We start from the raw sequence: 45,717 nt of genomic DNA, 5'->3' as shown, positions 1-45,717 counted from the left end.
TTTTTTCTCCAGTAAGCACTCTCATACACAACTTGTATAAAAATATTCTTGTCTTATATTTTTTCATAATAAAAAACATATCCTCCATTTGTGGTAGTCCACTAATAGGGGATATGTTTAAATTTAGATACTACTTTTTTCATGGGCTCGGATATTCTAGATACTAATACAAATAAAATTTTGATTAACTACTTCGAAGAATTAGACAAAAATACTGAGGAACTAGATAAAAGTTTGTCTGGAAAACCAAATAATTTTGGAATATATCCATATATTAGAAAAGCTTATGAACATAAAGCAAATAAATCAACTTATTATTTAGAAAATGGAAAGCAAGCTATAGAAAGTTACTTTTCAGAAAACCGAAAAAGCCGCGAAGAAAATGTGATTATTTTTCTTAAGGACAAGGAATAATACTAAGAGAATTTGAAAATTTCCTCTATTTAAACATATCCTCTACTAGTGAACTACCACAAAAGAAGGATATGTTTTTTATTATAAAAATACAAAAAAGCGAACTCATCGAGTTTTTACCACTGCTAGGTTAAACTGAAGAATTCACTATATAAGGTGGCTTTTAGTTATCAAATTTTTACACGCTTTGAAGCATCAAGAAACATCTTGTCTTCTTTTTTAATCTTGAATGCTTTATAAAAATCATCTGAGTTTTGAACTTGAACATTTGCTCTTAAAACAGCTGGAGCATGTACGTCGATATCTAATAATAATTTTTGAAATTCAGGGCGGTATTTTGCTCTTCAATTAGTTGTATAAGCAATATAGAATTTTTTAGCACTATAATCACTTTCGGTTTTAGCAGCTTCTAGTGCACATGATAAACCGCCGGCATCAGCTATATTTTCAGATACAGTTAGTTTACCATTACATTTTCCAACTTCTGTTTCTCTACCTTCGAAGAGCTCAACCATTTTTTGTGCGCGAATTTCAAATTCTTTTTTATCTTCCTCTGTTCATCAATTAATCATATTACCAACTTCATCAAAGTTAGAACCATTATTATCAAAAGCATGAGAAATTTCATGAGCAATAACTGATCCTATACCTCCATAATTAGCTGAAGAAGATTGTTTAGCACTATAAAACGGTGCTTGAAGTATTCCGGCAGGAAATACTATGATATTACTTGTTGGATTATAATAAGCATTAACCATTGCTGGTGTCATTGATCATAAGTTCTTATCTTTCTTTTTGCCATATTCTGCAAATTCAGATCTTCTTTTAATTTCATTAAATTCTAAAACATTCATAAGTAGGTCATCATAGCCATTATATTCTTTTACAATTAGTTTAGAATAGAAATTATCAATAACTTCAGGGTATCCTACATAAACACCAATTTTAGAAAGCTTCAAAATTGCTTTTTCTTTGGTCTTAGGAGATAATCAAGTGTTATTTTTTAGTCTATTTTCATAAATACCAATCATCTTAGCAATCATATTTTCAACATTTTTTTTGTTTTCTTTTCCAAAATATGTTTCACCGTAATATTTACCAAAAGCCATGGTAAACATTTTGTCAGCACTTAATTTAACTGCTTGTTGCTTTTTGTCAAGTGGTTTGACTTGCCCACTTAAACTTCTTGCAAATTCACCTGATATTACTGCACTATCATAATCTAAGTATGGAGCTAATGAAATTAAGGTGTTAACGTATAAGAAAGAACGGTAGTTTTCAAAATTTTCTTCCAAAAGTAATTTTGAAAAGTGGTTGGCTAAATCATCTGAAACGCAAATTATAGATGTTAAGTTTTTTCCAATTACAGATTTAATAATATTTGATAAAGATAGTGTTTTAATTTTTTCATCAAATTCAGAAACAAGTTTTGGATTATATATTTTTGTTATTAGTGCTCATTCTTCAGCAGATAAAATGTATTTTGCAGCTTCCGAATCTCAGGATAAAGCTTGTTTAATTAACTTGTCAGCTCATCTTTTGCTTCTATTAACTTTGTTTAATAGTTTCTTAGTCATTGCAGATCATTTTTCATATAGGTCTGCTTTCTTTTCTGGTATTGAATAATAGTTCTTTTCAGGCAATATAACTGAAGGGCAAGAAGCATACAATACTTGTTGTTCATAATTTTTAAAATCAGTTTCGATAAATAAAGGAATAGGTGTTTCAAAATTATTAAATGTTAGAAAATCATAGTTGCTTTCTATGTCTTTTCAACTATTAAAACTTGAAATTTTATCCAATATAGCAAGTGCTGGTTTGATTCCAAATTTACGACGATCTGATCAGTTTTTTGCTAAATTATAGAATTTAGTCATTTCAAGTAATATCGGGTTATCTTTGATGTCTGTTGTATCAGTTAATCATTTATTTAATAATTTAGTTTTTAGTTTGATTAAGCTATTATCCAAGCGTTCAAAAGAACCTGTTCCTGGTTTATCATCAGGAATTTTATTTTTAGCTAGTCATTCACCATTTACGGCTTCAAAGAAGTTGTCTTTAATTAAGTCTTTGTTCATATTTTGTTCCTTTCTAATTGAACTTTGGAATTATTTTGTAAAAAATAAATTCAAGTTTTCATTTTGTAAAATCTTTCGATAATTTTTAAAATCAAGTTTATCAAAAATTATACTAATTTTATGTTGTTCAGCTTTTTTATAAAGCATACTAATATATAAAATTGCTTCAGGTTTATGCAAATTATTCACTAAGTTTTCATCCACTCAAATAACTTTAATTCATTTATCAATAATTGAAACTAAATCATTATTAATATTAATTATTCTTAAACCAACACCAGCCTCAGGATACTCTTGTTGAATTAATTCAATTTTTTTCTTCACTTTAATTGTATTTTTCTTTGAATTAGGAATTATTAATTGAATAAATGATTTGTATTTAGCTAATAAATCTTCAATTTTTTTATTTTCAATTAAGTTAAATACAAAATCATTAATATTTATTAGTTTACCATTTAATTTAAATCCCTTAGGTTCACTAAAAATTTTTAAATAAAAGTTTTTGTAAATATCTAAATTTGCTAATGTATCAGAAGAATCGATGTTAAGCACTTCGAATTTTTCATCAAGGTCCATTGTATCTATTTTTCATTTCTTATCACCAAAACTTAATATATTGTGAGTTTCAAAACTTGCACTATGACTATTATTAATTTCACTTAGTACATAATCATATTTTTCTTTAAAAACTAAAAAATTGTAATCCTCATAAATTTTATAAGTTAATAAAAAATCATTCTTAAGCTCTAAATTATTAGATTTAACATAATCAAACAAAGTTTGATATGAAACAAAATCTTGGTCTTTAAGTAAAGTATGTTTGAAACTAAATGTCTTATTATATAAGTGTTTATATGGAATACTTCATTTTGAAAAATATTTAATATATCTCATTGCTTGTGATTCTGATATCTTATTAAAAGGCATAACAAAAAACAGTTTATTTCAGTCTAAAAAAACTTTAATGTTATACATTCTTTTTTTAACACAGTTAGCCTTAAATAAAGCAATAAAGTTAGCTATATTTTCAATATCTTTTATATTTAAAATAAAACCATAAGCAAAATATTGATTGTTTTTATCTATCAAATAATCTATATTAGTATTTGTAGCTTCAAATACCTTATCTTCTCGTGAATCGTTTTCATATCAGTTTAAGGTTAAAAATATGTATTCGTCTTGAATAGTATCAAAAGTTATATTGACTTTAGTGCTTAAGAAACGCGATTTGCTATTAGATATTTCAGTGCTTACCTTTATTAAATTCTTATTTTTAATAGCAATACTTAATGTTGATTTTGATTTTCTATCAAATAAATCTAAGAAATCTTGTAACTTTCTTCACTTATTATGAATAAAACTTATTTTTTTCAAAAAAGCCGGCTGTGTTCAGACTTCTCGAATGCTATTATTAGCCTTAATTCTTTCTTTGTTAGTGTCAATTAAAAAACACATAAAACCATTATCGCTAGATGTTTTTGTTCTTCTGCGATAAGCAAAAAATCCTATAAAACCAACAGTACTAAATGCTGCTAATAATATAAAAACTACCAAAATTATTTTAATACTATTCGGTGACATTTTTACTATCCCATTTCTTAATTGAATGATGTGATCTTTCAAATTGTTTAGTAGTTTTTAAATCAGGAAAATGAATGGTAATTATTGTATCTACCATTTCAATAATTTTACCCTTACCGTAAGTTTGGTGCATAATTTCATCACCAACAATTAAATCACTATTATTGTTATTGTTTTCTTCAGCGATTGAAAAATCATTAGCTATATCAATGCTACTACTTTGAGTTTTAATTCCAGCTTCTTTTAAGAATCTACTTCCTTTGGTATAACCGCTACGGTTAATAGCAAAAGATAAAAATAATTTTGTTTTAGCTCTAGTAATGGCAACATAAGCCAATCTTCTTTCTTCTTCCAGTCCTTCAAAATTTTCTTTTTTAGTACTTGAATGACTTAGAAAAATAAAGTCTTTATTTGGAGCAATTGTTATTGCTCTTCTTAGTGGAAAAATATTTTCAGCTAGTCCACAAATAAAAACATAATCAAACTCTAATCCTTTTGCGTTGTGTACTGTCATTAATGAAACAAAGCTGGTTGCATCATCTTCAACATCACGGTCAGTGATTAAAGTAATTTCTTGTAGATATTCATCAATAGAACCATGAGGATTATTTTTTTCTCAAGATTCAATCACATTTAGCAAACTCATAAAGTTTTCTAATTTTGATTCATATTCTTCTTCTGAGCTCTTAAAAATTTCAAAATACTTAATTGTATTAATCATAAACTCTTTTAAGGTATCACTTATAGAATTTGTTTTTAGAGCTTTTCTGGCTCACCTGATAGCATTAATTAAAGTTGCCAGTTTGGTAATTGTTAAATTAGAAACTCTTAGTGTTTTTTGTATTTCACTAAAATGTTTTTCTATTGCACTATATAAGTCTGTGTTTTTAGATCTAGCAAATTCAATTAGTTTATCAATTGTGACATCACCAATTTTTCTAGAAGGTTTATTAATAATTCTTAATAACATTAACTCACTTCCATCATGAATAACACGTAAATAAGCTAAAGCATCTTTGATTTCTTCTCGTTGATAGAACTTAATTGAACCAAAAATTTTATAAATTGTATTTTCTCTAATTAAAGCTTCTTCAACAGCTCTAGAATAACTATTAGTTCTGTATAGTATTGCAATATTTTTTAATTGAACTCTTGATCTTTTTAGTTCTGAAATTTTTTGAGCAATTCATCTTGCTTCAGCATCTTCACTATGACCGCAGTAAAATTCGACTTCTTCACCATCTTCGTTATGTGTATATAAGGCTTTATCTAATCTAATTTTGTTTTTTGAAATTAAACTATTTGCATGGTGAAGAATTTTCTTAGTTGAACGATAGTTTTCTTCTAATTTTACAGTTAGAGCACTTGGATAATCTTTATCAAAATTAACAATAATGTTTATATCAGCATTACGTCAGCTATATATTGTTTGGTCAGGATCTCCAACAATGGTTAAATGGTCACTTGTTGACAATTTTTGCAATATTTTGTATTGAATAACACTAGTGTCTTGAAATTCATCAACTAATATATGGTCATATCTTTTTCCCCATTTTTTAGCAATATTGTCATAGTTGGGATCATAAAACAAACGATGTACAAAAACTAGCAAGTCATCAAAATCTAAAGCTCTAGATCTTTCAAGCCTTTCTTGATATTTCTTGTATATATTATCTTTAGTTTCAAGAATTTTTCTTTCTGAATCAGAAAGAGATTTATTTATTTTTTCATCTACCACATCTAAAAAATCGAAAAGAGCATTTTTCTTGTTTTGGATATAACTTATCATTGAACTATAACTATATTCAATGTGAGATATATCTAATTCATTATAAACAGATTTTAAAATTGCTTTTTGGTCTAACTCATCAACAATTTGAAAGTCATTATTGTAACCAAGCAAATGAATTTCTTGTCTTAAAATTCGAGCACAAATTGCATGAAATGTACTTATTAGTGGTAATTGTCCAGGATTATCAAGCATTGAGCTTACCCTTTGTTTCATTTCGTTTGCAGCTTTGTTAGAAAAAGTCAAAGCTAAAATTCTAGCAGGGTTAATATTTAGTTTTTCAATTAGATATGCAATTTTGTGAGTTAAAACACGAGTCTTTCCTGACCCAGCACCAGCTATAATTCTTAATGGTCCATCGTTATACTCAACGGCTTGTCGCTGTTGTACGTTTAAGTTATCTAAATTTATCATCTCTAATCCCCCTGTTGTAAAATTTATATTAGCATAATATAATTATACATTAATAAGGTATTTTTAGGCTTTGTAAACGCAAAAAAATAGCCTAATTTCTTGGCTATTTTGTAAAAAAATTAATTTTTGGCATTTCTCTTTTTATTGGAGAAATTTTTTTATCCAACTCTTCTTCCATATCTATTTCATCATACTTGTTAATTCAAACTGTCTGAGATTGTGAAAATTTATCATTTCAATTTAGTCTAGAAGCACCTACTCCACTCAGAATCATTATTATTTCCAAATTTATTGCTATTGTAGCTAAAGTGGTAGGTAAAGAAAAAACAATTTTTTCAACCATATTTAATTTGTTACCTTTAGTTGCTTTTAAAAAAGCATCTGTAGAAACTAACATAAATGCCAACAATACAAACATTCACAAAAAAGAAAAAAGTCTTTGTCTGTCAAAAACGGTTTTTCATAGTTTTCTTTTAGACTTTGTAGAAATAATCTTAATTTTGCAAGTTAACATTCCTATAGTTTGACCCTTAAATATGACAGGAATTAGTATATACAATAGAAATAAGACTAAAATCAAGCTAAAAAGTCACATTCTATAAATAAGTTCTCTATTTAAAATATTAGTAGTGTAAAAGTCTACGTTTTTGTAATTAAATACTAAAAACGAGGTTCCAATTGCAAAGATAATAAATAAAGTTAAATCTATTAAGCTAGCTAAAACTCTTATTCAAAAATGAGCTTTTCTATTTATTTTTTTTATCATGTGAATTTTTTAAAAATTAATTCTCATTTTGTTTTAAAATCATTTGTTAATTTTTTTAAGTTTGTAATACTAAATCTTGAAAAATAAGAATTATTTTTAATTTGTTCTTCTCATTTAGGTTTTAAGGTTTCAATTTCCTTAAGTAATGCTGCTTTAATGTTGTTAAGTGATTTAGATGCCAATGTACCCTTTTTAGTTTTAAAAATTCCAATAAAACCACTAATGTAATAACAATAGTTCATAAACATAGCAAATTCAAGCGCTTCTTTAGTTTCTTGATCTATATCACTAAAACAACTAAAAACTGAATTTCAGCAGCGAGTTAAAGATTTAGGGTTAAAAGTTACAAAACTATAATTTAAATTTTCAACTCATGTGCCTTCAAAAAAAGCAAATGTTTGAGATTCTAATAAAGACCTGTATACAAAATTAGGTGAATATTCCAAATTTGATTCTTTAATTTTAGGTTTGCTAAAAATTTCTAAGGCAATATTTGTTTTAACAAAATAATTAAAAACAAAAGGTGTAACAAATACAAAGGGTTCTTTGTTGTCTTTTAAATTAATAACTTGAGAATTAAAGTTGTTGTTTAACTTAGTACCAAAAAATGGAACACCCTTAATTGAACCAGGAAGCTCTACAAAATCAGGTTTGGTTTTTTCGTTATTCAAAAAATTATCAATTCTTTGAACGAACTCACTTTTAATATGACAATAAGAATATAAAATAAAAATATAAGGTGTTTTAACAAGATTTAATGCTTGTTTAATAACTAAATCAATATGTTGGTGTGAAGTGTTGAATATAACTTTTAAACGGTCTTTAAATTTAAGTTGTAATTCATCAATTTCAAAAAAGTGTTCATCCTTAGGTCTATCTATTGTTATAACAACATCAAAATTTTGGCTTTTTTGTTTGTATAGATTATTTAAAATTGAAGATATTGGAATTGCAGGATTGTATATAGGAACTATAATAGTAAGATTTTTGCTCATATTCATATCCAATCTACATCTTAATTTGTCCCGCAACACGTGGGAAAGGAATTGTATCCTTAATGTTGTTTACACCTGTCACATACATTACTAATCTCTCAAATCCAATACCAAAACCACTTGAAACAGCATAACCAAATCTACGTAAGTCTAAATATCATTGTAGAGGTTCTAGTGGAATCTTCAGTTCTTTCATTCTATTAACTAGTTTTTGATAATTGCATTCACGTTGACTGCCACCAATTAATTCCCCAATTCCAGGTACTAGGAAATCAAAAGCTCTAACTGTTTTATTATCATCATTTTGAAACATATAAAATGCTTTAATGTCTTTAGGATAGTTTATTACAGCTACTGGACCTTTAACAATTTTTTCAGCCAAAAATTTTTCATGCTCTGAAGATAAATCCATTCCAAAGAAAATTTCTTTTTCTTCAAATTGTTCTTTATAGTTTTTCAATTTTTCTACAACATCTTTATAATCAATAATTGTCAATTTATTATTCAAAAAATTTTGAAGCGTTGAAATTAAGCCTTCATTTAAAGAATTTAAGTATTTCATTTCGTCAGGATATTTTTTTAGTGTATTTGAAATAACTGTTTTTAATAAATCATCAGCTAATAAAATGACATCATTTAAATCATAAAATGCCACTTCAGGTTCAATCATTCAAAATTCAGCTAAGTGCCTAGAAGTATGTGAATTTTCGGCTCTAAACGTTGGGCCAAAAGTATATACTTTTTTGAAACCCGCAGCATATGATTCAGCATGCAGTTGACCAGTAACACCTAAAAACGCTTTTTGCTTGAAAAAATAGTCTTTGGTTTCATCATCTACTAAAAGTGTTTCTCCAGCACCTTCACCATCATTTGAAGTAATAATAGGAGAAGCTACATTTAAAAAGTCATGTTCTTGAAAATACTTATGAATTTCGTATGTTAAGGAGTTTCTTATTAACATTATTGACCTAAATAAATTAGTACGATGTCTTAGATGAGGAATTTCACGTAAGAAATCTAATGATGTTTCTTTTTTTTGAATTGGAAAATCTTGATCAACACCATTAATTATATTAAATGATGTAGCCACAAGTTCAAAGGGTTGTTTTGCTTCAGGAGTTAAGTGTATTTGACCTTCAACACTAACTGATGACCCCAATGACAAGTTTTCAATATTTCATTTATTAATGTTATTGCCTTTGATTACTACTTGGAGATTAGCAACGGTGCTTCCATCGTTGATAGTAACAAACCTTACTTTATCATTACCTCTATTTGAAATAACTCATCCTTGAATTTTATATGGTTGTTGCTCTTTAATTGATTTTTCAGATTCCAGCAGCTTTTTAAGTGTCATATTTTCTCCTTAATTTCTAATTATTTTTATTATTTTTTATAATCAATAATTATACTTAAATAATTAATTATTGTAATGATTATTAGAATAATATAGCAATAGTTTTAAAATCCGGATTATTAAAATTAAACATAAATTTAAGTAAAAAATAGAGGTTATTTTTACCCCTATCTTAAGACTTTGTAGTTTCAAAATAATATGCTGAAATTTTTGTTCTCAAATTGTTATCTATTATTGGGTAATTAAATAATTGATAAGAAGGATCGCTTTTTGAAACTGAATAAATTTGCTTAGCCATACCATCATTTCCAAAATACCAGTAATAAATAAATGAAAATGTTAAATCATCTGCTGGAGTATATGAAATATAGTTAAAATTAGCTATTTCTGAAAATTCAATATCATTAAATAAATTTTCAAATGCCTCTTCAAATATAGAATATCCTTCCTCAGAATCATTTCTTATTTGTTTTAGTCAACTAATGAAATAAGTGCTTTGTGTATTTTTTTCAAAATTATCTATTTCTTTAGTTCAATTTTCTAATTTTTCCCAGTCAATACTTGGATCTAATAATTTTAAATTATCAATCAAATTGTCCTTATTGTTTTCATATATATTTTTAATAATTTCTTTAGCTTTTTGAAACTCTTCTGGAGTTAGTTTTGTTCTCATTTTTTGAATAAAATCTTTTTCTAAATTATCTAAAGCAACTTTTTTTGAGTACTTAGTGGAATATCTATGATTATTTCTATAAATGTTATCTCCTAACATTTTTAAGAAGTTATCAGTGTCCTTATTATCAAGCTTATTTGAAATTATTCAACAATCAACCAATATAAAATTATTCTTAGGTCTAATAAATCTAATATTTCCATTTTTCACACTTGCAAAGTTGTCTTCTGAATAATATGCATCCAAGGCATCACCATTATAAATTACTCCAGAATCTGATCTAGATGGTTTAGGTTCAATTAAGTGGTTTAATAGTTCTAGCCCATTACTACTTATAAAATTGTATTGGGTATTTTTTATTGAATGGTCTGTAGCTGCTTTCACAAATGAGACAAAAGAGTCAATAGCTATTCTATAATTCGATTCGTTAAAATCCAGTAGCTTATCATTGCCGTTTTTTGTAAATACTTTTTTTCATTCGGTTGGGTGTTTGTGCATATAATTAAACACACCAATCATTAGATTATCCACATATGCATTTGTTCAAGCTACGCGCTTAAAATTATGTTTTTTTAATGTTGAAAATATTTCAAATCAATCTAGTTGAGTGCTTTTTTCTTCTAAAGTTTGAATTTCAGGTGTACTTAAATCTAAATGAGGTCTAGAATCTTTATTAATGTTATATGCTATGCCCTTATCTTGCACATAATAAGGGATTACAAAATCATAAAAATGATCTCAATCATTGGAAGGTCTATTTTTTTCTATCATTCTTCACTTTTTTTCGACTGTGTTAATTTCAAAACCTTTAATTTTTCTTTCCGCATCTTTCATTTGTTCAATTTTAGAATAAATTAATTCATCAAATTTTTCTAAATGATTTTGAATATTATCAGTAAATAAATTTTTACGCTTATTTCATGAAGATAATTCTTTACTTCCATAAAGTTTTGAAAAGTCTATTTTTTTTATTTTTTTATCCAGAATTAATTGTGCCGCTTGAAAATCACTTCCGACACCTGCAATGGCTTTATCTTGTACTAAAGCTTGAGTAAATTCATTAATCTCTTTAAACTCTTTATAGTTATAGTTTTTCTTTAATTTATTGATTATGGTAGGAGACAAATAGGCTTCGTAATTATAAATACTAGGACGATAGGCATTTGTTAGTTTAAATATCAAAGCGAACATAAATAAGAAAATAAAAATACCAAGTCCTGTCCATAACAAAACTATTTTTCAAGTTCGTCTGTTCATTCTATAGTACCTCCTTATAGAAGTCTCTTTGAACTTGCTTTTTAGATAACTGAATTGCTTTTTTGGCTCTTGCATTTTGAGAACTTTTAATAACTATATAAATTGTGTTTCCAAAAACAACAAATAGTAATGAAATTGCACCAATTGCTAATGACCAGGCTTGAAATTGTCCTTCATATAATTGAGTTCCTAGCGTTTCTGTATTTGAAACAATTCTAGCTATTATAAAATCGTCAAATGATAAAGTCATTGTCATAACAAAAGTAAAGCCAATTGAACCTAACATATAAACAAAATATGTTTTAAACCACGTTTTAAATTTTGAATATCCTAAATCTTGACTAGCTTCAAAAATATTTTTTGAAAACTTATCACTCTTAGGTAACATAATTAATATTCCATATGGTAGGCACATAACTGTGTGACCAATTATTGACCTAAAGAATCCTTCACTTGTCGCTTTAAGCGTTCCAAAAAATAAGAAGTTTAAAACAATTGCTAAGGTAATCCCTGTTATAACATCGGGGTTAATCATTGGTATATTAGAAGTTGCTTGAACATAAGTTCTAGAAGTTTTATTTTTGTGACGTCATAAAGCAAACACAGTTAATAATGAAATGGTGATTACTAAAACTGAAGTGGCAATACCAAGTAAAAATGAATTTAAAAATGCTAGTCCATGTGATTTTGAAAAAAGTTCTGAATAGGCTTCAAAAGAAAACTTATTTCAAGTTGTGACTGAAAATGTCCCTTTTGATGAAGGAGCATTAAAACTAAAAATAACTCCAAAAATTATTGGAATATATAAGAAAGCTAAGACAAAAAATACATATGAGTATTTGAAAAATGATTTCAGTCTATTCATAAGTACCCCCTTGTCTTTTCTTTGTTATTAAATATGGAATGCCATAAATAATTGCATAAATTGATAGCAGAACTGCAAGAGTAATAATAACTAATGTTGAAGAACTTGCTAAATCAAAAGGATTTGCGGTGTTGGCAAACTGATTAATTAAATTACCTATCAATTGTTTTTGTGAACCATTAGGTAATAACTTATCTGAAATAATGATTGAAGTTGCTGACATCATTAAAACAATTCCAAATCCACTAAGCATAGCCTTAGAACAATAAGGAAGAATTACTGTGAAAATAGTTTTGAATTTAGAATACCCTAAATCTTCAGAAGCTTCCAAGATATTATTAGGCATATCCTTTAAAACTTGATAAAGAGGCAAGACCATAAAAGGTAAATATAAATAAACCATTCCAAAAACCATAAAGAAATTGTTATTAAGCATATTTTCATCAAAAATCGCAGAAAATAAACCTCTAATTGCTAATGCTTTTGAAATTGTAAATATTGCTAAAGGACTTAAAATTAGCGTTAAACCTAAAATTTTAATAGTTTTGGATTTAGACCTTGAAACGATGTATGCATAAGGAAAACCTATTATTAAAGCAAAAAAACCAGCAAAAATTCCTGTGCCCAACGAACGAACAATAATAATTCAAGTAGAAGGTTTAAACGCTACTTCTCAGTTCTGTTCAGTACCTTGATTATTAAGAGGTTTAAAAGCATAAATAAAAACAAAAATTAGGGGCAAAACAATAAAAAGTATTGAAAAAATAATATATGGAACTAATAAAGAAATTTGTAATTTTGTAATTGGTACAGAAACCTTGCTATGTTTCTTTTTTTGAGCCAAGAATGATCTAAATTTCATTAGTTTGCTCCAACTCTTTTTCCATTGCTTCCATTTTTCTGTCTTTTTTCATTAAGTGAATTGAATCAACATCTCAATCCAAATATACTTCTTTATCAACATCATGTTTAGATGAAGTTTCAATGTGAATAATTTTACCATTTACATCAACATCATAGTTATAGTAACTTCCACCATATGTTGACTTAATAATTTTTCCAATCAATTTAGCTTTTGATTTTATTTGGGTAATCAATATGTCTTCAGGGCGTATTAGAACATCTAATTCTTCTTGTTCTTCAAATTCATTATGAATGGTGTCAAATGTTTTGCCCATAAATTTTACTTTGTTAGCTGTTAAATAAGTAGCTTCAAAAAAGTTTGAATCCCCAATGAAATTAGCTACTCATTTATTAATTGGGTAGTCATACAACTCTCTTGGTGTAGTAAATTGCTCCACTTTACCATCTCTAATAACAGCTATTCTATCGCTTAATTGCAAAGCTTCATTTCGGTCATGAGTGACAAAAATAAATGTTAATTTTAGTTTTTGTTGAATGTCACGTAAAAAGTTTTGCATCCTCTCTCTAATTTTGGCATCCAACGCACTTAATGGCTCATCTAGAAGCAATATTTCAGGTTCAATAACTAAAGACCTAGCTAAAGCTACTCGCTGCTTCATTCCACCTGATAAAAAATTTACATTCTTTTTTTCGTTTCCACTTAAACCAACCAAACTCATTATTTTTTGAACTTCGGCATCCATTTCTTCATTATTAATTCTTCTTGTTAAATAACGTTTTTCATATGCTTCAGTTTTTAGATCAACATAATTTTCTCAATATGAATATGTAAAATCCATATCGTCTATTCATTTTTGATATTTATCTTTTTTTCTTTGTGACAGTTGAGGATTATTTTTTAGTTCTTTTTCGTAAAGTTCAAATTCTTTGTCTAAGTTTTTCATCTTTTGAAGAGCATATTTTTTTCATTTTCTTTTTTGAACCTTTAATTTTGATTCAAAAGTTTTAGGAATATTATCTTTTCTAATACGTCTTAATCTAAGGCCATATTTAATATTGTTTTCAACATTTAAATGTGGAAAAAGCGCATAATCTTGAAAAATTGTAGACACATCACGTTTGTGAGGTGACAAATCTTTAATGTCTTTACCATGTAATTTAACTTCTCCACGAGTAACTCATTCAAATCCACCGATAATGCGTAAAATTGTAGTCTTTCCAGAACCAGAAGGACCAAGAAGAGTAATAAATTCACCTTTTTGAATACTTAGATTAACATTATCTAAAACAGTTTTATCTTCATATTCCTTAACAATGTCAACCAATTCAATAATAGGAGCATTCTCAATTTTTAATTTCTTTTTATCCATACTATTCTCCCTTTATTAATATCCATATTTCTTAATTTTTTGTTCTTTATTAACTCAATCATTATCAACTTTTACTTTTAAAAACAAATTAGTGGGTTGGTTAAATAACTCAGACATTTTTTTTCGAGCATTCATTGAAATGACTTTAATTTTAGATCCGCCTTTTCCTATAACAATTCCCTTCTGCGATTCACTTTTAACCAAAATTGTGGCATTAATGACAATAGGTTCTTCCTCAGATTCTTTGAAATCATCAATTACTATGGCAATTGAATGTGGAACTTCCTCATATAAATTTTCAATAGCTTGTTGCCTAATTATTTCTTTTGCCATAAACCTTAAACTAATATCTCCGATTTGGTCTTCCTCGTAAATAGTTTCAGATTCATAAGCATATTTTTTAATTTCTTCAATTAAGTCCTTATAGCTTTGTTTTAAGTTTTTACCCACGCCTAAAACTACTTGAAATCCTAGCTCTTTTAATTTGGCTGCCTTCTGGTCTAAAATTTGATGCTCTTTTATCAAATCTACTTTTGTAATAATGGCAATTTTATTTTGTATTTCTAGTTCCTTAATTTTGTTAATAATGAATTCATCGCCTCTGCCCAATTCTTCATCTGCAGGACTTAAAAATAAAACTACATCTGTGTTTTCAATAGCGTCATAACTTTTTTGGTTTAGTTTTTCAGATAACAATTGTTCTGGTTTATGTATTCCTGGAGTATCTATAAAAATGATTTGCGAATCATTGTCGTTGTATATTCCTCTAATATTGTCTCTTGTAGTTTGTGCTAGATTAGATACAATAGTTAATTCATAATCTAGTATTCCATTGATTAATGTACTTTTTCCTACATTAGGTCTACCAATTAAACTAACATAACAAACTTTCTTCATCTCACCACCTTTTTATTGTCTTTTTATTCCTAAAATATTCATTATATTATCAACATGTGCATTCATAGTAGAAGCTTCTTGTTCAGTCTGATGGTCATAACCAAATAAATGTGCAATGCCGTGTGCAAATATGTAACAAAACTCTCTTCTAATACTATGATTAAATTCTTTGGCTTGTTTTTTAATTTTTCAAGGGGATATTATTATTTGTCCTAAATAAATTTCATCTAAAAAACTAAGCTCATCTTGTGCATCCAATGGAAAACTTAAAATATCCGTAGTGTAGTTTTTATTTCGATATCTAAAATTTAATTTTTTCATCTTAAATTTGTTCACAAATAAAACATCCACTAATAGTTTTTTTTGCACTCCAAATTCTTTAGCTGAAGCGTCTAAAATATCTAAAAATTCCTTCATGAAATTAAAGGTCGAAAAACTGCTATTTTTGAAGGTAATTTTATTCATAAAGATAATTATAAATTAATCTATAAAAATTACCTTAAATTATTAAGGTTGGCAAATTGTAATTATTGGAGATTTTTTATCTATAAATCTCTGTGAATGGCTAGTTTCAATAATCAGTGCTTCATTTTGAAAATGAATTATTATTTCTCTTAGTTTTTTAAATAGCTTTCAAGATATAAATTCAAACGCTTCATCAAGTAAAATAATTTTATATTTTCGGATTATTAATGGCAAAACTTTTATGAGTTGCTTTTGACCAAGTGATAGTTTGTCTTCTGAATGATTTAAGTTGGAAAATATGCTTAAATTAAGAGTATTTAAAATTTCTTTAAATTTGGCATCATTTAATAAAATATCAACAATTTTTTTGTCTATATTTAAAAATAAGTAAGTATATAAGTCAACATTAGGAAAATTAAAACTATTGTCAATGTAAAATACATTACTTTCTAACCAATAATTGGAAATTTTATTCAAGCTTTCATTATTGAAAAATACTCTGTTTTTATATTGAATAAAATTACCCGCTAATGTTTTAATTAAGCTAGATTTTCCTGCTCCATTTTTGCCAACAATTTTGCAATTGTTTTCAATGTTTAAATTTAAGTTTTGAATTATTTCTTTGCTACCATAAGAAATTGTTAAATTTTTTATACCAATTTTGTTAATTGTTTTATCAATAATATTTGAACAAATTATGTCGTTTTGGGGAGCATTTAAAATGAAACAAATTTTTGATTTAAAAATTTCATTAATTGACTTATTTGTTAAAAAACCTTGAACTAAAACAATTGGATTATTTATCAGTCCTTGAACACTAATAATGAAAAACAAATGTGAAATCGGTTCTTTTGAATATTGGATAAAAAAATAAATTATTATAAAGTTAGTAATCAAAACAAAAACGGAATTTAGTAGCTTTTTAAAAGATAAAAATTTGTCCATTTTTTTATGAAAATTATTATTTACTAATAAGCAATTATTAAAGTTCATTATTCTTTCTTGATTCCAAATGTAAGAATCATAATTACTTTGATTATTTGCAAGAAAAGAAATATCATTAATTTCTTCAATAGTGTTTTTTAAAATTAGTTGGTTTAATTGTTTTATTTTGAAATCAATAATAACTGAAATTAAAATTCTAACTAAACAAAATAAAAAGATAAACAAAATTGTTGTTTGGTCAATAGATAAAAATAACGAACAAGCAAGACTTAAAGAGACAACAAAATTAGATAATAAAAAATATTTATTTGCTAAGAAACCACTCATTATCTCAATAAGATTATATCTAATTAAAACTTCATTTCTATTTATTTTTCTAAGTTGAGATTGGTCTATTTTGTTTAGTTTATTTGAAAATTCTTGTTTTATATTTTTTTGAAACAAGTTTTTAATTTTTGAAATACATAGATCGTTAATTCAAGTTAACAAAATAGTAACTATAGAAATTCAAACAAACAAAATAATATTTTGCGTTGCAAAATTTAAATTTTTAATTTCAATATAACTAAAAATTGCTTTGTTTATAAAAGAAAGACAGTAGTGCAATAATGGTAGAGCACAACCAATTATAAGGCTCAAAATTACTAAACTAGGTTTAGTTAGAAAAGTTATTTTATCTTTGGTGATTAATTTTGAATTTATTGGTTTATCATTTGCTTTTGAAGATAGTAAAATAATTCCCGTAAACATAAGCTTAAAATTTTCAAGTTGCATGATTCTTCTGCCATTTACTGAATCATTTATTATTATTTGATTTTTAGTAATTTCCTCTATGCAAATGTAATGTAATAATCCATTTATTTCAATCATAGTAATAATAGGAAATTTAAAACTATTGTCTAGAAATTCATTTCAAGAAGCTTTATATGCTTCAATGTTAATTTTTGCTTCTTTTGCTAAATCAATAAAACTAGATATTGAAATACCGTCTCTATCATAATTAGCTAAATATTTTAGTTCATTTATATTTAGCCATTTTTTATAATAAAAATGATGTAATCCTTGAATTACAAAAATACCACAATCCTTAACATCTTCTTGCTTCCTTATTTTCATATTGTCATTGTTACATTACCTAGGCATTTTTTGTTCTAAATTAATAAAACTTTAAGAAACATATAATAAAAAGCCCTAAGAATATGTTTTTTGTATACAATTTTTATTATGAAAATAACTAACAAAAAAAAGCACCTTTTTTTGCTTAATGCTATTATTACTGGCGCAGCACTTGTAATACCAGCTGTTGCTGTTGTTTCTTGTGCACATGCAAAACCTTATATTTCACTTTCGGAAGACGATGAATATACAACGGTTATTGATAATGTTAGAGTAGCAAAAGGTAGCGCAAAAGATTTTTATGATTTAAACACAACTAGACTTTTTAATCCGATAAGTGGTGAAGATAAATTTTATAAGCTTTACTTACCTGATGGTAGTAGACTAAATAATAGGCATGATACTAATCATAAATTTCAGTTGAAAGAATCATTTAAATTTTTAAAATTAGATAATTTAACTGGCGCTTACAGTTATCGAGTTTTTTCATTTAAATATGATGATTTAGTTGAAAATATACCTGGAGTTGCAACTAAATCTAAATATACTAAACATAAAAATAATACTAAAGCTGTTTATATTGTTTTATATTGGGTTGATAAAACAAAAGAAGCTGCTCCAAATTGGAAAGAAAAAATACTTGAACCTTCAAAAACGTTTTTTCCAGAAGCTGCTGGTCCAGAAAGATTAGAAGAGGCGCCGTGAGCTTTTAAAAAAGGTATTATTGAAACTAATCGAAGGGGCTTTTGAGAATTTGTTACAGAACCATTAGTGGTTCTTTTTGAGGAGGAATAATATAATGAAAACTATAAGAACTAGATATGCACCTAGTCCAACGGGTTTTTTACATATTGGTGGTGCTAGAACTGCGTTATTTAATTATTTATTTGCAAAGCACTATGGTGGTCAATTTATTTTTAGATTAGAAGACACTGATGTAGCACGTAATGTTGAAGGTGGAGAAGCAAGTCAATTAGAAAATTTAAAATGATTGGGCATTATTCCCGATGAAAGTCCCTTAACACCAAATAAAAAATATGGAAAATATCGCCAATCAGAAAAACTTAAGGTTTATCAAGATTTTGCTAATAAATTAATTGATAAGGACTGTGCTTATAAGGCTTATGATACTTCAGAAGAATTAGAACAACAACGTAAAGAACAAGAAGAGGCTAAAATTGCTTCTTTCAGATACGACCCAAACTGATTACAAATATCTGAAGAAGAAAAACAACGTCGTGATAAAGAACATCAATATTCAATTAGACTAAAACTTAAAAAAAATACTATTTATGAATGACAAGATATTGTAAGAGGAAAAATTGAAGTTAACAGTAATGATATTGGCGATTTTGTAATCGTTAAAAGTGATGGATATCCTACATATAATTTTGCAGTTGTAGTTGATGACCACCAAATGGACATCAGTCATGTACTTAGAGGCGAAGAACATATAACTAACACTCCAAAGCAATTGGCAATCTATGAAGCTTTAAATTGAAACCCTCCTGCTTTTGGACATATGACAATTATTACTAATATGGAAGGTAAGAAGCTGTCTAAAAGAGATAAGACTCTTAAACAATTTATTGAAGATTATCGTAATGAGGGCTACCACCATCATGCAATATTTAACTTTCTAGCCTTATTAGGTTGAACTTCGGGTGATAATAATGAAATTATGTCACATGAAGAATTAATAGAAAAATTTAATCCCGAACGACTTTCTAAATCTCCTTCTAAATTCGACATCGTAAAAATGGAATGATTTTCAAAACAATATATGAAACAGATGGACAATAGTGTAATAATGTCTCAAATAGAATCTCCTTTTGATGAAGAATGAAACAATTTATTTATTGAAACATACAAACAATCAGCACCAACAATTCAAAGCATTCAAGAATCTCTTTCAATTTATAAAAACCCTAAGAAGAGTACCGATTTGAAAATTGGTAATATGAATGTTGTAACCAAGTTTTATAGCCATTTAAAAAATAATGAATTTAGTGTAGAAAAAATTCAGCATTGCATTGATTTAGTTAAGAGTGAACTAAATCTAAAAGGTAAAGAATTATTTATGCCGATAAGAATTGTGACAACCTATGAAGAGCATGGTCCGGAGCTAGCTAAAGCAATTTTTCTTTTTGGTAAAGATGTTGTTTTTGAAAGATTAGAAAAGTGAAACTAAAATATATATTAGAATCAGAAATTGATGGTACTAAAAACACTGTTGTAGAAACAGAATATGTGGATTATTTTGAGGATACTGAAGATAAATTCATAAAAATTGAATTCACCGACCCTAATTTACAAAATTGTAAACTACTAGCTTCATTGAATGAAATAAAAGTATCATATGCAAAACAAAGTCTGCATATGATTAAAAACACATATATTTCTAATGAATTTAAGCTTTCTGAAAACCAATCTTTTTTTATGGATGCTTATTTATTAAATGTTAGTATTGATGCTACTGAAATTAGTTTTAATTATGATTTTTTGCAAAATAAAAACATTATTGTTCGAAACACAGCAAGGTTTATTATCAAAAAATAATTTTTAAGGTCTGGCTTAGCCAGATTTTTGTTACTAGAAGTGCCAAATATAATGTATCATTATATTTATGTTTAAATGAGAGTGTGTTTGAATTAATTTTATTATTTTAATTATTGGATACTTTATTGGTTCAATTAATATTAGTATTATTCTTTCGAAAACAAAAAATAAAGACATTAGACAAGAAGGCTCTAAAAATGCAGGCGCTACTAATGCTTTAAGAGTGTTTGGTTTTAAATTTGCAGCTTTAGTATTTGCATTTGATTTATTAAAATCTTTTATACCAACTCTAATTGTTTTTATAGTGAAAGTTACTACAAAAAATAGTTATATTATTCCTTTATTTGCAGGACTTGGAGCTTTTATAGGTCATATTATTCCTCTATATTTTAAATTTAAAGGTGGTAAGGGAGTCGCTTCATTTTTTGGACTAGTCTTAGCTTTTGATTTTCCTACTTTTTTATGATTAGTTTTAATTTATTTAATTTTTGTTTTAACAATTAAATATATTTCATTATGCTCTGTAATTGCAACTATCATTTTTGCTTTTATTAGTTTTATTCCTCAATATTATGGCACTTGATTATTAGCTTTTATGAACAAAGACATTCCACTATGGTCACATAGTTATATTTTAGTTTTTGCTTCTATTATTATTTTACTTAAACATATTCCTAACTACATTCGAATATCTATTTATCAAGAAAAGAAACTTGAAATATTCAAAAAATGCTCTGAATAATATATTTTTAGCAATTAAATGACGAAAGTGCTAATTTAGTGCTAAAATATATTTGTTAATGTGGAGGATAAATGCAAAATAATAAAGATAATGTCCTAAAAGGCAGGCATTTAGAGATTTTCAAAATGATTGTTGAAATGTATTTTGAAACAGGAGAACCAGTTGGTTCTAAGAAATTAGTTGAATTAAGGAACTTAAAAATTTCTTCAGCTACTATTAGAAATATAATGTCAGATCTAGAAAAAATTGATTTTTTAGAAAAGCCACACATTTCTGGTGGGCGTATACCTTCAACTAAGGGTTTGGAATACTACACTTTAAATATTGCCTATGATCCACAAAAATTTTGAAACAAAAAACTAGAAGACCTATTAGCTAAAAGGCGCCTAAGTATTGATACTACATTAGATGAAGCCGCTAACTTAATTGGTAAAATGGCTCATTTTACTGTTGTGGCTTCTTCAAACAATCAAGATGAAAAACTAAGAAGTATTCAGCTGATACCTCTTAATGATTTATCAGCAGTTATTGTTATTGTTACAAGCAGTGGTAATGTTCAAAATAAAATTTTCAATTTTGAAAAAGATATTGAACTAAATGACTTACGAATTGCAATTCGTTTACTAAAAGAAAGATTAATAGATACACCCCTAATTGAACTAGCTTCCAAAACTCAAGCACTTTTACCATTGTTCAAAGAACGCATTAGTAACTATGAATTAATCATTCAAAAATTTATTAAAACTATATTTACTTTTGAAGAAAAAATCGAAAATAAAACATACAACAAAAATGCTATAATTCTATCTAAAAACATTTCACGGGATGAAATAGTTAAGGTATTAGATTTTATTGAACACCAATCAGTTTGGGAAACGATTGAAAACAACATTGATGAAGACAACAATATTAAACTTGATTATTCGAGACCTAATTTAAATATTATTAGTAAAAAAATTAATTTTGAAAATGATAAAAATATAAAAGAAATATCAATTGTTGGACCTAAATATATTGATATCGAAGAGGGTTTAGAAGCTATTACAGTATTGGAAAAGTTAGTTGAAAAAGGATGTAAATAATGTGAAAATTTAATAAATATGATGTCATAAAACTTTCATTAATAACTTCAAAGAAAACAAAAAAAGAACCTCAAGAAATAGTTAATGAATACTCTTACATATGAGAATTTGATGAGTTAGAACCTTTAGTACTAAATATTATAAATAAAGGTAAATTAACTAAAGATAATGAACTAACATATGCTCAAAAAAATGAAAAATATATACTAAAGCTAAATTCAATTAATCAATTAGATGAACAAAATAAGAGATTGGTTGACAATATAGAAGGTCTAAAAAACAATCTTAAAACCTTGAGTAATGAATTAAAAGTATCTAAAGAAACTATAAATTCATTACAACTTAAAAATGAAGAATTAAGCCGGAAAAATGTAGAAGAGACACTCAAATTTAAACAAGAAGTTTTAAATATTCAAGCTAAGGCTCAAGAAATGGTTAGTGAGCACAAAAAGAAAACTACTGAGCACCAAGAAGAACAAATTAATGAGATTAAAAAATATGCCTTGCAATCTTTTATTGAAGATTTAATTATGCCCTTGAACAATTTTGAATTAGCTATATTAGCAGCTAAGAAAAACGACAATCCAGTTTTAAAAAATTTTATTGTTGGTTTTGAAATGTTATTTAGTCAAATTGAAAACAAATTGTTTGATATAGGACTAGCAAAAATAGAACCTAAAGTTGGGGAAATATTTAATGCTGATTTTCACCAGGTATATGAAGTGGTGACTTCAGATATGGAAAAAGACACAATTTTAGAAGTAAAAAATATAGGCTATAAATTAAATGACCGCGTTATTAAACCTGCTTTAGTAATACTTTCTAAATAGTTCGTATTTTTTTCCTAAAATGAAAGATTTAATAATAAATTTGCAATAAAATTCAAACATAGAAAAGAGATAAAATGAAATTACCATTTATACCAATAAAAAAACAAATTGTTTTACCACATGACTTTGATAATATCAGAGTTGGTAAACCTAATTCAATTATGGCTATGGAAGTTGCAATGGCAGCAACTTCTAATAAAAGAAAAATTGCTTTTACATTCATTAAAGAAAAACACTTTAATGATGATACAATAAATGATTCTTCACAATTGGAAGAATATGGGGTAATTGCTGTAATACAAAAAACATCTTCAGAATCAGGTGTTTATAAGCTTACATTTGACACCAAAGAACCAATTAAAATTAAGAAATTAGTTCTTAAAAATGAAAAAGAAGAATTTAGCGACAATAATCCTTATTTATATTTAGAATATGAACCGGTTAAGAAACAAAAAGAATTTAATATCGAAAGTTTCAAAAAATCATTAGACCTTTTAAAACTTAAGACAATCGAACACAAAGAAAGTGCTAAAGGCAAGGGCTTTGGTATTATAATGCCAGAAAAGCCTACCGAAATTAATTTTAAAAACTTTGAACAACTTGGATATATTTTTGAAGATTATAATAATGAAGATTTTGCACAAATGGCAGATATTCATATTTGAGATGTCATTCAAAAAAATAGAAAGCTTTATACTAAAGAAGAACTACTAAGTTTATTTCCATTATCTGGTGAAGAAATTATTAATGGTCTAGCCAAAATAATGTCACTAAGAATAACATCTAACCAAGTTGATATGGAACTTAATAAGAAACTAAATGAGGAAATGGAAAATTCTCAAAGAGATTTCTTACTAAGAGAGAAAATGAAGCATCTAAGAAGTATGCTAAGTGATGAAAAGGGTGAAAATGCTGATGCTTTAGAAAATGACCCTGAACAAAGCAAGAGATATCCTAAATATGTTTTAGAAGCACTTAGAGTAGAACAAGCAAGATTAGCGGGCATGATGGCTTCAAGTCCAGAAGCTAATGTTTCTAAAACCTTTATTGAATTGATTTTAAAATTACCTTGAAGAAAAGTGAGCAAGGAACTTATAGACATCAATTACGTAAGAGAAATACTAGATAAACATCACTTCGGTCTAGAAAAACCAAAAGAAAGAATTTTAGAATTTATTTCAGTTTTAACACATACTAAAGCTCAAAACCCTGAAAATGAATATAGTCCTATTAAGGGCGATGATGAGCACTTTATTGACAATAAACTTTTTGTAAATAAAACTGGCGACACATTTAACAATCCTGTTAATAATATTCCTATTTTAACATTAATAGGTCCTCCAGGTACTGGTAAAACCACACTGGCTAAATCAATTGCTGAAGCTCTAAAAAGAAAATTTATTAAAGTTTCTTTAGGTGGTGTAAAAGATGAAAGTGAAATAAGGGGACATAGAAGAACTTATGTTGGTGCTATGCCAGGAAAAATTATTTCAGCTATTAAAAAAGCAGGTGTATCTAACCCTGTTATCTTGTTGGATGAAATAGATAAAATGTCTTCGGATTTTAGAGGAGATCCAACTAGCGCAATGCTTGAAGTTTTAGATCCAGAACAAAATGCTAATTTCCAAGATCATTATTTAGATTTAGAATATGATTTATCTAAGGTTCTATTTATAGCTACAGCCAATAGTTATGATTCAATTCCTGCCCCTTTAATAGATCGTGTGGAATTACTAGAATTATCAACATATACAACACGTGAAAAATTAGAAATAGCTAAAAGCCATTTAATGCCAAAAGTTATATCACAAAATGCCTTAAAACCAGAGCAAATCAAATTATCAGACAGTGTTTTAGAATTTATAATTCGTTCATACACAAGAGAAAGTGGAGTGCGTGAATTAAAAAGAATTCTTGATAATATTGCTCGTAAAATTGTTGTTAAAATTCTTGACAAGGAAGTTAAAAATAGTTTTGAAGTTACCAAGGAAATTGCAATTGAATTTTTAGGTCCAATTAAATTTGAAGATGATGAAAATGAAAATAAGGACCAAGTTGGTGTAGTTAATGGTTTAGCATATACTAGTTTTGGTGGTTCAACATTAGCAATTGAAGTAACTAAATTCCCGGGAAAAGAAGGTTTAAAGCTTACAGGGCATCTTAAAGATGTTATGAAAGAATCTGCTCAAATTGCATTAGCTTATGTAAGAGCTAATGCCACTAAGTTTGGAATTGATTTTGATTTTGAAAATAATGCAATTCATATTCACGTTCCTGCAGGTGCGATTCCAAAGGATGGTCCTTCAGCAGGTGTAACATTTACTACTTCTATTATAAGTGCACTTTCAAATAAAAAAGTCCCAGCTAATATTGGTATGACGGGAGAGATTACACTAAGAGGTAAAGTGTTGCCTATCGGTGGTTTAAAAGAAAAATCATTAGCAGCTTGTCAATATGGAATTAAAAAGATTTTTATTCCATTTGAAAATAAAAAGAACCTAATTGATGTTCCTGAAGAAGTTAAAAAAGAGGTTACTTTTGTACCTGTTAAATATTATGAAGAAATATTTAATGAAATTTTTAGAAAATAATAGACAAAAAAATACTCGTGCTTGCGAGTATTTTTTAGATCTTAATTATTTCAAATTAACTAAGTGTTTTAAGGTTCTTATATATTGATGTACAAATGATGCTTCGTTATCATATCAAGCATATAGTTTATATAATTTTTTGCCATCTACTTCTAAAACTTGTGTTAGTAATGAATCAAAAATTGAACCAGCGCTAGAACCGATTATATCACTTGAAACAATTGGTTCATCTGTATATACTAAAGACTCTGAAGCATTATCTTTTATTGCTTTGTTAATTTCTTGTGCTGTAGTATCTTTTTTTAGTTCAATTGTTAAATCAATAATTGAACCTGTAATTGTAGGTACTCTTAGAGCTATACCATTAAGTTTACCATTTAGACTTGGAATTACTTTACCAATTGATTTAGCAGCACCCGTTGTAGTAGGTATCATATTTGAAGCTGCTGCTCTTGCTCTTCTTAAATCAGAGTGCGGTGCATCTTGTAATCTTTGATCTGCTGTGTAAGCATGAATTGTAGTCATATATCCTTTAACAATTCCAAATTTGTTTTCCATTACATTTAAAACAGGTGCTAGACAGTTTGTTGTACATGAAGCTCCTGAGACAATTACATCATCTTTTGTTAAAATGTTTTCATTAACTGAATATACAATTGTTTTAACTTCAGGACTTTTTGAAGGTGCGGTAATTAAAACTTTTTTAGCTCCTGCTTTAATATGTAGACCTGCTAATTCTGTTGTTAAAAATCTACCAGTTCCTTCAACAACCACATCAACTTCTAAAGATTGTCAAGGTAAATTAGATGGATCTTTTTCACTAAATATAGGAAACTCTTTTCCATCAACTAATATTGCATTATCTTTACTTGTAACTTTAGGTGCAAAAACACCATGAGCTGTGTCATATTTTAGTAAGTGTGCTAATGTTTTAGCATCCGTTAAATCGTTTATTCCAACAATTTCAATATTTTTGTCATCTCATATTTGTCTAAAAATAAGACGACCTATTCTTCCAAAACCATTAATAGCTATTTTTGCTTTCATATTTTCTCCATTGTAAAATTAATTTTTTTATTAATTTCTTAGTTTAAATAATACATAAATTATACACCTAAAACGCTAAAAATAAGGCTTTAGAGCACCTAAGCATAAATAAAAAGATGCATAGTTTGTTTTGCATCTTTCGTGATTAAATTATAAGCCTAATTCTTCATCTGTAGGGATGTCTAGGTTTGAACCAACATATGAGAATATATCAGGACTTTGTTTAATATATTTACCTTCTAAAATTCTTATAACACTTTCAACTGTTTCTTCTAAAGGAACATATGAACCTGGAGCTTTTGTAAATTGTTCAGTCATAAAGAAGTTTTGAGTAAAGAAGTTTTCAAGTTGTAATGCTTTTTTAACAGTGATTTTACTGTCAGCATCCAATTCATCAAAACCAAGAATTAAAATAACATCTTCTAAGTTTTTGTATGCATTTAAAACTTTTTTAGCTTCAATTATGGCATTGAAATGTCTTTTACCGATTATGTTTTCGTCAACAGAGTTAGATGAACTAGCAAGTGGATCAAAAGCAGGGAATAAGTTTTTAGCTGTTTGTGCTCTTGAAAGAACTAGGTTTCCATCTAAGTGGTTGAATATTGCTACAGCTGATGGATCACTCAAGTCATCCATAGGTAAGAATATTGTTTGGAAAGAAGTAATTGAACCATTTTCGTTTTTAAACATACGGTCTTCAACTTTGGCAACGTCGCTTTCTAGAGTTGATTGGTAACCACCAATAGAAGGTCTTTTACCTAATGAAGCACTAACTTCGTTTTCAGCTTGTACAAAACGGTACATGTTATCAATGAATAATAAAACGTCTTCTCTTTCAGTGTCTCTTAAGTATTCAGCTGCAGTTACACCAATTGGAACTATAGACATACGAGCACCTGGAGATTCGTTCATTTTTGAAATATACATTACTGAGTTTTTCATTAAATCTGAATCTTTTAGCTCATTAAATAATTCAATAGCTTCACGTGAACGTTCACCTGAACCAATGAAAATATTTGATGTTTTTTCATTTTTACGATTAACGTTAAAAATGATTTCTTTCATTAAAACAGTTTTACCAACTCCAGCACCTCCAAAGATACCTAGTTTGTATCCTTTAATAATAGGAATAAAGAAGTCAATAGCCTTAATACCTGTTTCAACAATTTCTAATTTGTCATCTAAGAATTTTGTTGTATTAATTGTTGAGTTCATCTCAACTTTTTTAATATTTGCCCCTCTAACAGGTAATTGAGGTTCACCTCAGAAGTTATAAATATTATTTTTTGAACTACGTCCTACAGGAACCATAAAACTTTGTTCTGTACTTTTTACTTCATCATCAATATTAATGTCTTTACTTGTGTTAATTACAATAGCTCTAACAGTAGTGCTATCAATAATTCTTTTTACTAATAAGAAGCTTGTGCCATTATGTAAGGTTAATAGTTGGTCAACTTTTGGTAAGTTACCTTTTTTGAATTCTATTTCAACAATATCTGCTCAAAATTTACTAATTGTTCCAGTCATTATTTATCTCCTAAAGTTTTTGCTAATTCTTCTAAATAAGAATCTTCAAAATTAACATATTTGTGATCAAGTTTAATTACTCATCCTAAATTAACATAATTTGAATATTGTTGAAGTGCATATGCAAAATATCCACGCATAATGTTGTCATCATAATCTGCTGTATCTCTAATAGTTTCAAATGCTTTATGCGCTTCTTCATTAGTATCAATTAGAACATTTAAAAATTCCAATGCTTTTTGTTCGTCCTTAATTCCACTTAAAATATTTCATGAAATTAGTTTTGACATTAATAATAAAAATCTTTGTGAATAAAGAGAAAAACCTCTTTGTAAGAACATTTTATCAATCATCTTACCTTTGTATAGCAATTGTGTAGTTTCTTCATTAAAGTCATAGTCTAACATTGCTAATTTTAAGTGCTGTTTATATTTACGGTATGTTTTACCAATATCTGCAGCAACTTTTGTCATTGTTCTACTTTGAACCATTGAACCAGTTCTTGAAACTGATAAATCAATATCAATAGCAGGTAAATTACCAGCTGAAAATAGTTCAGAACTTGTAACAATTTGACCGTCAGTAATTGAAATTGTATTTGAAGAAATTAAACTTGTAATATCTCCGTCAATTGTTTGAACAATTGGTAATGCAGTAATAGTTTTGTGATGTTCGAATGAACCCGCTCTTTCAAGTAATGATGAGTGAGCAAAGAACATATTTCCAGGCATAGCTTCTTTACCAACAGGTTTGTTTGTTAATAAAGCAATTTCTCTAAATATGTTTGCGTGTTTTGTTAAGTCATCAAATATTATTAAAACGTCTTCATCTTTAGATATATTTTCGGCATGTGCCATACCAATATATGGTGACAAGTATTGTTCGTAAACGTTTGTACCTGGTGCATATAAAATAATAGTATTTTTTAGTGCTCCATGTTCTTCTAGAACTTTGTAAACTCTTGATACTGATTCTCTTTTTTGTCCAATAGCAACATAAACAGATTTAATACCGTTTTTACTTGCATTAATTATTGAATTAAGTGCAATGTGAGTTTTACCAGTTTGTCTATCACCAATGATTAATTCACGTTGACCTTTTCCAACTGGGATTAATAAGTCAACAATTGTGATACCTGTATAAAGTTGTTCGTTTAATGTTTTAACAGACATTAAATGGCTAGCAGTCTTAAATATTGGACTTGAAGGTAAGTCTTCAGATAAATTAACTTCCATTCTTTGTGGTAAAACAATATCACCATAGATGTTAATAATTTTTCCGTAGTATTGTGAAGATGTGCGAACATCTGTTTTTGATTTAACTAAAACAACTTCATCACCAATTTTTGAGCTTCTGGCATTAGATAATAAGAAAGCTGAGTCTTTAGTAGCACTAATTAATAAGAATTTAACTTGAGGATCCTTAGCTAAAACAAACATTTGTTTTTGTTCATAAGCAAAATCTCCTTCAACTTTAACAATGTAATCAAAAATAGATACTACTTGAGGGTTTGAAGATTTGGTTGTTCTTTTTGTCTTAACAGTTTTTTCAGCAACAGTTGATTTTGTAGCCCTGGTTTCTGTTTTTTTAGCCTTAATCACTTTAGCAGCCTTAGTTGCTTTAGTGGTTTTGGTTTTCTTTTCTTTAGTTTCTTCTTCTGAACCAATACCCTTTAATTTCACATATAAGGCAGGCTTAATAACTTCTTTCTTAACTGTAGTAATTGGTTTTTTAGCACCAATTGCATATTTTCTTGTTGTTGTAGTTTGAACAACTTCTTCAGAAATAATTTTCTTTTCTTTTTCTTTAGGCATTTTTCTTCCTTTCATTAATTAATTCCTAAAACAAATAATGTTATACCTGATGCTAATAGAGCAAGCGATATAGCTAAAATTACTATATAAATTATTAATACTTTACGTTTTTTATTTGTTTTTAATTTTGCTAGCATTGATATTAATGAGATTAAGGTACTTAGTGCTCCTATAGCCATTAATACTGAACCTAATATTTTTCTTAAGTTACTTTGAGCAAAATTACTATCTTTAATTACTTTGTTAGCTGCAGCGTTTGCATCAAGAAATTTTTTGTTTTCTTTTTTGTCTGTATCATCAGCTTTTTTAATTGTTGCAAGATCTCTTAACACATTAAATTCGTGTTTGATTTCTTTAACTAAACTTAAATATCTGTTATATCAAGCATCTACACTAATTGGGTTTTTTTCAACTGATTCACCTCTAAGTTTTAGTAAATCTCTTTTAACTTTTTCAAATAAGTTTTCTAGTGTTCTTGATTTAAGTTTATTTGATTTGAAATTATTTTCAATAATCGCTCTATTTTTAAATATTGAATCTTTGAATTGGTCTAAAACTTTTTCATAAGCTTTAGTAACTGAATCTCAGTAACGGTGTGATTCTTCAACTTTTTTGTCACCCACTTTGTAATTTAGATTTACAACAGAGTTAAGCAAGCTTAATATAAATAAATCTTTTATGTTATCTTTTGCCTTTTGAATAACACTGTCAGTTGAAGCACTATTCAATTCTGCTCTTAGATTTTTACGATCTAATTGTCAAGTGTTTCTAAAATCTACACCTTCTTTGTCAGAATTAATTAATTTACCAGCAATTTCAACCATTGTAAATACTGTTTCTTGAAGGTTGTCATTACCTAAATGGTCATAATCAATTTTTTCATCTAAATCTAATGAAACAAAGAACTTTTTAAATACTCTTTGAATTTCTTCGATTTGGTTTTCTAAAATCAGTCTATCTTTTGCATAATCATCCGCTGAATTTAGTTCTACAATTGTGTTATAAAATCTTTTTTTCTTAGTTTTAACACTATCAGAAATTTTGATTTTAGCACTTAGTGCTCCGGAACTGTCTTTTAATTCCTCAATTTCATATATGTATCGAGTATTAACAGGGTTATTAAATATAAATAATTTATTTGCATCTGCCAATTTACCTTCTGATTTTAATTTATTAAATTGTGCAATTAATTCAGCTACACTAAGTTTTAAGTTCGCTGATCTTACTAATGGAGCCAATGGTGGCAATGCGTCAATATCATCTCTTTCAATAGGTTTTGGTTTATCGCCAGGAACTAAAGGAATATGTTCTGGTTTTTCAGGATCTTCATCTTCCTCTTGAACAAATTCTGTTTCTTTACTGTGTGTTATATCAAATTCATTAAATCTTGGAGTTAATGTTTTTTTGAAATGATCTTCTCAAGTAGTGAAACCTTCAGGTAATTTTCATTCAGCTTTAATTTCGGTTTCAATTTTTTGAGTTGCAGGATTTCATTTAAGTGAAATTTTTCATTCATACTTAGGTACATCAGCCTGTTGATAAATCATATTATTAAAATTTTCAACTAAACTATCGGTATATTTTTTTAATGAAAGATTAAATTCTGCTTCTGTTAAAGTGTTTTTAATTACTTTAATTTTTTCGATTTGGACTTTATCATCATGTTTTTTAAGTTCGGCTTCATAAGCAGCAAGTCTACTTACACCGATCTTAACGTTTTCATACACTCTACCTTTATAAGTCAGTTTAATAACTTGTAAATCTTTATCTTGTGAAATTACAAATGGCAATTCGGTGTGAACCCCATATTTTGAAGGATTAGTTATAATGTCATTTTTATTAGTTTTATAGAAGTTTGTAATTTTTTCAAAATAGAAATATCTGGCTTGAACTTCACTAGCATTACTTGGGTCAAGTGTCGCTAAAGCTTTTTTAGCTTCTTCAAGTTTGGTTTCTAAAAATTTAATCGCATTTTCTACAGCTTTCTCAACCGCTTTCTTTGTTTCTTCTTTAGCTTTAGCTAAGTAAGTGTCAAATTTTGGGTCAACTTCTTTTGGTTTAGCACTAACTAATGAAATTGTTGGCGCAATAATAACTGAAGCACTTGAAAGTGATAAAAATAATTTTAGTTTTTTAGACATTATCTTCACTCCCTTTCTGCTTTTTGTAATTTAAGTAAAACAATCATTTTTTGTGCATATTGTTCTTTTTTTAGTTTATTTAATCAAGCAAATTGATTAAAGTCCAGTCCAAAGTTTTGTTTTGCACCAAAATATTCAATTTCTTTAGTAACAGCTTTAAGAATTTCAGCAGATTTTGGTTTTTTAACATCCATAGTTACATAACGATTGAATTTTGAAAATGTATTAATTTCAATTTTATCTTCATCAACAAAAATACTTGCGTTGGTTAAAAACATAAATCAAGTTTCGTCATTAACCAAATCAACAATTTTAATAATAGTGTTAGGATAACTAGCTATTGATTCATTATCAATTAATTCTCATAAGTTTTCGCTATTCAAATTAATGTAAATTAAGCCCTTTTTTAAAATAAATGGTTTATCAGCTAAAAAGTTAATTTGAATATCGAAGCTTTTTTCACTATATTTGCTCATCACTGTCTCCTATATCATCTAAATCTGTTGACATTTTTCTTGTTAACATAACAATTTCTTCAATTTGATTTTCTTGTTTTATTAATCTTAATTTTTTCTTTAGCTTTGTAATTGAGTCATCTAATTTGTTGATTGATTTATTTGCTATTACTAAACCTGTTTTAGCATTATAAAACGAAGATTCAATTATTAATGAGTGAATTGAGTTTTCTAAAAATATGTTAATTTGAGCATCGATAAATTCTTCAATGTTAGGATAAATCTTAAACTTAGTTAAATCTACCACGTTTTTAGATTCATCAATATTTGCTAATCTTGTTAAATTAAATTGTTGAATTGGAAGAATTTGAAATGGTTCGTTGTAACTCTTATTAGTATTAATTACAAAAAATACTTTTGTGTAATTAGATTCTACATATAAAGCTCTAATAACTTGAACTAGTTTAGAAGCAAATTTTAAATTTGCATCTTCGTTTTTAAATCCGAACAAAATATTAAATTTATTTTTCTTACAGAATTCTGCGGCTTGTTCACCGATAGTAATAAAGTCCACTTTAATTTTGTTTGTCATTTCTAGAATTTTTTCTTCATATCTAGAATATGAGTCTGTTGAATATTTTTGTTCTTCAGTTAAATAAATCCAGATTTGTCTTTCTTTATTAAAAGGTTTTACTTTACGTTTTTTAGTGTGGATGTTTCCGTCTAAAAATTTAAGTTCCGATCCAATAACAGAATCATTTAAATCATATTTTTGATTTAAAGAAGTAATAAGTTTCTTGTTTAACACTGCATCATTAATATAGAAACGTAATTGCTTTGTCATTTTCATAATTGAAATCAAAAGCACACTTCGGTCATTATTAACTTTCATTCTAATATGTTTAAGGTTAGATAGTTTTTTTTCTAAAGTTTTTAAATACATAAAATACCTCGCTTTTATTTAGTCTCTGTTAATGGAACAACAATATTTTCGCTAAATAAAAGTTTAATTTCATTTGTATTAGGCGAAATGTAAATTAATATTTCAGGAATTATTTCAACATAGTGTCCAGCGTTTAATGCTTTAGCAATTTCTTCATTTAAATCTAATAAGAATTGATTATATGTATCACTTTTAGTTGAGTCTTTAAAATTAACTGCTTCAGTATTTGATGATTCAACATTTGAAATCATAGGTACCATAACAGTTTGACTAAACTTAAGATTTAAATTGAAAGTCACAACAAATTTTTCAAAAACGATGTCATATTTTTTATTCATTGCTTCATTTAATAAATCTAAAAATCTTAAATATAGTTCACTTTGGAAACCTAAATTGTTTTTAAATAATGCTGAAGTAACTAATTGGTTATATGTTGTTAAATTTTCTTTTGTTTTAGCTTCCTTATATTCTGCATAAACATCAAATAATTCTTGACTTATTTTTTTATTCTTTTTCATCTATGATCACCCCCTCTTCAATTTCAGAAAATCTCATGTTCTTTTTAACCTTATTTTTAAAGAATGTAATTTTATTAGCAACTAGCAATAGTCAAATTGTTGAACCTAATAGAAATAGAATTCATACTGCTGAAGCTATTAATGTAAAGAACTGTGTAAATTCTAAACTTGAATTTATAATTTGGAAAGTCTTATTATTGTTTGCTAGCATAATGTGGTTTATATTGAAAACTACAATTGCTAAAACAATAACAATAATGCCAAACTTTAGAAAACTCGAAAGTACTAAGTTGTAGTTTAAAGTTTTAAAGAAATATGAAGCAATAATTACAAATGATGATACCGATACAAAGAATAGATTTATTAAATTAACAAAATCATTATTCTTACTCATAGTTGTCACTAATAATAAAGAACCTCATAATATTGCTTGCGCAAAAGTTAGATTTACAGTGTTAATAATATGACTATTAGATTTTAGACGATTTAAAAATTGGAATAGCATATATAAAGTAACTATAATTGCTGCAAATAGAATTTCAAATAAGTAATAGTAGTTATTTAAACTTTTACCTAAAACTGAAGTGTTATCTATTTTGATAGTTAGTATTCTTATTGTTCAAGCAATAGTAGCTACAAAGATTGTAATTGTAAATAAGATTGAGCTTTTAAAGTATTCTTGTTTATTTTGCTTAAATGCCAAGAATGAAATTGTATTTGAGTTTGAACCAATAACAATTGATAAAACAAACAATACAAAGGCAAATATAATAAACATCGAACCTGATTGTTCTCCATTTACTAATTGTCTTATAAAGTTATGAAATGCATTGTTAACAAATAACATCTCATTGGTTGCAGTTTTTGAATTTGCACTTCAAACTCACATTAAAATTCCAATAATTACAACTGCAATTAATAAAAACTGTGATACTAAACCAACAATTAGTGAAATTTTGTTGTTATGTGAATTTGGATCTGTTTTTTTCTTCAATTTGTAGTTAAAAATAGAATAAGCTAAATTTAGTACAAATAATGGTATTAAAATGAAAAATAAATATGCAATTCTACTTGGTTCAGAACTATAAAAGGTAAATAATAGTATGAAAGCAGTAATTGACATTACTAGGTAGCTAGTAAATCATGGTCAATACTTTTTAATTGCTTCCTTTTGAAAGTATATATTTACATAGTTCCTTCAAATTGCATATATAAATACAAAAGTTAATATGCCAAAGCGCAGCAAAATCAACACATTTCGTTGTTTGTTTTCCGCACTATCAAATCTTAAGAAATCTAAAACAGTTCAATCACTGAACATTTTTCTAGCAAAAAAGGTTTCCTGGATAAACATTAGAACCATCAATAAACCAACTACCAACAATGATAGTAAAATTCATTTATAAATTCTAACGGTCAAGTTATTTTTTCGACCAAGAAAAAAAGGATTGTAATCATTAAAGATTCTAGTCTTGCTTACATCCGCACTGGATTTCATTTTTTCTCCTTAATTTCAAAATATTTTTTTAAAAAAGTTTTATTTTTTTAATTACGTAAATTTTAATGAAAATAATATTTTATTTTATTTTTTTAGACAATTTAGAACAGTTTTTTAATAAAAAGGGTACAAAAACGGGCATTTATTTAAAAAAAATAAAAAATTTTAGCATTTTAATAAAATTAATTTTCTTCAATCTAAATGAATAAATTCAGATTAGAAACATAATTATAAAACACGAAATTATACCAAAAAAGAAGAATAAAGTTTATGAAAAGAAACTTGTTGTTTATTAATTATAAAGTTGCTTATTGCTTATAAAAATGAAAACAAAATGCTGTTTTTTTGTGTATAATAATTTAGCCAAAAATGAAAACGAAAATTTCATTTGCCAAATTGTTTCAATTAAGTAACAATTTTGGCTTTTTTTTATTCCCAATATATAATTTTTGCTATAAAAACAAAGATTAAATTTATATAGGAGAAAGAAATAAAAAATATGAAGTTATCAAATAAAAATAGATTTTTAATCCCGACTATTCTAACAGCAGCTATTGCGCCTATTCCATTAGGACTAATTGCAGCTAAATGTGGAACAGTTTCAATTGAAACACAAAAAACTGCTGGATATGCAGACCAAATGCTAAAATTGGCTAATAAAACCATCACAGTAGCAGGAGCATGATCAGATGCTAGATTTTACGCTAAAGATAAAGCTGATGACCTAGTAGTTATCGGAGCTACACAATATATTTCAAATGACGGTATTCAAGTAAGACATGACCTTAAAAAAGGTGATATTTCAGCTTTACAAGCACTATTTTCAGAAACAGTTGCTAAAGCCGCCAAAGAAGCCAAGGATTTAACAGATGCTAAAGCAACAGAACCAGGAGAATTAACATATAAAGATTCAAAAGGAAAAATTCAAAGTATTTTTAAAATTTATAATCACGATGCATATAGTGTTGTTGATGAAAATGCTGAAATTGCATTTGATATTAATGGTAATAAAAAGAAAGCTTATAAAACTAAACCAACTGGTGCTAGTGAATACATTCAATATGATGCAACCACCAAAACTCACACACAAGTAAAAGATTCAAAAACATTAAAAGTGTTATTCATACCTTCTTCAGATGCTACATTAGTACAAAACGCTACTGAAAAACTTTCAAAATATTTTAAAGATACAAAAAAATTAAGTAATATTGACATTTCAGTTTCAACGTCTTATAATGCTGCTGCAGCAGCCTTGAAAGCATCTTCAACTGACGTTGCTTTCTTACCTGTTGATACATGAGCAAGAGAATCAGGAGATTCAATGTTTATTTTACAGGCAGGTCGTGATGTACAAATAATTGACCCATATAGTTCAATTGCTAATCCTTCATCTCCAAAATTCACTGATGAAAAATTATTAGTTGAAGCTATGAATCAATACAAAATTTTTAATAATAATTCATTATATATTAATAAAGACGGTACAAAAAACCCAAGTAAAATAGCAGAAGGATATCCAAAAGAACTTAAAGATGTTATTGATGCAATTGCCCAAGAAGCAAAAACCAAAAATGTAGATTTACCAAAAGTTGGTTTCTATCGTTCATATATTTATGCTCGTAAGGATTCTGAGATCTACAAAATTGTAACCAAAGCTTTAAAAGAACAAGGTTCAGATTGAAAATTAGAATGAAATGATGTAGCAAAACATATTATATATGGATATACATCAACAACATCGGCTGCTTCATTTACCTACCCAGAACAATGATTTAAAAAACACTTTAAGGGCTTTAAGAGTTTCCTTAAATAATTAACTAAATTTTGGTTATAAAAATGAAATCCAAAACTTTAGACAAAATTGATTTAAACAAAGATTGAGACATAGTCTGACAAAACGCTTCAAAAGTTTATCCAAATGGAACAAAAGGATTGACGGAAGTCAATCTTTCTATTAAACAAGGGGAGTTTGTTGCGATAATTGGACTATCTGGAGCTGGTAAAACAACATTAATTAAAACAGTTAATAAGATAAGCGGCATTACTTCAGGCACACTGAAAGTAGGACCATATGAAGTTAATAATTTAAAAGGCGCTGAGTTAAGAAAATTTAGAACAAAAGTTGGAATGATTTTTCAAAACTATAATTTAGTTGAAAATATAACAGTTTTGCAAAATGTACTTTCTGCTCGACTTCCACAAATGAATAAATTCAGAGCTCTTTTTGGCATCTATAGTAAAAGTGATATTGATTTGGCATACCAATCACTTGCCAAAGTAAACATTTTAGAAAATGCTTATGATTTAGCCAAGGATCTAAGTGGTGGGCAAATGCAACGTGTTGCGCTAGCTAGAACTCTAGCTCAAAAACCTAAAATTATTTTAGCTGATGAGCCAGTTGGTGCTTTGGACCCTATTATGGCTAAAAGCGTTATGGATGGTTTTTTATTAGCTAATCAAATGGAAAAAATTACTATCGTTGCTAACTTACACCACGTAGACTTAGCCTTGCAATATGCCGATAGAATTGTTGGCGTTAAAAAAGGTCGTATCATTTTTAATGATACTTGAGATAAAGTTGACCTAGATAAACTTAAAGAAATTTATGGTGAAAAACTAGAACAATTCGATGAAGAACAATTCAAAGAAAACCGTCGTAAAAGACAAATAATTCAAAATGAAATAATTGAAAAAATTCAAAAAATGAAAGAATTAAATGAACAATCAAAAAGTGAAGAAAGCTCAAACCAAAAGCGAAAAAAATCTAAAAAATAAAATTAATTTTGAATCTTTTATTAATTATTTCAATCCAAAATTTACTGATATTGATAATCAAAAAGTTACTAAAAAGTTTCCATGAGATAAGATTATTGGTTCTATTGTAATTTTTGCACTTATTATTGGTGTAATAATTTTTACTAGACCTGATTTTCAAAATTGAACGAAATTCTGAAAACAAATAGCACACTTTTTTGATTTAAATAAAACCATTTCTATAGGAGCATCTACTTTTACTCCTCAAGAAACTTTTATTCGAAGTTTAGAATATCTCTGAACGACAATTTCCTATTCCGTACTGGGCACAATTCTTGGTATTCTTTTTTCGGTACCTCTAGCACTTTTAAGTTCTAAGAATTTTATTAAGAATAAATTTGTATATTATCCTTTCAGAGCAATAATGTCAATAATTAGAGCTATACCTCCAATTGTTTTTGCTTTTATATTCTTTTTCTTATTTTCAAAAGGTATTGCTGCAACTATATCAATTTCGATATTTGTATGCTCAATAATGACTAAATGATTATATGAGGATCTCGATACATATGACACTAGTGCTTATCAAGGTGCGCAAGCTATTGGAAATACAAAAACATTAGCTTTTAAAAATGCTATTTATCCATATTTAATAAAAAGAATTGTTTCTTATGGATTTTATTCATTTGAAATGGTAGTTAGATTTGCTGCAATTTTATCAATTGTTGGAATTTCGACAATAGGTCAATTACTAAGTGACCAATATGCAACTGAAGCCAATTTTTCTCACATGTCCATAGCACTGTGAACATTAATTGCTTTAATGATTCTTATCGAAACACTTAATTTCTTAATTAAAAAATATATTTTAGAATATTCACAAAAACACCCTAAAATTGATGACAAATTGCCATATAAAGAACAACTAAAGCAACTTAAAGCACAAAAATCAAAAATGTATATATTTAAAATATTCATTATTATTTTTGTAGTAAGTTTAGTTATTGCTTCTTTAACACAAATTGAATGAGAGGTAGGAAACTCTGTAAAAATATCACAATTTAAGCAAGGTTTTCCAAAATTATTTAAACCTGAGTGAAGTTTATTCCAAGGCGCTTGAAAAGGCTCTAAAACAGGTGTATTTCCTCTAGGTTTTGAAGCTTTAATGGTGGCTTTTGCTTCTTCATTAATAGGTTTAATATTTGCTTTCTTTATTGGTATATTGGCTGCTAAAAATATAACCAAATATTTTTCATATATATTTAAATTAGTGATTATTGTAATACGAGCAATTCCAGCATTTACGTTTGCCCTATTATTTATAATCTTATCTAAGGATTCTAAATTATTTGCTGGAGTTTTAGCTCTAGGGATTCATTCAATTGGAATGTTAGGTAAATTAATAATGGAATCAACTGAAAAAATTCCTAATAAAGTATTTCAATCACTTGATTCTCTTGGTGCTACATGATTTCAAAAAGTTAAATTTATCGTACTTAAATCAATCATGCCACAAGCACTTTCAAACTTCATGTATCGTGTTGAAATTAACTTTAAAAGTACAGTTGTTATTGGAGCAGTAGGAGCTAGTGATTTTGGATTCCAAATTAACACATTCTCAAATGATCCAAATAATTGAAATTTATTATCTTCATATTTAATTTTTAGTATTGTGGTTTTATTAATTATTGAACAAATATCAAATATTATTCGTTCAAAATTAATGACTGGTTACTTCTTTAGTCAAGATGTTTGATTTAAGAAGATTATTAAAAGAAGAATGTTTACTAAAGCATTAGCTGTAAGTCAAATTATTAATGAAGACTTTACCTATGAAGTTAGAAATGCTAAATACATTTTAGCCAAACATAATTACCACAAGCTATTTCTTTTAAATTACTTTGAACAAAACAAACAAATTCCAACAGATGAGATTTATCAATCTTTAAAAAATAATAAAAAAACTTATTTGCAAATGTATAAAGATTTAGTTCGTCAAATTAGCAAAGAAATAAATGAAATTTATTGGAAGATATATAAACTAACTAAATCTAATTTAGTAAATACCAAAAATCTTATTATCAAACACAAAGAGGCATCTAAATCAGCAAGAATGGCAATTGATAATTACTTCGAAAGAAAGTCAGTAGCAATATAAATGAACTTAAAAGATAAATTTGTAAAATTTTGAGAATACATCAATAGCCATAATAAAATAACTCTTTGTACTCATGTAGAACCAGATGGTGATACATTAGGTTCAGCAATAGCACTAAAACATTTAATTGAATTAAATGCCGATAATAAAGAAGTTAAAATTTCTGGTGGAGATTATCCTCGTAATTTATTATTTTTAATAGAAGATAAAATCGATTTAGTAGAAGATAGTTTTTTCAATAATTCCTTAAAAATAGTTGTAGATACTTCTACAAAATCTAGAATTTTTGATTCAAGAGTAAAAACACAAGAAGCTTTAAAAATTGACCACCATCCATTTGAAGGAAAATGGTTGTTTGAAATCGGCGGAGATTATTGACCAGCTACTGGACAATTAATAGTTGATATGATAAAAGAACTTAATCTTAAAACTAATTCTAAAGTTTTAGAAGGTTTAGCAGTAGCTATAATAACTGATACAGAATATTTTAAAGAAAGAAACATTGATTTTAAAACTTTTGAAAATATGGCGTTTTTATTAAAAAATGGCTTAAATTATGCTTCTTTAATTAAAAACATGCAACTAAACACTGAAGAGAATAACATAATATTTAATTCTTTAAAAAATATCAATACAAAAGGAATTGTCTCTTATATTATTGTCGAAGATATAGTTTCAAATGATATTGTTAGACCATTAGTAGCTAAATTTGTTGATTTAGTTAATACTGAAGTTTCCCTTGCTTATTTAAAAAGAAAACAAGATGATTATAGATGTGAGATACGTTCGAAATCAACATTTGATGTTTCTAAAATTGCCTCTTATTTTGGCGGCGGGGGTCATTTCAATTCTTCCGGTTTTATTCAAAAAGATATTAAAAATATTAACGAAGTTTTAAATAAAATAAATGAATAAAAACTCGCATCAGCTTATAAACTGATGCGAATATTTTTCTAAATTTTTTCAATTAATTTGATTGCCTTAGCAACTCCATATTTTTTATATGAACCAGCAACTCATTTGGATTGAATTTTAATATTCTTTAAAGAATTTTTCATAGCTACAAAAGCACCTACATATGGTATTACTGAGGTATCATTGCCCGAATCTCCAAAGTGAACAGTTTGTTTTGGATCTATGTCTAACAATCTAGATACATAATCAATTGCTTTACCTTTGGTGGCATTAATACTATTTATTTCAATGGCATATCCTCTAGAAACAATATGCAATGAAATAGTTTTAAATTTTTCTTCTAGCTGATTAACTAACTTTCTAATTCCTCTTTTTGAAGTACCAAAAGTAATAATTTTGGTTGAATTAGTTATTTGTGGAATTTCTGAATAAGTTTTTTGAACCAAATGCTTTACTCATGGTCTAAAAAATCTTAATTTTGCAGCTGTACCATAAATAGTGTCCCCACTATTAAAAATAAAAAATAGTTTCTTTTGCTTTAATATTTCAATTATCGACATTACTTCATCTTTTTTAATTTCATGTTTAATTAAAACATTTCCATTGTTATCAACAATTAATCCACCATTTTGACAAATTACATATTTAGAATTTATTTTTTTGGCTAAGTCCAAAACAAATTCTGAAGGATAACGCCCTGTTGCAAGAATAAAGGGTTTACCTTCATCGTTCATCCTTAGTGCTATTTCCAAATTTTCTTTACTTATTTTTTCTGGTTTTTTAGGAAGATCTAAAAGTGTTCCATCGAGGTCGCTAAAATAGGCTTTAGGAATAAAATCTATCATAAAAATCTACTTAAATTTAGTTAATATTTCATCCATTGGCAAGTAGCCCATAGTTGAATCTACCACCTTACCATCAACATAGTAAAATAATGTTGGAATACTTTGGACATTCATTTCTCTAGCAAATTCTGTGTTTTGGTCTACATCTAAATCAAAAACATTAATATCTTTGTGTTCGCTAGCTAATCTTTCTAATTCTGGACCTATCATTTGACATGGAGGACATCATACTGCTCTGAAAGCTAAAATTGCTTTTCCTTCTAAATGTTGGTTATTTAATTCTTTATTTGTTATTTTTTTATACATATTTTTTCTCCTTAATTTTTATTAATATGCTTTAGCAAAAATTACAATTCTATCTGTATTGCGCTTTGTATAAAAGCATTTATTAGCCTCTAATTTAAAATCTAAATCTATAGGTATACAACGGCTAGAAGCTCCGGTTTCTTCTTTTATTTTAACTTCATCATCACCATTTCCATCAAACTTAGTTATTACTCAATGTCCTTCTGCAATATTTTTCTTAAAATCTTCATAATTATCAACTTCATAAATATTGGACATTAATCTTTTTCTTGCTTGATTTAACAAGTTATTTTGAATATCATCTAATAATTTTGTAACTTCTGAGGTAATTTCATTTATTGGGATATATATTTTTTCTAATGTATCTCTTCTTACTGCTAAAACTTGGTTTTTTTCTAAGTCTCTGGGTCCAATTTCAATTCTCAATGGTGTTCCATGAATTTCAGAATTAGCAGCTTTAAAACCTGGTCCTTTATCTGAATCATCAATTTTTAGTTCAATATTTTGCTTAATTAATTCTTCTTTAATTTTTAAAGCTTGAATATGAACATTTTTGCTTTTTGAAGCAAAAAGTTCAATTATATCTACCTGACATGGAGCAATTTTTGGAGGTATTATAATTCCCCTATCATCACCATGTGTCATTATTAGTGCACCTAAAAGTCTAGTTGAAACTCCTCAAGATGTGCCATAAGCATTTACTAATTTATTTTCTTTGTTTTTAAAAGTAATATCAAATGCTTTTGTAAAATTTTGACCTAAATAATGACTTGTTCCAGATTGTAAAGCCTTACCATCTTTCATCATTGCTTCAATTGTGAGTGTATATTCAGCACCAGCGAATTTTTCATGTTCCGTTTTTTGTCCTTTAATAACCGGAATTGCTAAATATTCTTCTACAAAATTAACATATGTTTCAAGCATTTGTTTAGTTAAATCTTGAGCTTCTTTATCTGTTGCATGAATTGTATGACCTTCCTGTCATAAAAATTCTCTAGTTCTCAAAAAAGGATTAGTTGTTTTTTCTCAACGTAGAACATTAACTCATTGATTATATATTAATGGTAAATCATTATATGATTCAATTTCATTTTTAAAAAAGTCTCCAAACAACACTTCACTAGTAGGTCTTATAAAAAACTTCTCATTTAGTTTTTTTCCACCAACTTCGGTCACTGTTGCCAGTTCAGGATTAAATCCTTTGACATGACTTTTTTCTCTATTTAATAATTCTTCAGGAATTAATAGTGGTAAATTAACATTTTGAACACCAAGTTTTTTAAAACGTTTATCTAGTTGTAATCTTATGTTATCTCATATACCAAAAGATAAAGGTTTAAAAATTATTGAACCTTTAGAAGAACCATATGACATAAGGTCGCCATTTTGAATAACATCGGTATACCATTTGGCAAAATTGTCTTTTTGCAATGTAATTTTTTCTAGCTTTTTCATACTTTATTATTTTAACTTTTTTTGCGTATTTTTAAACTTAAATTAAATTTAATGAAATTAATGTAAATATATGGATTTTTATTCATTAAAGTGGACTTTTTTATTTTTCATATATTTACTTTTTTTTACAAAAGTGTAAGTTTTTTATCAAAACATCCCCAAAAGTGCCCCAAAATCATTAAAAAACCTCTAAAAACACCAATATATATATATATATATATATGAAATTAGGTATAATTAGGCATTATTTTAAATACAAATAAAAAGAGGTTTTATGAATAACTCAATTAAGAAAAAGAAAACAGCTATTATTGTAGGAGCAACAGCCAGTGTGTTAGTTGTTTCGGCAGCTGTAGCTGGTATTATATATGCTAAGTATGGCAAAAAATCCAAACCAAGCATCTATAATAAAGACAAACCAGATGTTATTGTTGACATTAAAGATCATGAACATGGCGAAGCTAGTACTTGAGATGCTAATGTTGATGAACAATACAAGAAACTTAGAGATTATATCCAAAAGTTGGTTAAGGCTCTAAAAACTGGTATTACTAACGTCAATAAGAATTTAAGTTTAGAAGATTTAGAAGATCAAATTAAAAAACTAGAAAAACACATTGCAATTGGTGAAGAGCTAGATCTGATTTTAGATAAAAGTATCAAAACTTTAAAAAGTGATACTAAAAAAGTTGAACTTCAAAAAGATAAAGATTTACTTAAAGGAATTGTTAAAGAAGCTAAAGATGCTTTAGCAGCTGCTAAAGAAAAGCAAAAAGATAAAATTAAAGATCTAGAAAAAATCAAAAAAGAAGCCAAAACTTTAATTGAAAAAATTAATAAGGCAGTTGATAAAGCTTCTAAAGCTAACACCAAAGCAGAATTTGAAAGTCTAATTAAAGAACTTAAATCATTAGTAGATATATCACAAAAATTAGAACCAAAATTAAAAGATTTTGGTGCTTTTAGTGAAGCTAATGAACTAAAGCAAGCTATTGATAAAGCAAATGAAACTATTAAAAAACTAGAAGATAAACTTAAAGCTCAAACACTTGAACAAGAAAAAGAAGCTCTAAAAGAGTTTGCTGATAGATTTAAACAACAAGTGGACACTTTAATTACAGAAACAGATGCTGCCGATTCTTTAGATGAGCTTAAAAAAGCTCTTGAAGAAATTGAAAGTCTAGCTGCGCCTGGAAAAGAAAATTCAAAACGTGCAAATGAACTTAACTTGGCTGACATTAAAAAATCTATTGATGAATCTTTAGCTAAATTAGAAGCGCAAAAAAATAAATTAGATGGCAAAAAACAAGCTAAAGAACTAGAAGCGCAACAATTAGCTACAGAAGTCGAAGCCTTAATTAAAGAAATCAAAGAAAAAATTCAATTAGCTAATAAAGCTAATTCTTTAAGTGAACTAACTCTAGCTAAAGCTAAGTTAGATGAAGTATTAGCTAAAGCTGTCGAATTAGATAAAAAACTAACTAAAGCTAAATTAGATGACCTAAAACTAAAATTAGAATTAGAAGTAAAAGAAGCTAAAAAAGTTTTAGAAGCTATAAGTCAAAAGCTACAAGAAGAACAAGATAGAGTTAAAGCTATTAAAGATGATTTAAGTTCAAAAACTGCTAGCCTTAATAAACTTGCAAAAGAAACTAAAGATGCTTCTGATATTCCATCATTAGAATCTA

Annotated in this window: 37 protein-coding genes; 13 read left to right on the top strand and 24 right to left on the bottom strand. The window is 27.2% G+C overall.

The features are described 5' to 3' along the window. Positions 1–141 precede the first annotated feature (141 nt). Positions 142–414 (top strand): hypothetical protein, encoded by a 273-nt coding sequence (locus OF364_RS01770; protein ID WP_263774035.1) that lies wholly within the window; start codon positions 142–144, stop codon positions 412–414. A 167-nt stretch (positions 415–581) separates the two neighbouring features. Here the strand turns inward: OF364_RS01770 and OF364_RS01765 are convergent, their stop codons facing one another. The 13 genes from OF364_RS01765 to OF364_RS01705 form a co-directional block, all read right to left on the bottom strand. Next, the gene (locus tag OF364_RS01765) at positions 582–2,492 is read right to left on the bottom strand and encodes a M13 family metallopeptidase (RefSeq protein ID WP_263774034.1); all 1,911 of its coding nucleotides are present in this window, start codon (positions 2,490–2,492) and stop codon (positions 582–584) included. Between the two features lie 30 nt (positions 2,493–2,522). Continuing rightward, positions 2,523–4,073, bottom strand: a complete 1,551-nt coding sequence (locus OF364_RS01760) for an MHO_4530 family protein (RefSeq protein ID WP_205851417.1) — start codon at positions 4,071–4,073, stop codon at positions 2,523–2,525. Next, positions 4,060–6,276 (bottom strand): ATP-dependent helicase, encoded by a 2,217-nt coding sequence (locus OF364_RS01755; protein ID WP_263774033.1) that lies wholly within the window; start codon positions 6,274–6,276, stop codon positions 4,060–4,062. Before OF364_RS01755 ends, OF364_RS01760 begins: the two co-directional genes overlap by 14 nt. A gap of 103 nt (positions 6,277–6,379) precedes the next feature. Continuing rightward, complete coding sequence (locus tag OF364_RS01750) at positions 6,380–7,042, bottom strand: RDD family protein (RefSeq protein ID WP_263774032.1); 663 nt, start codon at positions 7,040–7,042, stop codon at positions 6,380–6,382. Next, positions 7,036–8,037, bottom strand: a complete 1,002-nt coding sequence (locus OF364_RS01745; protein WP_205851420.1) for a glycosyltransferase family 2 protein — start codon at positions 8,035–8,037, stop codon at positions 7,036–7,038. The genes OF364_RS01750 and OF364_RS01745 overlap by 7 nt, the downstream gene beginning before the upstream one ends. A gap of 13 nt (positions 8,038–8,050) precedes the next feature. Beyond that, on the bottom strand, positions 8,051–9,394 hold the full coding sequence (gene asnS, locus OF364_RS01740; RefSeq protein WP_205851421.1) for an asparagine--tRNA ligase: 1,344 nt from the start codon (positions 9,392–9,394) through the stop codon (positions 8,051–8,053). A 172-nt stretch (positions 9,395–9,566) separates the two neighbouring features. Then, positions 9,567–11,324, bottom strand: a complete 1,758-nt coding sequence (locus tag OF364_RS01735; protein ID WP_263752677.1) for a hypothetical protein — start codon at positions 11,322–11,324, stop codon at positions 9,567–9,569. A 1-nt stretch (position 11,325) separates the two neighbouring features. Further along, complete coding sequence (locus OF364_RS01730; protein ID WP_205851423.1) at positions 11,326–12,189, bottom strand: ABC transporter permease; 864 nt, start codon at positions 12,187–12,189, stop codon at positions 11,326–11,328. Continuing rightward, the gene (locus OF364_RS01725; RefSeq protein WP_205851424.1) at positions 12,182–13,051 is read right to left on the bottom strand and encodes an ABC transporter permease; all 870 of its coding nucleotides are present in this window, start codon (positions 13,049–13,051) and stop codon (positions 12,182–12,184) included. Before OF364_RS01725 ends, OF364_RS01730 begins: the two co-directional genes overlap by 8 nt. Then, positions 13,041–14,423, bottom strand: coding sequence for an ABC transporter ATP-binding protein (locus OF364_RS01720; RefSeq protein ID WP_263774031.1), 1,383 nt, complete (start codon positions 14,421–14,423; stop codon positions 13,041–13,043). Before OF364_RS01720 ends, OF364_RS01725 begins: the two co-directional genes overlap by 11 nt. A 15-nt stretch (positions 14,424–14,438) precedes the next feature. Then, the gene (gene era / locus OF364_RS01715) at positions 14,439–15,320 is read right to left on the bottom strand and encodes a GTPase Era (protein ID WP_263752674.1); all 882 of its coding nucleotides are present in this window, start codon (positions 15,318–15,320) and stop codon (positions 14,439–14,441) included. Positions 15,321–15,332: 12 nt separating this feature from the next. Further along, the gene (gene ybeY / locus OF364_RS01710) at positions 15,333–15,737 is read right to left on the bottom strand and encodes an rRNA maturation RNase YbeY (RefSeq protein ID WP_263774030.1); all 405 of its coding nucleotides are present in this window, start codon (positions 15,735–15,737) and stop codon (positions 15,333–15,335) included. A 90-nt stretch (positions 15,738–15,827) separates the two neighbouring features. Further along, entirely contained in the window at positions 15,828–17,846 is a 2,019-nt protein-coding gene (locus OF364_RS01705; protein ID WP_263774029.1) for an Mbov_0121 family peptidase domain-containing ABC transporter, read from the bottom strand. A gap of 141 nt (positions 17,847–17,987) precedes the next feature. On the opposite strand from OF364_RS01705, the gene OF364_RS01700 reads away from it, so the two are divergent. The 7 genes from OF364_RS01700 (at position 17,988) to lon (ending at position 25,650) form a co-directional block, all read left to right on the top strand. Beyond that, positions 17,988–18,641: a hypothetical protein gene (locus OF364_RS01700; protein WP_263752672.1), complete on the top strand. Its 654-nt coding sequence runs from the start codon at positions 17,988–17,990 to the stop codon at positions 18,639–18,641. A gap of 4 nt (positions 18,642–18,645) precedes the next feature. Further along, entirely contained in the window at positions 18,646–20,037 is a 1,392-nt protein-coding gene (gene gltX, locus OF364_RS01695) for a glutamate--tRNA ligase (protein WP_263774028.1), read from the top strand. Beyond that, positions 20,028–20,405, top strand: coding sequence for a hypothetical protein (locus tag OF364_RS01690; protein WP_205851431.1), 378 nt, complete (start codon positions 20,028–20,030; stop codon positions 20,403–20,405). The genes gltX and OF364_RS01690 overlap by 10 nt, the downstream gene beginning before the upstream one ends. A 67-nt stretch (positions 20,406–20,472) precedes the next feature. Then, positions 20,473–21,147 carry a glycerol-3-phosphate 1-O-acyltransferase PlsY gene (gene plsY / locus OF364_RS01685; protein ID WP_263774027.1) on the top strand — a complete coding sequence of 225 codons (675 nt, stop codon included), beginning with the start codon at positions 20,473–20,475 and terminating at the stop codon, positions 21,145–21,147. A 71-nt stretch (positions 21,148–21,218) separates the two neighbouring features. Further along, the gene (hrcA, locus tag OF364_RS01680; protein ID WP_205851433.1) at positions 21,219–22,229 is read left to right on the top strand and encodes a heat-inducible transcriptional repressor HrcA; all 1,011 of its coding nucleotides are present in this window, start codon (positions 21,219–21,221) and stop codon (positions 22,227–22,229) included. Then, a complete protein-coding gene (locus OF364_RS01675) occupies positions 22,229–23,059 on the top strand; it encodes a nucleotide exchange factor GrpE (RefSeq protein ID WP_205851434.1) in 831 nt (276 codons plus the stop codon). The genes hrcA and OF364_RS01675 overlap by 1 nt, the downstream gene beginning before the upstream one ends. A gap of 74 nt (positions 23,060–23,133) precedes the next feature. Further along, positions 23,134–25,650 (top strand): endopeptidase La, encoded by a 2,517-nt coding sequence (gene lon / locus OF364_RS01670; protein ID WP_263774026.1) that lies wholly within the window; start codon positions 23,134–23,136, stop codon positions 25,648–25,650. 45 nt (positions 25,651–25,695) lie between these two features. Here the strand turns inward: lon and gap are convergent, their stop codons facing one another. From gap to OF364_RS01630, 8 genes are all read right to left on the bottom strand, one after another. After that, positions 25,696–26,697, bottom strand: a complete 1,002-nt coding sequence (gene gap, locus OF364_RS01665) for a type I glyceraldehyde-3-phosphate dehydrogenase (protein WP_205851436.1) — start codon at positions 26,695–26,697, stop codon at positions 25,696–25,698. A gap of 150 nt (positions 26,698–26,847) precedes the next feature. Continuing rightward, positions 26,848–28,227, bottom strand: a complete 1,380-nt coding sequence (locus OF364_RS01660; RefSeq protein WP_263752667.1) for an MSC_0618 family F1-like ATPase beta subunit — start codon at positions 28,225–28,227, stop codon at positions 26,848–26,850. After that, the gene (locus OF364_RS01655; RefSeq protein ID WP_263774025.1) at positions 28,227–30,056 is read right to left on the bottom strand and encodes an MSC_0619 family F1-like ATPase alpha subunit; all 1,830 of its coding nucleotides are present in this window, start codon (positions 30,054–30,056) and stop codon (positions 28,227–28,229) included. The genes OF364_RS01660 and OF364_RS01655 overlap by 1 nt, the downstream gene beginning before the upstream one ends. Then, on the bottom strand, positions 30,056–32,182 hold the full coding sequence (locus OF364_RS01650; RefSeq protein ID WP_263774024.1) for an MSC_0620 family F1-like ATPase-associated subunit: 2,127 nt from the start codon (positions 32,180–32,182) through the stop codon (positions 30,056–30,058). The genes OF364_RS01655 and OF364_RS01650 overlap by 1 nt, the downstream gene beginning before the upstream one ends. Next, positions 32,182–32,658 carry an MSC_0621 family F1-like ATPase epsilon subunit gene (locus OF364_RS01645; RefSeq protein WP_205851439.1) on the bottom strand — a complete coding sequence of 159 codons (477 nt, stop codon included), beginning with the start codon at positions 32,656–32,658 and terminating at the stop codon, positions 32,182–32,184. Before OF364_RS01645 ends, OF364_RS01650 begins: the two co-directional genes overlap by 1 nt. Continuing rightward, positions 32,645–33,580 carry an MSC_0622 family F1-like ATPase gamma subunit gene (locus OF364_RS01640; RefSeq protein ID WP_205851440.1) on the bottom strand — a complete coding sequence of 312 codons (936 nt, stop codon included), beginning with the start codon at positions 33,578–33,580 and terminating at the stop codon, positions 32,645–32,647. Before OF364_RS01640 ends, OF364_RS01645 begins: the two co-directional genes overlap by 14 nt. Before the next feature lie 14 nt (positions 33,581–33,594). Continuing rightward, positions 33,595–34,098: a DUF2714 domain-containing protein gene (locus OF364_RS01635; RefSeq protein WP_205851441.1), complete on the bottom strand. Its 504-nt coding sequence runs from the start codon at positions 34,096–34,098 to the stop codon at positions 33,595–33,597. Further along, positions 34,085–35,596 (bottom strand): MSC_0624 family F1-like ATPase-associated membrane protein, encoded by a 1,512-nt coding sequence (locus tag OF364_RS01630; protein WP_263752660.1) that lies wholly within the window; start codon positions 35,594–35,596, stop codon positions 34,085–34,087. The genes OF364_RS01635 and OF364_RS01630 overlap by 14 nt, the downstream gene beginning before the upstream one ends. A gap of 499 nt (positions 35,597–36,095) precedes the next feature. Here OF364_RS01630 and OF364_RS01625 point away from each other — a divergent pair, with 499 nt between their 5' ends. From OF364_RS01625 to OF364_RS01610, 4 genes are read left to right on the top strand one after another with little or no spacing between them, the layout of a single operon-like run. Further along, a complete protein-coding gene (locus OF364_RS01625) occupies positions 36,096–37,409 on the top strand; it encodes a type 2 periplasmic-binding domain-containing protein (RefSeq protein WP_263774023.1) in 1,314 nt (437 codons plus the stop codon). Between the two features lie 23 nt (positions 37,410–37,432). Further along, positions 37,433–38,371 carry a phosphonate ABC transporter ATP-binding protein gene (gene phnC, locus OF364_RS01620; protein WP_263752657.1) on the top strand — a complete coding sequence of 313 codons (939 nt, stop codon included), beginning with the start codon at positions 37,433–37,435 and terminating at the stop codon, positions 38,369–38,371. Continuing rightward, on the top strand, positions 38,313–40,508 hold the full coding sequence (locus OF364_RS01615) for a PhnE/PtxC family ABC transporter permease (protein WP_263774022.1): 2,196 nt from the start codon (positions 38,313–38,315) through the stop codon (positions 40,506–40,508). Before phnC ends, OF364_RS01615 begins: the two co-directional genes overlap by 59 nt. Next, positions 40,509–41,423: a DHH family phosphoesterase gene (locus OF364_RS01610; RefSeq protein WP_263774021.1), complete on the top strand. Its 915-nt coding sequence runs from the start codon at positions 40,509–40,511 to the stop codon at positions 41,421–41,423. A 38-nt stretch (positions 41,424–41,461) separates the two neighbouring features. Here the strand turns inward: OF364_RS01610 and OF364_RS01605 are convergent, their stop codons facing one another. From OF364_RS01605 to proS, 3 genes are read right to left on the bottom strand one after another with little or no spacing between them, the layout of a single operon-like run. Then, a complete protein-coding gene (locus OF364_RS01605; RefSeq protein WP_205851447.1) occupies positions 41,462–42,268 on the bottom strand; it encodes an HAD family hydrolase in 807 nt (268 codons plus the stop codon). A 6-nt stretch (positions 42,269–42,274) separates the two neighbouring features. Continuing rightward, positions 42,275–42,574: a thioredoxin family protein gene (locus OF364_RS01600; protein ID WP_205851448.1), complete on the bottom strand. Its 300-nt coding sequence runs from the start codon at positions 42,572–42,574 to the stop codon at positions 42,275–42,277. 21 nt (positions 42,575–42,595) lie between these two features. Then, entirely contained in the window at positions 42,596–44,029 is a 1,434-nt protein-coding gene (gene proS / locus OF364_RS01595; RefSeq protein ID WP_263774020.1) for a proline--tRNA ligase, read from the bottom strand. A 274-nt stretch (positions 44,030–44,303) separates the two neighbouring features. Between proS and OF364_RS01590 the strand changes: the two genes are divergently transcribed. Continuing rightward, the coding region (locus OF364_RS01590) for a hypothetical protein (protein WP_263774019.1) at positions 44,304–45,717 on the top strand (1,414 nt) is incomplete at its 3' end.

Source organism: Mycoplasma enhydrae (assembly GCF_025779955.1).
GTDB classification, from domain to species: Bacteria; Bacillota_I; Bacilli_A; order Mycoplasmatales; family Metamycoplasmataceae; genus Metamycoplasma; species Metamycoplasma enhydrae.
The sequence above is the reverse complement of the archived record's forward strand: the minus strand, read 5'-3'. Positions and strand labels throughout refer to the sequence as shown.